At 59.3% G+C, this 56,837-nt stretch carries 53 protein-coding genes, 4 tRNA genes and 1 pseudogene (1 of these 58 running past the window's edge); 26 read left to right on the plus strand and 32 right to left on the minus strand.

What is annotated here, in order from left to right; all coding sequences use genetic code 11:
- Positions 1-34 precede the first annotated feature (34 nt).
- The 7 genes from CKW17_RS22545 to thiO are packed head-to-tail and all read left to right on the plus strand — an operon-like array spanning position 35 to position 6,805.
- Positions 35-508 (plus strand): GspH/FimT family pseudopilin, encoded by a 474-nt coding sequence (locus CKW17_RS22545; protein WP_095121743.1) that lies wholly within the window; start codon positions 35-37, stop codon positions 506-508.
- Entirely contained in the window at positions 505-954 is a 450-nt protein-coding gene (pilV, locus tag CKW17_RS22550; protein WP_095121753.1) for a type IV pilus modification protein PilV, read from the plus strand. The genes CKW17_RS22545 and pilV overlap by 4 nt, the downstream gene beginning before the upstream one ends.
- Positions 951-1,664, plus strand: coding sequence for a PilW family protein (locus CKW17_RS22555; RefSeq protein ID WP_095121755.1), 714 nt, complete (start codon positions 951-953; stop codon positions 1,662-1,664). Before pilV ends, CKW17_RS22555 begins: the two co-directional genes overlap by 4 nt.
- 10 nt (positions 1,665-1,674) lie before the next feature.
- A complete protein-coding gene (locus CKW17_RS22560) occupies positions 1,675-2,154 on the plus strand; it encodes a PilX N-terminal domain-containing pilus assembly protein (RefSeq protein ID WP_095121756.1) in 480 nt (159 codons plus the stop codon).
- On the plus strand, positions 2,141-5,230 hold the full coding sequence (locus CKW17_RS22565; protein WP_095121757.1) for a pilus assembly protein: 3,090 nt from the start codon (positions 2,141-2,143) through the stop codon (positions 5,228-5,230). The genes CKW17_RS22560 and CKW17_RS22565 overlap by 14 nt, the downstream gene beginning before the upstream one ends.
- Before the next feature lie 15 nt (positions 5,231-5,245).
- A complete protein-coding gene (locus CKW17_RS22570; protein ID WP_038361678.1) occupies positions 5,246-5,647 on the plus strand; it encodes a type IV pilin protein in 402 nt (133 codons plus the stop codon).
- Between the two features lie 57 nt (positions 5,648-5,704).
- On the plus strand, positions 5,705-6,805 hold the full coding sequence (gene thiO / locus CKW17_RS22575; protein ID WP_095121759.1) for a glycine oxidase ThiO: 1,101 nt from the start codon (positions 5,705-5,707) through the stop codon (positions 6,803-6,805).
- An 89-nt stretch (positions 6,806-6,894) separates the two neighbouring features.
- Here thiO and CKW17_RS22580 read toward each other — a convergent pair whose 3' ends face one another.
- The 4 genes from CKW17_RS22580 to CKW17_RS22595 form a co-directional block, all read right to left on the minus strand.
- Positions 6,895-8,241, minus strand: a complete 1,347-nt coding sequence (locus tag CKW17_RS22580; RefSeq protein ID WP_095121760.1) for a sigma-54 dependent transcriptional regulator — start codon at positions 8,239-8,241, stop codon at positions 6,895-6,897.
- Positions 8,238-9,827 carry an ATP-binding protein gene (locus tag CKW17_RS22585; RefSeq protein ID WP_095121829.1) on the minus strand — a complete coding sequence of 530 codons (1,590 nt, stop codon included), beginning with the start codon at positions 9,825-9,827 and terminating at the stop codon, positions 8,238-8,240. Before CKW17_RS22585 ends, CKW17_RS22580 begins: the two co-directional genes overlap by 4 nt.
- Positions 9,817-10,059: a PP0621 family protein gene (locus CKW17_RS22590; protein ID WP_038361669.1), complete on the minus strand. Its 243-nt coding sequence runs from the start codon at positions 10,057-10,059 to the stop codon at positions 9,817-9,819. The genes CKW17_RS22585 and CKW17_RS22590 overlap by 11 nt, the downstream gene beginning before the upstream one ends.
- A 126-nt stretch (positions 10,060-10,185) precedes the next feature.
- Complete coding sequence (locus tag CKW17_RS22595) at positions 10,186-11,202, minus strand: outer membrane protein assembly factor BamD (RefSeq protein ID WP_095121762.1); 1,017 nt, start codon at positions 11,200-11,202, stop codon at positions 10,186-10,188.
- A gap of 151 nt (positions 11,203-11,353) precedes the next feature.
- Between CKW17_RS22595 and rluD the strand changes: the two genes are divergently transcribed.
- From rluD to CKW17_RS30880, 9 genes and pseudogenes are all read left to right on the plus strand, one after another.
- A complete protein-coding gene (gene rluD / locus CKW17_RS22600; protein ID WP_095121763.1) occupies positions 11,354-12,316 on the plus strand; it encodes a 23S rRNA pseudouridine(1911/1915/1917) synthase RluD in 963 nt (320 codons plus the stop codon).
- Positions 12,313-13,035, plus strand: coding sequence for a peptidoglycan editing factor PgeF (pgeF, locus tag CKW17_RS22605; protein WP_095121765.1), 723 nt, complete (start codon positions 12,313-12,315; stop codon positions 13,033-13,035). The genes rluD and pgeF overlap by 4 nt, the downstream gene beginning before the upstream one ends.
- Positions 13,036-13,165: 130 nt before the next feature.
- Positions 13,166-15,730, plus strand: coding sequence for an ATP-dependent chaperone ClpB (gene clpB, locus CKW17_RS22610; RefSeq protein ID WP_095121766.1), 2,565 nt, complete (start codon positions 13,166-13,168; stop codon positions 15,728-15,730).
- Positions 15,731-16,027: 297 nt separating this feature from the next.
- Positions 16,028-16,103 (plus strand) — tRNA-Asn (locus CKW17_RS22615).
- A gap of 9 nt (positions 16,104-16,112) precedes the next feature.
- A tRNA-Pro gene (locus CKW17_RS22620) sits at positions 16,113-16,189 on the plus strand.
- Positions 16,190-16,194: 5 nt separating this feature from the next.
- Positions 16,195-16,270, plus strand: a tRNA-Lys gene (locus tag CKW17_RS22625).
- A 97-nt stretch (positions 16,271-16,367) separates the two neighbouring features.
- Positions 16,368-16,444, plus strand: a tRNA-Pro gene (locus CKW17_RS22630).
- 164 nt (positions 16,445-16,608) lie between these two features.
- Positions 16,609-17,379: pseudogene (locus tag CKW17_RS30875) on the plus strand (MCP four helix bundle domain-containing protein); the annotation flags it as partial.
- A complete protein-coding gene (locus CKW17_RS30880) occupies positions 17,371-18,234 on the plus strand; it encodes a methyl-accepting chemotaxis protein (RefSeq protein ID WP_371044025.1) in 864 nt (287 codons plus the stop codon). The pseudogene CKW17_RS30875 and the gene CKW17_RS30880, both read left to right, overlap by 9 nt.
- Positions 18,235-18,293: 59 nt before the next feature.
- Here the strand turns inward: CKW17_RS30880 and CKW17_RS22640 are convergent, their stop codons facing one another.
- From CKW17_RS22640 to CKW17_RS22660, 5 genes are all read right to left on the minus strand, one after another.
- Entirely contained in the window at positions 18,294-18,701 is a 408-nt protein-coding gene (locus CKW17_RS22640; RefSeq protein WP_095121768.1) for a hypothetical protein, read from the minus strand.
- Positions 18,702-18,989: 288 nt separating this feature from the next.
- Complete coding sequence (locus CKW17_RS22645; RefSeq protein ID WP_095121769.1) at positions 18,990-20,288, minus strand: NAD(P)/FAD-dependent oxidoreductase; 1,299 nt, start codon at positions 20,286-20,288, stop codon at positions 18,990-18,992.
- Positions 20,289-20,351: 63 nt separating this feature from the next.
- A complete protein-coding gene (locus CKW17_RS22650) occupies positions 20,352-20,525 on the minus strand; it encodes a DUF3094 domain-containing protein (protein ID WP_007909875.1) in 174 nt (57 codons plus the stop codon).
- A 51-nt stretch (positions 20,526-20,576) separates the two neighbouring features.
- On the minus strand, positions 20,577-21,104 hold the full coding sequence (locus tag CKW17_RS22655; RefSeq protein ID WP_095121770.1) for an MOSC domain-containing protein: 528 nt from the start codon (positions 21,102-21,104) through the stop codon (positions 20,577-20,579).
- Positions 21,101-21,727, minus strand: coding sequence for a DUF1780 domain-containing protein (locus CKW17_RS22660; RefSeq protein ID WP_095121771.1), 627 nt, complete (start codon positions 21,725-21,727; stop codon positions 21,101-21,103). Before CKW17_RS22660 ends, CKW17_RS22655 begins: the two co-directional genes overlap by 4 nt.
- 180 nt (positions 21,728-21,907) lie before the next feature.
- On the opposite strand from CKW17_RS22660, the gene CKW17_RS22665 reads away from it, so the two are divergent.
- Positions 21,908-22,597: an energy-coupling factor ABC transporter permease gene (locus CKW17_RS22665; protein WP_095121772.1), complete on the plus strand. Its 690-nt coding sequence runs from the start codon at positions 21,908-21,910 to the stop codon at positions 22,595-22,597.
- 65 nt (positions 22,598-22,662) lie between these two features.
- On the plus strand, positions 22,663-22,878 hold the full coding sequence (locus CKW17_RS22670; protein ID WP_007909901.1) for a hypothetical protein: 216 nt from the start codon (positions 22,663-22,665) through the stop codon (positions 22,876-22,878).
- Between the two features lie 6 nt (positions 22,879-22,884).
- Here CKW17_RS22670 and yacG read toward each other — a convergent pair whose 3' ends face one another.
- From yacG to pilB, 5 genes are read right to left on the minus strand one after another with little or no spacing between them, the layout of a single operon-like run.
- The gene (gene yacG / locus CKW17_RS22675) at positions 22,885-23,085 is read right to left on the minus strand and encodes a DNA gyrase inhibitor YacG (RefSeq protein ID WP_007959585.1); all 201 of its coding nucleotides are present in this window, start codon (positions 23,083-23,085) and stop codon (positions 22,885-22,887) included.
- Positions 23,082-23,705, minus strand: coding sequence for a dephospho-CoA kinase (gene coaE, locus CKW17_RS22680; RefSeq protein ID WP_095121774.1), 624 nt, complete (start codon positions 23,703-23,705; stop codon positions 23,082-23,084). The genes yacG and coaE overlap by 4 nt, the downstream gene beginning before the upstream one ends.
- Positions 23,702-24,574 carry an A24 family peptidase gene (locus CKW17_RS22685; protein ID WP_095121775.1) on the minus strand — a complete coding sequence of 291 codons (873 nt, stop codon included), beginning with the start codon at positions 24,572-24,574 and terminating at the stop codon, positions 23,702-23,704. Before CKW17_RS22685 ends, coaE begins: the two co-directional genes overlap by 4 nt.
- 1 nt (position 24,575) lies before the next feature.
- Positions 24,576-25,793 (minus strand): type II secretion system F family protein, encoded by a 1,218-nt coding sequence (locus CKW17_RS22690; protein ID WP_095121776.1) that lies wholly within the window; start codon positions 25,791-25,793, stop codon positions 24,576-24,578.
- A 2-nt stretch (positions 25,794-25,795) separates the two neighbouring features.
- The gene (gene pilB, locus CKW17_RS22695) at positions 25,796-27,496 is read right to left on the minus strand and encodes a type IV-A pilus assembly ATPase PilB (protein WP_095121777.1); all 1,701 of its coding nucleotides are present in this window, start codon (positions 27,494-27,496) and stop codon (positions 25,796-25,798) included.
- Between the two features lie 225 nt (positions 27,497-27,721).
- Between pilB and CKW17_RS22700 the strand changes: the two genes are divergently transcribed.
- Entirely contained in the window at positions 27,722-28,153 is a 432-nt protein-coding gene (locus tag CKW17_RS22700) for a pilin (protein WP_007909907.1), read from the plus strand.
- Between the two features lie 297 nt (positions 28,154-28,450).
- The gene (locus tag CKW17_RS22705) at positions 28,451-28,807 is read left to right on the plus strand and encodes a BON domain-containing protein (protein WP_095121779.1); all 357 of its coding nucleotides are present in this window, start codon (positions 28,451-28,453) and stop codon (positions 28,805-28,807) included.
- 227 nt (positions 28,808-29,034) lie between these two features.
- Here CKW17_RS22705 and CKW17_RS22710 read toward each other — a convergent pair whose 3' ends face one another.
- The 16 genes from CKW17_RS22710 to dksA form a co-directional block, all read right to left on the minus strand.
- The gene (locus CKW17_RS22710) at positions 29,035-29,331 is read right to left on the minus strand and encodes a DUF2845 domain-containing protein (protein WP_077574576.1); all 297 of its coding nucleotides are present in this window, start codon (positions 29,329-29,331) and stop codon (positions 29,035-29,037) included.
- Complete coding sequence (locus tag CKW17_RS22715) at positions 29,331-32,282, minus strand: DUF748 domain-containing protein (RefSeq protein WP_095121780.1); 2,952 nt, start codon at positions 32,280-32,282, stop codon at positions 29,331-29,333. Before CKW17_RS22715 ends, CKW17_RS22710 begins: the two co-directional genes overlap by 1 nt.
- A 219-nt stretch (positions 32,283-32,501) precedes the next feature.
- Entirely contained in the window at positions 32,502-33,518 is a 1,017-nt protein-coding gene (locus CKW17_RS22720; RefSeq protein ID WP_095121782.1) for a class I SAM-dependent rRNA methyltransferase, read from the minus strand.
- 138 nt (positions 33,519-33,656) lie between these two features.
- Positions 33,657-34,529 (minus strand): oxygenase MpaB family protein, encoded by an 873-nt coding sequence (locus CKW17_RS22725; RefSeq protein ID WP_095121783.1) that lies wholly within the window; start codon positions 34,527-34,529, stop codon positions 33,657-33,659.
- 51 nt (positions 34,530-34,580) lie between these two features.
- Positions 34,581-36,518: an acetate--CoA ligase gene (gene acs / locus CKW17_RS22730; protein ID WP_095121785.1), complete on the minus strand. Its 1,938-nt coding sequence runs from the start codon at positions 36,516-36,518 to the stop codon at positions 34,581-34,583.
- 267 nt (positions 36,519-36,785) lie between these two features.
- Positions 36,786-38,450: a glucose-6-phosphate isomerase gene (gene pgi / locus CKW17_RS22735; protein ID WP_034153884.1), complete on the minus strand. Its 1,665-nt coding sequence runs from the start codon at positions 38,448-38,450 to the stop codon at positions 36,786-36,788.
- A gap of 231 nt (positions 38,451-38,681) precedes the next feature.
- Positions 38,682-39,062 carry an aspartate 1-decarboxylase gene (panD, locus tag CKW17_RS22740; RefSeq protein WP_003205654.1) on the minus strand — a complete coding sequence of 127 codons (381 nt, stop codon included), beginning with the start codon at positions 39,060-39,062 and terminating at the stop codon, positions 38,682-38,684.
- Positions 39,063-39,273: 211 nt separating this feature from the next.
- Positions 39,274-40,134, minus strand: a complete 861-nt coding sequence (gene panC, locus CKW17_RS22745) for a pantoate--beta-alanine ligase (RefSeq protein WP_095121786.1) — start codon at positions 40,132-40,134, stop codon at positions 39,274-39,276.
- Positions 40,131-40,931, minus strand: coding sequence for a 3-methyl-2-oxobutanoate hydroxymethyltransferase (gene panB / locus CKW17_RS22750; RefSeq protein WP_095121788.1), 801 nt, complete (start codon positions 40,929-40,931; stop codon positions 40,131-40,133). The genes panC and panB overlap by 4 nt, the downstream gene beginning before the upstream one ends.
- 401 nt (positions 40,932-41,332) lie before the next feature.
- Positions 41,333-41,818 carry a 2-amino-4-hydroxy-6-hydroxymethyldihydropteridine diphosphokinase gene (gene folK, locus CKW17_RS22755; RefSeq protein ID WP_095121790.1) on the minus strand — a complete coding sequence of 162 codons (486 nt, stop codon included), beginning with the start codon at positions 41,816-41,818 and terminating at the stop codon, positions 41,333-41,335.
- Positions 41,819-41,822: 4 nt separating this feature from the next.
- Positions 41,823-43,226 carry a polynucleotide adenylyltransferase PcnB gene (locus CKW17_RS22760; RefSeq protein ID WP_016983493.1) on the minus strand — a complete coding sequence of 468 codons (1,404 nt, stop codon included), beginning with the start codon at positions 43,224-43,226 and terminating at the stop codon, positions 41,823-41,825.
- A gap of 735 nt (positions 43,227-43,961) precedes the next feature.
- Positions 43,962-45,398, minus strand: coding sequence for a sigma-54 dependent transcriptional regulator (locus tag CKW17_RS22765; protein WP_064392482.1), 1,437 nt, complete (start codon positions 45,396-45,398; stop codon positions 43,962-43,964).
- Positions 45,399-45,420: 22 nt separating this feature from the next.
- Positions 45,421-48,375, minus strand: a complete 2,955-nt coding sequence (locus CKW17_RS22770; protein WP_176470109.1) for a sensor histidine kinase — start codon at positions 48,373-48,375, stop codon at positions 45,421-45,423.
- Complete coding sequence (locus tag CKW17_RS22775) at positions 48,359-48,535, minus strand: hypothetical protein (RefSeq protein ID WP_003176118.1); 177 nt, start codon at positions 48,533-48,535, stop codon at positions 48,359-48,361. The genes CKW17_RS22770 and CKW17_RS22775 overlap by 17 nt, the downstream gene beginning before the upstream one ends.
- Before the next feature lie 77 nt (positions 48,536-48,612).
- Positions 48,613-49,509 (minus strand): tRNA glutamyl-Q(34) synthetase GluQRS, encoded by an 897-nt coding sequence (gluQRS, locus tag CKW17_RS22780; protein ID WP_095121794.1) that lies wholly within the window; start codon positions 49,507-49,509, stop codon positions 48,613-48,615.
- Positions 49,510-49,713: 204 nt separating this feature from the next.
- Positions 49,714-50,157, minus strand: a complete 444-nt coding sequence (gene dksA / locus CKW17_RS22785) for an RNA polymerase-binding protein DksA (protein ID WP_064118688.1) — start codon at positions 50,155-50,157, stop codon at positions 49,714-49,716.
- Positions 50,158-50,491: 334 nt separating this feature from the next.
- Between dksA and CKW17_RS22790 the strand changes: the two genes are divergently transcribed.
- Positions 50,492-51,664: a pyridoxal phosphate-dependent aminotransferase gene (locus CKW17_RS22790; RefSeq protein ID WP_095121796.1), complete on the plus strand. Its 1,173-nt coding sequence runs from the start codon at positions 50,492-50,494 to the stop codon at positions 51,662-51,664.
- Entirely contained in the window at positions 51,664-52,377 is a 714-nt protein-coding gene (sfsA, locus tag CKW17_RS22795; protein WP_095121798.1) for a DNA/RNA nuclease SfsA, read from the plus strand. The genes CKW17_RS22790 and sfsA overlap by 1 nt, the downstream gene beginning before the upstream one ends.
- Here the strand turns inward: sfsA and CKW17_RS22800 are convergent.
- Complete coding sequence (locus CKW17_RS22800; protein ID WP_095121799.1) at positions 52,374-52,691, minus strand: Rieske (2Fe-2S) protein; 318 nt, start codon at positions 52,689-52,691, stop codon at positions 52,374-52,376. The two genes, sfsA and CKW17_RS22800, sit on opposite strands and share 4 nt — an antisense overlap.
- Positions 52,692-52,855: 164 nt before the next feature.
- On the opposite strand from CKW17_RS22800, the gene CKW17_RS22805 reads away from it, so the two are divergent.
- Genes CKW17_RS22805 through CKW17_RS22820 form a run of 4 tightly spaced genes read left to right on the plus strand, consistent with a single transcriptional unit; the run spans position 52,856 to position 56,402 of the window.
- A complete protein-coding gene (locus tag CKW17_RS22805; RefSeq protein WP_095121801.1) occupies positions 52,856-53,728 on the plus strand; it encodes a hemin ABC transporter substrate-binding protein in 873 nt (290 codons plus the stop codon).
- Positions 53,729-53,778: 50 nt separating this feature from the next.
- Complete coding sequence (locus CKW17_RS22810) at positions 53,779-54,762, plus strand: iron ABC transporter permease (protein WP_176470111.1); 984 nt, start codon at positions 53,779-53,781, stop codon at positions 54,760-54,762.
- Positions 54,762-55,529 carry a heme ABC transporter ATP-binding protein gene (locus CKW17_RS22815; protein ID WP_095121804.1) on the plus strand — a complete coding sequence of 256 codons (768 nt, stop codon included), beginning with the start codon at positions 54,762-54,764 and terminating at the stop codon, positions 55,527-55,529. The genes CKW17_RS22810 and CKW17_RS22815 overlap by 1 nt, the downstream gene beginning before the upstream one ends.
- Positions 55,530-55,550: 21 nt before the next feature.
- Positions 55,551-56,402 carry a ChaN family lipoprotein gene (locus CKW17_RS22820; RefSeq protein WP_095121806.1) on the plus strand — a complete coding sequence of 284 codons (852 nt, stop codon included), beginning with the start codon at positions 55,551-55,553 and terminating at the stop codon, positions 56,400-56,402.
- Between the two features lie 232 nt (positions 56,403-56,634).
- On the opposite strand, the gene CKW17_RS22825 is transcribed toward CKW17_RS22820, so the two are convergent.
- A protein-coding gene (locus CKW17_RS22825; protein ID WP_095121808.1) for a Crp/Fnr family transcriptional regulator crosses the window boundary here: on the minus strand, positions 56,635-56,837 show its end. Its footprint extends 592 nt past the window's final position; the window shows 203 of its 795 coding nt (coding positions 593-795); its start codon lies off the right edge, out of view; it ends in the stop codon at positions 56,635-56,637.

The following is a 56,837-nucleotide window of genomic DNA, read 5'->3' on the forward strand; positions in this document are numbered from 1 at the left end:
AAGCAGGTATAGCCGACGGCAACGGAGGGCATTGATGGATCTTCGTACAAAAGGTTTCACGCTGATCGAGTTGTTGGTCGCGATCGCGATCTCCGTGATCCTGATCACCCTGGCGGTGCCAGCGTTCACCCGTTCGGTACAGGGCAGCAAGGCTGATACCGAGATGGGTGACCTGCAACGGGCGATCAATTTCGCCAGGCTCGAAGCGATCAACCGTGGCACCACTCTGCGCCTGCGCCCGACCGCTGGCGGCAGCGTATGGACCGGTGAACTGGCGGTCTACGACAGTACTGGCAATCCGGCCAATGTGTTGCGGGTTGTTCCCGCGATGAGCAGCGGCGCCACTCTGACGCTACCCTCAGGAGTGACCGCACTGGATTTCAACAACCTTGGCGGTCTGGCGGCACCGTCGACGGCGGTGGTCATCAGTTACACGTTGGGAACGCAAAGCAGGACGCTGAACGTGTGTTTGAACGGACGAATTCAATTGGGTGGAAGTTGCGGATGAGGGCAGGGAGTCAATACGTACAGCAGGGCATGACGCTGATCGAAGTACTGGTCGCGTTGCTGATTCTGACGGTCGGGCTGCTGGGCGCGGCAGCGGTGCAACTGAATGCGCTGAAGTACACCGACAGCTCGCGGATGACCAGCCAGGCCAGTTTCATCGCCTACGACATGATGGACCGCATCCGCGCCAACTCTGGCGCCGACTACACCGTCACGCCGCCGACTTCGGCCAATCTCAGCGTTGCGCGCGACCAGGATCTCTACGATTTCACCACCAACATCGTCAACTTCGGCGGCCCGACCGCTACAGGCAGCATCACCCTCAATCAGCGGGTTTACACGATTACCATCAACTGGAGCGATGCGCGAGCCGCCAACAGCGCCAGTGCTCAACGCAGTTTTGTCCTGACCAGCCGCGCCGCCGTCGATCCGGTGGCTACACCATGAGGCGTGGTCAGCGTGGTTTTGGTCTGATCGAGATGCTCGTCGCCCTGGCACTGGGGCTGATTGTGGTGCTGGGCGTGGTGCAGATTTTCATCGCGGCGAAAAATACTTATGTCAGCCAGAACAGCGCCGCCGCGATGCAGGAAGATGCGCGGTTCGTATTGAGCAAGATGATTCAGGAAATTCGCATGGTCGGGATGTTCGGTTGTCTGGGCACCATCCTCGATTCGAGCTCCGCGGGCGACTTCAACGCTGCGCAGGTCATGCCGATCAGTTGGGACAATGCCAACCTGAAACTGACGCTGGTCACCGCCGATATCGGCAGCGGCGGGGGCACGCCGACCTGGACGGTGCTCTCCGACTGCCGTAACAGTGCGACGGCGTATACCGGCTTGCGATCTCCGGCGAGCGGACAGATCGCGTTTCCGATCCGGCGTCTGATCTACAGTTTCAGCAACAATCAGATTCTCATGGGCACCGGCAGCGGCACACCGACGCAGCAGGTGCTGGTGAACAACGTCAGTGCGTTCACTGTGATGTTCGGTCTGGCCAGTTCCGCGACAGATGTGGCCGCTTCGACTTATAGCGCCAACCCCAGTGATCCGGCGCGCATCCGCAGTGTGCGCCTGAGCCTGACCCTCAACGATCCGAACAATCGGGTGCGCAGTCAAACCTTCAACGTGGTTGCCGCTTTGCGCAACCGCTTGCAGTGAGGACGCGCTGATGAGGATTTCTCTTCACACTCGTCAGACTCAGCACGGCATGGTCTTGCTGGTGAGTTTGGTGTTCCTGTTGTTGCTGACCTTGATTGGTCTGTCGTCGATGCAGAGCGCCAACCTGCAGGAAAAAATGGCCGGCAGCGTGAGTCTGCGCAATCAATCGTTCCAGACTGCCGAGGCGGCGTTGCGGATTGGCGAAAGTGCGGTGCAACTGGACAGTTATTCGCTGGCCGTGTGCAGCGGTATCACGCAATGCGCGCCGCCAGCGGAGTCATCAGTGGTCAGCGCGGCGGGGGTCAACTCGACCTCCGGGGTGACCTGGATTGCCGCCGGCAATGGTTTCTATGGTGTGCAGAATATCGGCACCACGCTCACGGCGGTGAACGTACCGAGTAACACCTCGGCGACGTTGTATCGGGTTACAGCGGTCGGCATCGCCGGCAATTCGCGTAGCGTGGTGGAGAGTGTTTATGCGAAGTATTGAGCGCTGCATATCACTATGGATCGGCATGCTGCTGAGCTTTTATCTGGCCGCGCCGGCGTATGCGTTCACGCCTTCCGATTCGCCGCTGTTGAGTGCGGCAGCGGTGCCCCCCAACGTCATGCTGCTGATCGACGATTCGGGGAGTATGAACAGCATCATCTATGCCAGCGGATTCGATCCGAACGTCAACCGCACACCCGCCCGGCAGTGCAATGCGTTTCTCGGATTGTGCTCTGCACTCAATGCTCCGCAGATAACCGGCGACACAGTATTTCTATCGAGCCTGCCGACTTCCGGATGCTCTGGAGGCGCTTACGCGTTCTACAACAACAGTTTGGCGCCGTTGTGCCTGAAACTTCCCGACCCCGTAGGCAACGAGAACACGCGATATTCGGCAGATTACATTTCCTACATTGTCGGCCTGGCCACCAATAACGGCACTCGCGATTTCACGACCGGCGCTATTCCCAACGATTACCGAATGAACGTCGCGCGCAACGTTTCCACGGCATTGGTGAGCAGCAACCGCACTTTGCGCATGGGCCTGTCGACATTCAACCCGGCCACCAGCAGTAATCCGGGCAACGGCGGTTTCATCGCCCGCTCGATCAGCGATCTGTCGCCGGTCAGCGGCAGCGTGACCCAAGCCCAGGCAGACACTAACTACAATGCGCTGATTTCATCGATCAGTGGCCTGAACGCCGTGGCCAATACGCCGTTGGCCGAGAGCTATTACGAAGTCACCCGCTACATGCGTGGCCTGGCGCCTTACTACAACGGCACACCAGCGACCTATACCAGCCCGATTCAGTACCGCTGCCAGAAAAATTACGGCGTGGTGATTACTGACGGCCTGCCGACTTACGATCGTACCTTTGCGACCAACGATCCACTGGGCGGCAGCCGCTTGCCGAATTGGGATGGCGTGAATAATGACGGCGACAACCTTAACGGTGACGGTGAAGGCGACACGCTGTATCTGGATGACATTGCCAAATTTGCCTTTGACATCGACATGCGTTCGACCGGTAACGATGCAGCGGGCAAGAGCTGGAACGCAGTAGATTTTCCCAGGCAGAACATGAATACCTACACCGTGGGTTTCGCCGCGGATAACGACATGTTGTCCGACGCCGCCAGTTATGGGCAGGGTAGGTATTACCAAGCGACTGACAGCACGGGACTCAATGCCGCCTTGTCGTCGGCGTTGAGTGATATCACTTCCAAGGCCGGTTCCGGCGGCGCAGCTGTTGCCAGCGTTGGCACACTCACAAGTGGCAGCAGTTTTTACCAAACCACTTATGATCCCAAGGATTGGCGAGGCACCATCAAGTCTTTCGGTTTTACCTCGGCCGGGGCGGTGAATACTTCGACCGCACTCTGGACGACTGACACAACCATCGTGCCGGGGGCGACCGCGCCAACGTATCAATCGTGGAACACCACCAGCAGCGCCGCCGTGACGCTGGCTTACGGCAACTTTTCCCCTGCGCAGCAGACGACACTCAGCCAGAGTCTGCCCACGGGTATTACCGGCAATGACCTGGTGGAGTGGAGCAAAGGCACCAACAAAGCCGGGCTCAAGGTTCGCAGCGTTTTGCTCGGTGACATCATCAACTCGCCGTTGGTGCTGGCGGCCCCCACGGACAAGACCGCTGCTGACTTGTCCGGCGATACCACTTACACCTCATACCTGACTACCAAAGCTGCCAACATGAACTCCAGCCTGGTGGTGAATGCCAACGACGGTTTCGTCAACGTCATCAACTCGGCCAACGGCACCCGACGCTATGCCTACATGCCATCCAGTGTGTTGCCGTCGCTACGGTTGATTGCTGATCCGACCTATATCAACGGTGTCAGCCACAAGTTTCTCGTCGACGGTCAGGTCGGGGTGTTCGACGCGCAGTCCGGCACGGCCTGGAAAACCCTGGCCATTGGTGGCGCCGGTGCCGGGGGTAAAACGTTCTACGGGTTGCAGCTGTTTGATGCTTCTGCGGGCAATGTGATCAAGGCGTTATGGGAGGTCAGTGCGCCGTCCACGGCCAACACCGCCAACGCATTTAATGATCTGGGTTACGCCTACGCCCGCCCGGAAGTGGCACGCTTGGCCGATGGTCGTTGGGCGGCGTTCATCTCGAATGGTTACGGCAGCAACTCCGGTGTGGCCGCCCTGTATGTGCTGGATGTGCGCGATGGTTCGCTGATCAAGAAAATCGTCATCGACAGCACGGAAACCACTAACGGTTTGTCCTCGGTAAAACTCAAGGTCAACTCTTCAAATGTCGTCCAGGCCGCTTATGGGGGTGATTTGAAAGGGCGCCTGTGGAAATTTGATCTGAGCGCGACATCGACGGACAGCTGGGGCGTGGCGTTTTCCGGTAAACCGCTGTTCACCACGGCGGGCGGGGCGACACAGCCGATTACCGCGCAGCCGCTGCTGGCGGATAACGCATTGGGCGGCAAACAGATCTTTGTCGGCACTGGCAAATTCAATGAAACGGCCGACAAGACCAACAAGGATTTACAGGCGTTCTATTCGGTATGGGATGCCGATGGCGGCTCCGGAAACATCACTGTCAGCAGTTTGCAGGCGCAGGCGATTACCGGATCATTTTCTGGCAGCTCCGGGCAGTTTCTGACCACGACGCAAAATGACACGACATATCCAGGGGAGAAGGGCTGGTACCTGCCATTGGTGTACAACAACGTGTTGACCGGCGAACGGGTGATCAATCAAGCGAATATCGTGCTTGGCCGTATCGTATTCACCACGGCCATTGTCGATACCACCGATCCTTGTGCGAGTTTTGGTACGGGCAAGTTGGTCGAACTCGAGGCGTTCAGCGGTAAGATGCTCAACTATGCGGTGATTGATACTGGTGGCGATAGTTTGGTCGACAACAATGACTCAATCTCCAGCGGCGTGAGTTTCGCTGACGGCATTCCGAACGTGGCGTTTATAAACCCGAATGCTACGAAAAAGGGAGTGAATGACACCAGTGGAAAACTCACGATAATCAATGAAAAGGGCGGTGGCGGCAGCCGTCGTATCATGTGGCGACAAATACAGTAAGTGAGAGTTTGAGGCATGCGCAGATTCAACCGAGGTTTCACCCTGATCGAAATCATGATCGTGATTGCGATCATCGGGATCGTCATCACCATCGCCGCACCGAGCTATACCGAGTACCTGAAAAAGGGCCGCCGCGCCGAAGTGGTGTCGCTGCTCTCGGAGCAAGCGCAGAGCCTCGAACGCTTCTACACCAAGAACAATGTCTACACCGGTATCACCGGTCTGAGCACGGGCAATGATTTCTACACCCTAACCCCGACCATCGCAGACCAGACCTTCCTGCTGACCGCTACCCGCAAAACGGGTACGTCCATGGCCACCGACAAGTGCGGGGATTTCACCCTGACCAACACCGGTGTCCGCAGCATGAACAACGCGACCACCGGGCTGACCACCAAGGATTGCTGGGGCCGCTGAGGCGCTTTCTTTCGGGTGCCTTTTGCGCCCACTGTCTTTTTTACGGTTGGATCAAACATGACCAGGCAACAGCAAGTGGTGATTGTCGGTGGCGGGGTGATTGGCCTGCTGACCGCCTACAATCTCGCCTCTGAAGTGCGCAGCGTGGTGCTGCTCGATCGCTCGAACCTCGGCCAGGAATCGTCCTGGGCGGGCGGCGGTATCGTTTCGCCGCTGTATCCGTGGCGTTATAGCCCGGCAGTCACCGCGCTGGCGCACTGGTCACAGGATTTTTATCCACAGCTCGGCGAGCGTTTGTTTGCCGACACTGGCGTTGATCCTGAAGTGCACACCACCGGCCTGTACTGGCTGGACTTGGACGATGAAGCCGAAGCGCTGGCCTGGGCCGAGCGGGAAAACCGCCCGTTGCGGGCTGTGGATATCTCGGCGGCGCATGATGCGGTGCCGGTGCTCGGTGGTGGTTTTTCCCGGGCGATCTACATGGCGGATGTCGCCAACGTGCGCAATCCGCGCTTGGTCAAGTCGCTGAAAGCGGCGTTGCAGGCACTGCCGAACGTGACCATTCACGAACAATGCGAAGTCAGCAGGTTTGTCCGCGAGGGTGAGCAGGTTGTTGGCGTCGAGACGTCGAAGGGTGTGATCAACGGTGATCAGGTCGTGCTGACTGCTGGGGCGTGGAGCGGTGATCTGCTCAAGACGCTGGACCTGGCGCTGCCGGTCGAGCCAGTCAAAGGCCAGATGATTCTCTACAAGTGTGCGGCGGATTTCCTGCCTAGCATGGTATTGGCCAAGGGCCGTTATGCGATTCCGCGTCGCGACGGGCATATCCTGATCGGCAGCACGCTGGAGCACGAAGGCTACGACAAGACCCCAACCGACGTTGCACTGGAAAGTCTCAAGGCTTCGGCGGTTGAGTTGTTACCGGCGCTGGCGGATGCCGAAGTAGTCGGGCACTGGGCGGGGTTGCGTCCGGGCTCGCCGGAGGGCATTCCGTACATTGGCCGGGTGCCGGGGGTTGCCGGGTTGTGGCTGAACTGCGGGCATTACCGCAATGGGCTGGTGCTGGCGCCGGCGTCGTGTCAGTTGTTTGCCGATGTGATGCTTGGGCGCGCGCCCATTATTGATCCGGCGCCGTATGCGCCTGAGGGTCGCATTTAAAGCAAGATCAAAAGATCGCAGCCTTCGGCAGCTCCTACATTGGAATGCGTTTCCTGTAGGAGCTGCCGAAGGCTGCGATCTTTTAGGATTTAATCCAGACCGAGTTTCTTCAGCCGATAGCGCATCGACCGAAACGAAAGACTCAACCGCTGCGCCGCCGCCGTACGATTCCAGCGCGTTTCCTCCAGCGCCTGCAAGATCAGCTTCCGCTCGACGTTCTCCAGATAATCTTCCAGATTGTCGATCTGGGTCAGATCGGCAATCCCGCCATCCGCCGCGCAGTTTCCTTCGCTCAAACGTAAATCTTCAGCCTCGATCGTGCGGTTTTCACACAGGGTGTGCGCTCGTTCGAGCACGTTCTCCAGTTCCCGCACATTCCCTGGAAAGCGGTAGTTCTTCAGCGCTTCCAACGCCTGCGGATGCAAGCGTGCTGCCGGTTGGCCGGTGTCCTTGGCCAAACGCTTGAGCATATGTGCCGCCAGCACTTCAATGTCATCACGGCGCTCACGCAGCGACGGCACGCGCAGTTCAATCACGTTCAAGCGGTAATAAAGGTCCTGCCGAAAGCGCTCTGCGGCGACCTCTGCATCGAGATCCTTGTGCGTGGCGCAAAGAATCCGCACATCGACCACGCTCTCCTGCTGGCCGCCGACACTGCGCACGGCTTTTTCCTGAATCGCCCGCAGCAGTTTTACTTGCATCGACAACGGCAAGTCCGCCACTTCATCAAGAAACAACGTGCCGCCATTGGCGGCCTGAAACAACCCGGGCTTGTCCTCGACCGCGCCGGTAAAGCTGCCTTTACGATGACCGAAAAACTCGCTTTCCATCAGTTCCGAGGGGATTGCCCCACAGTTCACCGGCACGAACGGCTGGCCGGCGCGTGGCCCCTGTTCATGAATCAGGCGCGCAACCAGTTCCTTGCCACTGCCCGATTCGCCACTGATGTACACCGGTGCCTGACTGCGAGCGAGTTTGTCGATTTGCTTGCGCAGACTGCGCATCGGCGGCGAGTCGCCCAGCAAGCGTCGATCAATCGATGTAAAGCTGCCGCCTGCCGCCGGCATGCGCAGGGCGGTGCCGACCAGTTCGCGCAAGCGGGTGAGGTCGACCGGTTTGGTCAGGAAGTCGAAAGCCCCGGCTTTCAAGGCGTTGATCGCGGTTTCCAGACTGCCATAGGCGGTGATCATCGCCACCGGCAGTTGTGGATAACGTTGCTGAATGTGCTGCACCAGCTCCAGCCCCGTACCGTCGGGCAAGCGCATGTCTGTCAGGCACAGGTCGAAGTTCTCGCGGTTCAGCAGTGCCTGCGCTTCAGCCAGATTGCGCGCGCTGTAGGTGTCGAGTTTCATCCGTCCCAGGGTGATTTCCAGGAGTTCGCGGATATCTGGTTCGTCGTCGACGATGAGGATTTTTTGCCGTGGGCTCGTATTCAACTTTGTTTCCGTCCGTGAGCAAAGGTGATGCGAAAGCAGCCGCCGCCTTGGCGTGATTGAAAGTCTAGGCGCGCTTGGTTGCTTTCGCACAGCTCACGGGACAGATAAAGCCCAAGGCCGGTGCCCTGGCTGCTGGTGGTGAAGAACGGTTCGAACAGATGCGTCTGTTCATCGGCAGGCACGCCGGGGCCGTTGTCCTGCACTTCGAGCACCGCCAATTGGCTGTCGGGATCGCTGAACAGGGCCAGCCAGACTTCGGCTTGATCATGCAGCAGGGCACTGTGGCGCCAGCCGTTGCGTAACAGATTGTCGAGAATTTGCGTGAGCTGGTTGGGGTCCATCAGCGTGGTGAAGTCCCCTGAATTGATCCGCAGATGAATCTGCTGGCGCTCGCTGGCTTGTTCACGGCTTTCGGCGACGAAGTTTTCCAGCCACGGCTTGAGATCCAGCCGTTGTGGCGCGCTCTGCTGGCGGCGGGACAGTTGCAGGACGTTTTCGATGACTCGGTTCATGCGCTGGGAGTGATCTTGAATAATCTGCGTCAGACGCCGATCGGCGCTATCGAGTTCCTCGGATTCAGCCAATAGCTGCGCGGCGTGACTGATGGCACCGAGCGGATTGCGGATCTCGTGGGCGATGCCGGCGGTCAAGCGGCCGAGTGCGGCAAGTTTCAGTTGCTGCGCTTGCTGGGCGATTTGCGCGAGGTCTTCGAGAAACACCAGGGTTTGCTGGTTGGGGCTCTGTTCGAGGGCGATGAAGCTCGGTTGCAGCTCCAGGCCGTTGCCGGGGATTTTCAGGCTCTGCGGGCGCAAGGTCGGGTTGTTCATCCACAGTTGCAGGCGATCGACCAGCGCACTGGAATAGTCGTCGATCAAATGTCCCTGAAGGTGAGATTGCGCGAGCAGGGTTTGCGCGCTGTGGTTGGCCAGTTGCACCCGGCGCTCCTCGTCGAGGACCAGGATCCCGGTGCGCATGCGTTGCAGGATCAGCGCATTGAGCGCTTCGAGCCCGACCACTTCACTGGCGCGCTGTTCGGCCAGTGTTTCGCTGACCTCGAGGCGCCGGATCAGTCCCTGCACCAACAACGAGGCGGCAAAGCACAGGGCGCCGAGGGTGCCGGCTTGCAGGTATTCATTGGCGCTCAGGGGATGGTTGAAGCTCAGCAGGAAACTCGAACCAACGATGCCCAGCGCGCCGATGGCGGCGATCAACAGGCCGATGCGCCGCCGTAGCAAGGTGTTGCTGATCGCCACCGAGACAATCAGCAGATTGCCCAGCGCACTGCCTACACCGCCCGCCGCAAAGAACAAAGCGCATAAAAGCAGGACATCGACGAGGGCTAGGCTGAACAGTTGCGCCGGCCGTCGCGTGTTCTCGAGGAATACCACCAACAAAATGTTGAGAGTCAGGTACAGCCAACTGCCGCCGCGCAGCAATTCGTCGTTGGCCGACGTCAGCAGGCGGTTGTCCATGTTGCTGGAGATCAGCAACACCAGGGTGATGCCGACGCTTAAACGGTAAAGATGATAAAGGCGCAGCAGGCGCTGTGCCTGTTTGCTGTCGGCGTGTGTGGCCTCAGCGATCACTGGCACCCGGGCCTTGCTCAAGGTGAGCCTGGCTGCAATACCACTGTTGTTGCACGCTCAGCGCGCGGTCGCGCGGTAGATGCACGCCGCAATGGGCGCAGCGCACCATCGGTGGCGCGTCCTGTTCGCGAGGGGCGCGATTGGATTGATTGGACGCGGCAGGCGCCTTGAATTTACGCCACAACCATATCGCGGCGAAAATCACGACGATCCAGAACAATAAACGAAGCATGATGAGCGGCTTTTTGACTGATGATCCGGCAGTTTAGCCAAGGACCTGACAAGCGCACAGCCTAATAAAGCGCGGGCATGAAAAAGGGAGATCCGCAGATCTCCCTTTTGTGTACCGTCAGTGTGATCAGTCGAACACGCCGAAAGTCATGTAGCTGAACCACGAGCGGTCGGTGTTGCTCGACTCAGGCTCTGGCTCTTCGATCACGTCGCCGTTTTCGTCTTTAGGCTTGAGCTCGTTCGGGATAGCGTCTTTCGCGTCCTGGAACTGCTTCTGCACGTCCTGGTTGGCGCGGGTTTCGCCCGGCGGCAGCGGTGGGCGCGACTCGATCAGACCCAGAGTCGCCTTGCTCAGGAACGAACGGTTGTCGGCTTCGGCAACCCGTGGCACGAACTGACCGTCCTGCAGACTCGGGTGGTTCGGGTAGTTGAGCTTCAGGGTTTCCAGGCTGGTGTTGGCCAGTTCGTCCAGGTGCAGACGCTGATAGGCTTCAGTCATTACCGCCAGGCCGTCGGCGACCGATGGGGTTTCCTGGAAGTTTTCTACGACGTAACGACCACGGTTGGCAGCGGCTACATACGCCTGACGGGTCAGGTAGTAGTCGGCCACGTGGATTTCGTAGGCCGCCAGCAGGTTGCGCAGGTAAATCATGCGCTGCTTGGCGTCCGGCGCGTAGCGGCTGTTCGGGTAGCGGCTGGTCAGCTGGGCGAACTCGTTGTACGAGTCGCGCGCGGCGCCCGGGTCACGCTTGGTCATGTCCAGCGGCAGGAAGCGCGCCAGCAGGCCGACGTCCTGGTCGAAAGAGGTCAGACCTTTGAGGTAGTACGCGTAATCCACGTTCGGGTGCTGCGGATGCAAACGAATGAAACGCTCGGCGGCGGACTTTGCAGCTTCCGGCTCGGCGTTCTTGTAGTTGGCGTAGATCAGCTCCAGCTGTGCCTGATCGGCGTAGCGACCGAACGGATAACGCGACTCCAGAGCCTTCAGCTTGGCTGTGGCGCTGGTGTAGCTGTTGTTGTCCAGGTCAGTCTGAGCCTGCTGATACAGCTCGGCTTCGCTGAGGTTTTCGTCTACGACTTCCTTCGATGAGCAAGCAGCGGTCAATGCGAGGATGGCGATCAGCAGCAGGTGTTTCACTTGCATGGCGGCTTGCGTCCCTATGACGGCCGCTGTCTTGGGCGGGGCCGTCCTGTTATGATGAGCGCCCCGTTGAAAAGCCTCGGGGCAAAAGACGCCGTATTTAACCACAAGCGCGCAGCCGAAACCAAAAGCTGTGCCGACGCACAGTCAGAGCATGTCCGATAAAATTGAACTTCGCGCAGAGGTGCCGTCCGAATTGGGCGGCCAACGCCTCGATCAAGTCGCTGCCCAACTCTTCGCTGAGCACTCTCGCTCGCGCCTTTCCGCCTGGATCAAAGAAGGTCGCCTGACTGTGGACGGGGCGGTCATCCGCCCTCGCGACATCGTGCACGGCGGTGCCATCCTTGAGCTGACTGCCGAGCAGGAAGCCCAGGGCGAATGGATCGCCCAGGACATCGAGCTCGACATCGTCTATGAAGACGACGACATTCTGGTGATCAACAAGCCTGCGGGCCTGGTGGTGCACCCGGCTGCCGGTCACGCCGATGGCACCTTGCTTAACGCCTTGCTGCACCACGTGCCGGACATCATCAATGTCCCGCGCGCCGGTATCGTGCATCGTCTGGACAAGGACACCACCGGTCTGATGGTGGTGGCCAAGACCATTCAGGCGCAGACCAAACTGGTTACTCAGTTGCAGAGTCGCAGTGTCAGCCGCATCTATGAGTGCATCGTGATCGGTGTCGTGACCGCCGGTGGCAAGATCAACGCCCCGATCGGTCGTCACGGTCAGCAGCGTCAGCGCATGGCGGTGATGGAAGGCGGCAAGCCTGCCGTCAGCCACTACCGCGTGCTGGAGCGCTTCCGCTCCCACACCCACGTGCGAGTAAAGCTGGAAACCGGTCGTACTCACCAGATCCGTGTACACATGTCGCACATCAACTTCCCGTTGGTCGGCGACCCGGCGTACGGCGGTCGTTTCCGCATTCCGCCAGCCGCGAACCCGACGATGGTGGAATCGCTCAAGCATTTCCCGCGTCAGGCCCTGCACGCGCGCTTCCTTGAGCTGGATCATCCGACGACCGGTATACGCATGAGCTGGGAATCGCCGCTGCCGGAAGATTTCGTCTGGCTGCTGACCCTGCTCAAGCAGGATCGCGAGGCATTCGTCGGATGAACTGGCTGACGCCGGACTGGCCTGCGCCGGCCAGCGTCAAAGCCTGCGTCACTACCCGCGAGGGCGGTATCAGCGAGGCGCCGTTCGACAGCCTCAATCTGGGCGATCATGTCGATGATCGTCCAGAGGCCGTTGCCGAGAACCGTCGGCGCCTGACCGAACACTTCTCTATACAGCCTGCCTGGTTGCAGCAAGTGCACGGGATTACCGTGGCTCATGCTGATCCGGGCATTGTCGCGACTGCAGATGCCAGTTGGACGACAACCCCCGGAATTGCCTGCACGGCGATGACGGCGGATTGCCTGCCGGCATTGTTCTGCGATCGCGCCGGCACCCGTGTGGCAGCGGCCCATGCCGGTTGGCGTGGTCTGGCGGCGGGCGTGCTGGAAGCGACGCTCGACAGCCTCGATGTTCCGGCTGAAGACGTTTTGGTCTGGCTCGGTCCGGCCATTGGCCCGCAAGCCTTTGAAGTCGGCCCGGAAGTGCGGGAAGTCTTCATCAATCAATTGCCCGCAGCGGCAGAAGCCTTCGTGCCGAGCGACAACGCCGGCAAGTTCATGGCTGACATTTATAAGCCGGCGCGCCTGCGTCTGGCTGAACGTGGTGTTACCGCTGTTTATGGCGGCGGTTTCTGCACCGTGACCGATCCACGCTTCTTCTCTTATCGCCGTGCGTCACGCACCGGTCGCTTTGCCTCCTTAGTTTGGCTCACCCGCTAGACTTGCCTGACCTGAATCAACCCTCTGACGCTTGAATCTCCCAGAATCGACCGCATCTACAGTGGTATCTGGCAGGTTTCTTTATTCAGGATGGTTTTTAGGTCCGGCCTGCTCAAAAGGAAGGTGACTTATGCGAATAGACCGTTTAACCAGCAAATTACAGTTGGCCTTGTCCGACGCCCAGTCGTTGGCAGTCGGCCACGATCATCCGGCGATTGAGCCGGCGCACTTGATGCAAGCCATGCTTGAACAGCAGGGTGGTTCGATCAAACCTCTGCTGATGCAGGTGGGCTTCGACGTCAACAGCTTGCGTAAAGAGCTGACCAAAGAGCTCGACCAATTACCGAAAATCCAGAACCCGACCGGCGACGTCAATATGTCGCAGGATCTGGCGCGCCTGCTCAATCAGGCTGACCGTCTGGCCCAGCAGAAGGGCGACCAGTTCATCTCCAGCGAATTGGTGCTACTTGCGGCGATGGACGAGAACAGCAAGCTCGGCAAGTTGCTGCTCGGCCAGGGCGTGAGCAAGAAAGCTTTGGAAAACGCGATCAACAACCTGCGTGGCGGCGAAGCGGTAAATGACGCCAATCACGAGGAGTCGCGGCAGGCGCTGGATAAATACACCGTCGACCTGACCAAGCGCGCCGAAGACGGCAAGCTCGATCCGGTGATTGGCCGTGACGATGAAATTCGTCGCACCATTCAGGTTCTGCAACGCCGTACCAAGAACAACCCGGTGCTGATCGGTGAGCCTGGCGTGGGTAAAACCGCGATTGCCGAAGGTCTGGCCCAGCGCATCATCAACGGCGAAGTACCGGACGGCCTCAAGGGCAAGCGTTTGCTCTCGCTGGACATGGGCGCGCTGATTGCCGGTGCCAAGTATCGCGGTGAGTTCGAAGAGCGCCTGAAATCGCTGCTCAACGAGCTGTCGAAACAGGAAGGGCAGATCATTCTATTCATCGACGAACTGCACACCATGGTCGGCGCCGGTAAAGGCGAAGGCTCGATGGATGCCGGCAACATGCTCAAACCTGCGCTGGCGCGCGGTGAGTTGCATTGCGTTGGCGCGACCACGCTCAACGAGTATCGCCAATATATAGAGAAGGACGCGGCGCTCGAGCGACGCTTCCAGAAAGTATTGGTGGATGAGCCGAGCGAAGAAGACACCATCGCCATTCTGCGTGGCCTCAAAGAGCGCTACGAGGTTCACCACAAGGTGGCGATCACCGACGGCGCGATCATCGCCGCGGCCAAGCTCAGCCATCGCTACATCACTGACCGGCAGTTGCCGGACAAGGCCATCGACCTGATCGACGAGGCGGCTAGCCGCATCCGCATGGAAATCGACTCCAAGCCGGAAGTGCTCGATCGTCTCGAGCGTCGCCTGATTCAGTTGAAGGTGGAATCCCAGGCGCTGAAGAAGGAAAGCGACGAAGCGGCGATGAAACGTCTGGAAAAACTCCAGGAAGAAATCGTCCGACTGGAACGCGAGTATTCCGATCTGGAAGAAATCTGGAACTCGGAAAAAGCCGAGGTGCAGGGTTCTGCGCAGATTCAGCAGAAGATCGAGCAGTCGCGTCAGGAACTGGAAGCGGCACGCCGTAAAGGCGACCTCAACCGAATGGCTGAATTGCAGTATGGGGTAATTCCGGATCTGGAACGCAGCCTGCAAATGGTCGATCAGCACGGCAAGAGCGAAAACCAGCTGCTGCGCAGCAAGGTGACTGAAGAAGAGATCGCCGAAGTTGTGTCGAAGTGGACCGGCATTCCCGTGTCGAAAATGCTCGAAGGCGAGCGCGACAAGCTGATGAAAATGGAAAGCCTGTTGCACAAACGGGTGATTGGTCAGGAAGAAGCTGTGGTCGCCGTGGCCAATGCGGTACGACGTTCACGTGCCGGGTTGTCCGATCCGAATCGTCCGAGCGGCTCGTTCATGTTCCTCGGTCCGACCGGTGTTGGTAAAACCGAGCTGTGCAAGGCGCTGGCCGAATTCCTCTTTGATACTGAAGAGGCGATGGTGCGGATCGATATGTCCGAGTTCATGGAGAAACATTCCGTGGCGCGTCTGATCGGTGCGCCACCGGGATACGTCGGTTACGAAGAAGGCGGTTACCTGACCGAGGCTGTGCGTCGCAAGCCTTATTCGGTGATCCTGCTGGACGAAGTCGAGAAGGCGCACCCGGATGTGTTCAACATCTTGCTGCAAGTGCTTGAAGATGGTCGCCTGACCGACAGCCATGGTCGCACGGTGGACTTCCGCAATACCGTGATCGTCATGACCTCTAACCTCGGCTCTGTGCAGATTCAGGAGCTGGTCGGTGATCGCGAGGCGCAGCGTGCTGCAGTCATGGATGCGCTGACGTCGCACTTCCGTCCGGAGTTCATCAACCGGGTCGACGAAGTGGTGATCTTCGAGCCTTTGGCACGGGATCAGATCGCGGGCATTACCGAGATCCAGTTGGGTCGTCTGCGCAGCCGTCTGGCCGAGCGCGAGCTGAAGCTGGAGCTCAGCCCGGAAGCGATGGACAAGCTGATCGCGGTGGGTTACGACCCGGTGTATGGCGCACGTCCTTTGAAACGGGCGATTCAGCGCTGGATCGAAAACCCGTTGGCACAGTTGATCCTCTCGGGTCACTTCATGCCAGGCGACACGGCAACCGGCAAGGTCGAGAGCGACGAAATCGTTTTCAACTGAGTCCAAACGCCAATGAAAAAAGGAGGGCCCCACATTGTGGGGCCTTTTTTTTCGTTAGGCTGTTGAACTCAAAGGAAAAGGCTTGTAAAGTGCGCCCCGCAGTCAGTCGCCAAGACGGTCTCAGCTCACTGAGTTGAAATCTGAAATAAGTTGCAAATCATTAACTTGAAAGCAATTTAGGGGGTTGACAGAGGTGTTCTAGGTTGTAGAATAGCGCGCCTCAGACACACGAACGCAGCGATGCGAACGAGTGACTAGATGCAAGAAGTTTCACCGTTGTAAATTGAAATATGTAGTTCCGTGATAGCTCAGTCGGTAGAGCAAATGACTGTTAATCATTGGGTCCCAGGTTCGAGTCCTGGTCACGGAGCCAATTTCAAACCGGGGTATAGCGCAGTCCGGTAGCGCGCCTGCTTTGGGAGCAGGATGTCAGGAGTTCGAATCCCCTTACCCCGACCATTTTTGGGTCGTTAGCTCAGTTGGTAGAGCAGTTGGCTTTTAACCAATTGGTCGTAGGTTCGAATCCCACACGACCCACCATTTTTGAAACCAGTTAGCGCTGGGATCGAATCTTAAGATCAGAGGCCAAAAGCGCTGATCGAAGAAGGCGATCTTTGAAAGGTCGCCTTTTTTTTACCGGGGTATAGCGCAGTCCGGTAGCGCGCCTGCTTTGGGAGCAGGATGTCAGGAGTTCGAATCCCCTTACCCCGACCATATTAAAAATCCTCGTATCGAAAGATACGGGGATTTTTTTTGTCCGACAAAAACGCATTTCCCCTTCAAGTCATCATACAACCTGCCGATAGCCCGCTAACACGAGGGGACTGCCATGGCTTCGCCCCTTGAATCTGGCCAATACAAGAATAAGGGCGTTCGTCATGTTGCTTCGTCAGTTGAATATTGCTCCCCGGGCGGCCCTGGGGTTCGCCCTGATCGCGGTGTTGGTGGCCTTGCTCGGCGTTTTTGCGCTGGGGCAGATGTCGAGCATTCGCGACAGTGAAGTCGCGGTGGAAAATCAGTGGCTGCCGAGCATTCGTGGCGGCGACGAGATTCGCGAGATCATGCTGCGTATCCGCACCATCTCGTTGCGCATGGCGCTGGATCAGGATCCGGCCAACATTGCGACTTACCGCAGCCAGATGGACACCCGCGACAAAGAGCTGAGCGAGAAAATCGCCGCTTACGACAAACTGGTCAACACCCCGGAAGGCCAGCAGCTATACGACCAGTTCAAGAAGACCTTCGCCGCGTATCGCAGCGGCATCGCTCAATCCTTTGCCCTCGCTGAACAAGGCAAGCGTGATGAGCTGACCAGGTTGTTGCTGGTCGACATGAAAACCGTCGTCGATGGCTCCGGAAAGCAACTCAACGACCTGGCGGACCTGTTCGCCAAACAGGTCGCCGCCGAAAGCCAGAAGTCCGCTGCGCACTACGAAAACTCGCGCACGATTGTCAGTTTGTTCATTGCGTTGGCCGCGCTGGCCACGGTGGCACTGGCGATGATGCTCACGCGCAGTATCGTTCGCCCGCTGAGCAGCGCTGTCAGCGCAGCAGAAAGTGTGGCGCAAGGCGATCTGACCCGGCCGATCGAAACCCATGGCAACGATGAAGTCAGTCGCTTGCTCAAAGCGTTGGCGACCATGCAGCAAAACCTGCGCGAGACGCTGCAAGGCATCAGTGGTTCGGCCACGCAACTGGCGACCGCTGCTGATGAACTCAATGCAGTGACACTCGACAGCACACAGGGTTTGCAACAACAGAACAACGAAATCGAACAGGCTGCGACGGCTGTTAATCAGATGACGGCCGCAGTGGAAGAGGTCGCACGCAATGCGGTGTCGACGTCTGACGCGACCCGTCAATCCAGCGAGTCGGCGCATCTGGGCCAGGTGCGGGTCAGTGAGACCGCCACGGCTATCAACGCCCTGGCCAGCGATGTGCAACAGACCGGTGAGTTGGTGCAATCACTGGCCAACCAGTCGCAGGACATCGGCAAAGTGCTGGACGTGATTCGGGCGATTGCCGAGCAGACCAACCTGCTGGCGCTCAACGCGGCGATTGAAGCGGCGCGGGCCGGTGAGAGCGGCCGAGGCTTTGCCGTAGTCGCTGATGAAGTGCGGGCGCTGGCTTATCGCACGCAGCAATCGACGCAGGAGATCGAGCAGATGGTCCAGGGCATGCGCAGCGGTTCGAGCCTGGCGCTGGATTCGATGCAGGCCAGTACCGCGCGTGCCACGACCACCCTGGCGTTGGCTGAGCGTGCCGGTGAGGCGCTGCAAACCATTACCGCGTCGGTGCATGAGATCCATGAGCGCAATCTGGTGATCGCCAGCGCTGCGGAAGAACAGGCGCAAGTCGCCCGCGAAGTCGATCGCAATCTGGTGAACATTCGTGATTTGTCGGTACGTTCCGCCGCCGGTGCCGACCAGACCAGTGCTTCCAGCCATGAGTTGTCGCAACTGGCCAACGCCTTGCAGGGCATGGTGCGGCGCTTCCAGTTGTAAAACGGCAGACATGAAAAAGCCGCGTTTCTCACAGGAGAAGCGCGGCTTTTTTCTGCCGGTCAGGCGCCGTCTTGGTCTTTCAGGTGTTCGAACAGGCCTTTCGGCATCTTCTTGCCATTGGCTTCAAAGTTGGCCTTCACGTTGTTGTAGGCCTCTTGCTCGTCGATGAAGCCGTCATGGTTGGTGTCGATCTTGTCGAAGTCGGACTTCGGCGCGACTTTGAGGAATTCGGCGCGGGAAACCTTGCCGTCACCATCGCTGTCAGTCTTGGCCATCGAGGCATCGCCACACTTGCCTTCACCGCATTTGCCTTCCGGCGCTTTCACCGAAGTTTCTGCCGAGGCGACCATGTAGCCCTGCGCCAGTGGTTGAGCGGCAAACACCGAACCGGACATCATCAGGCCGCCAGCCAGGGCTGCGCCGATCAGGCCAATGGATTTTTTACCGAGGATCGAAGTACGGGACATTTACATTCTCCTGGGCTGCACAACGCAACCACACGTTAAAGACGCAAGCCTGAGCGGTGTTGCTCGGGTGTGGCCATTAGGCGGTGGCGGTGTATCGCGACTGTGTCGCGCAGCGGGGGAGTTTGTAAGCGAAGGAGGGAAAAGCGGGGCGGGGATACAGTAAGAAACAGATCTTTCGATCAACACAAAACAATGTGGGAGCGAGCCTGCTCGCGAAGAGGTTGTCTCAGTCGACATTTTTGTCGTTTGACACACCGCATTCGCGAGCAGGCTCGCTCCCACAGGTTTTTAGTGCAGCTTCAGGCGCGGCTCGGTGCCACGGCCAATCTTGCTGCCGAGCATCAACATCGCCGTGCGGAACGGCCCGTACAGCGCCATTTGGTGCATGCGATACAGCGACACGTAAAACATCCGCGCCAGCCAGCCTTCGAGCATCACGCTGCCGGTCAGGTTGCCCATCAAGTTACCCACAGCCGAAAAACGCGACAGCGAGATCAGCGAGCCGTAGTCGGTGTACTTGTACTCCGGCAGGGTCTTGCCTTCGATGCGCAATTTCAGCGACTTGGCCAGCAGCGAGGCCTGTTGGTGCGCGGCTTGCGCCCGTGGCGGCACGTTGCGATCGGTGCCCGGTTGCGGGCACGCGGCGCAATCGCCGAAGGCGAAGATGTTCTCGTCGCGGGTGGTTTGCAGCGTCGGCAATACTTGCAGTTGATTGATGCGGTTGGTTTCCAGGCCGTCGATGTCCTTGAGGAAACCCGGCGCGCGAATGCCCGCCGCCCAGACTTTCAGGCTGGCCTTGATTTCATTGCCATCGGCGGTGATCAGGCTGTCGGCGGTCACTTCGCTGACCGAGGCATTGGTCATCACATTGACCCCGAGTTTTTCCAGGGTCTTGTGCACGGGTCCGCTGATGCGCTCCGGCAGGGCGGGCAACACCCGTGGCCCGGCTTCGATCAGGGTGATGTGCATGTTTTCCGGTTTGATCCGGTCCAGACCATAAGCCGCCAGTTCATGGGCGGCGTTGTGCAATTCTGCCGCCAGTTCAACACCCGTCGCGCCAGCGCCGACGATCGCTACGCTGATCTGCTCGATCACATCGGTTTGCCCGGCGTGTGCACGCAGATAGTGATTCAACAGTTGCTGGTGAAAGCGCTCGGCTTGCTTGCGGGTGTCGAGGAACAGGCAGTGCTGCGCCGCGCCCTGAGTGCCGAAATCATTGGTGGTGCTGCCGACGCTGATCACCAGCGAGTCGTACTGCACTTCCCGCGCCGGCACCAGTTCTACGCCGTTTTCGTCGTAGGTCGCCGCCAGTTGAATTTTCTTCTGCGCACGATCAAGCCCGCTCATGCGCCCCAGCTGGAACTCGAAGTGGTTCCATTTTGCCTGGGCAACATAGTTGAGTTCGTCTTCGGAGGAGTTCAGCGATCCGGCAGCCACTTCGTGCAACAGCGGTTTCCAGATGTGCGTCAGGTTGGCGTCGACCAGCATCACACTGGCCGTGCCGCGCTTGCCCAGAGTCTTACCCAGACGGGTAGCCAACTCCAGACCGCCGGCGCCGCCGCCGACAATAACAATACGATGGGACATGGGGATAACTCGCAAGGTTTTTAAAGGAAATCGGTGCGGTTACCCAAGCGAGCGCGAGGCAGCTCATAGCGTCAGGTAACTGATAAATCGGCTCAACAGGCCCAGACCAATGGTCACTGCCAGCACCAGCACCAGGAGCATCCACGGCCGGAAAGGCCGGCGCTCGACTCGGTGTTGGGACAGTTGCAGGTACTCTTCGACATGTTTCTGGTCTTCAGGGTTCAGGCGGCTGGTCATATTTGCCTCGTCAGGTAGACGTTGCTGAATGGACAGAAGCTACAGCGGTTTTTATCCGGGGTTGAAAGCAGCATAGCCGCTGTCCGGAACCGGCTCGACGCTCACCCGGTCTTCGAGGCGAATGATCCCGCTTTGTAACACCCGCGCGGTAATTCCGCCATGCCCGCGCACCGCTTGAAAGGTGCCCGGGCCGAGGTTGTTCTGCAGGCGTGCGCAAGGCTGACACCAGCCCGTGGTTTCGAATATTGCCTGACCGATGCGAAAGCGCCGACCCTTGAGGCTAAACAAATTGATACCGCTGATAACGAGATTACGGCGCAGATCTTCAGGCCTGACCGGTTGATCGTGCGGTCGGCCCATCAATGCGCTGATTACCGCGAGGTGTTCCCACTGGATCAGGGTCACCTGCCGCGCGTTACGCACACCGGGACGGGCGTGATCGCCGGTCAGCCCTGCTTCCAGTCGCGCTTCCACCGCATCAAGTTCGATCATCGGCCCGCGCGATTCGGGGCGCACTCCGATCCAGCGCACGCACCCGGTCTGCGGCACATCGGCAATCAATTGCTGCAGCGGCGTCACAGGCTGATCCCGACATCGAAGACGATGCTGCGACCAAGGTTGTTGCGCAGAAAATCCGGCGCATCCGGGTGGGCGAACAGCACGCGGGCAAAGGTCGGGCCGACCAGCGACAGCGAGCGCCAGCCCTGGCGCAGATATTCGGTGGGCGGGGGGAAATGGCTGTTCAGATCCAGCACCTCACGTTTAAGACTGGCGAAGGCGATGATATCCAATTCGCCCAGATCCATACCGCGTTCCTTGTAGTTGTGCGCCTTCTTACGCAAGGTCGGTGCCAGTCGCAGCAGGAATTCATTGGCCGGAATGCGCTTGGGCTTGGCCTCACGGCGCACCAGTTGGCTGAGAGAAAAGGCGCTGCGTCGTCGCTGCAGTTCATCGCGCCATTCGTCGTTGAGCCGGCGCCCCTCGTCGAGCACGAAGAACACCTCGAAATTGGCATCGCGAAACAGCACATCCGGGGGTTCGCCGGCCGGCGCGAATTCGTCCGCGCGGTAGGGAATATTCAAGCCTTGCAGCAGGCGCTGGCAGACCCAACGCTCACGCTCCCATTTGCGGGCATTGGACAGAAAGGCGTTGGCTTGCTCGGCCGCGATGGTCAGCAGGCGTAAATAATCTGAGTCATCCATAGGCCCAAGCTTAGCGTTCAAATGCGACAAGCAGAAAGCTTTGCTTGAACCGCCCGTTCACCTTGCCCTTGTAGGAGCTGCCGAAGGCTGCGATCTTTTGATCTTGCTGTTAAATAAAAAAATCAAAAGTTCGCAGCCTTCGGCAGCTCCTACAGCTGAATGTCGATGGAGGGTGAGGGAATGATTGGAGCTGAACTGCTTTCGACGGCGAGCCTGACGCTCGGCTGGCTGATTTATCTGCCGGTGCTGCTCTGGGCGATTGCGCGCGCGCCATGGGTCGAGTTGTTCAGTGACAGCCGGCGTCAGCATCTGTTGTTCGGCACGGTATTCGCGTTGTTTCTGTTGTGGCTGGTGCGCAGGGATTTCGACACCGGCGTGTCCTATCACTTTATCGGGATGACCGCCGTGACTTTGCTGCTGGATTGGCCGCTGGCAATTGTCGGAGGCCTGGTCGCACAGATCGGCCTGGTGCTATTGGGTCGTCAGGATTTGCTGGCGGTCGGGGTCAATGGCTCGCTGCTGATCCTGTTACCGGTGTTGATCACTGAATGTGTGGCGATCCTCGTCGAGCGCGCACAGCCACGTAATCCGTTCGTGTACATCTTCTGCTCCGGATTCTTCGCTGCGGCGTTGTCCGCGCTGTTATGTCTGATCCTGAGCCTGACGCTGCTGTGGTACGACGGTCTCTTTGCCATGCCGGAGTGGCTGGAAGACTTCATCGGTTACGTGTGGCTGATCATTTTCCCCGAAGCGTTCATCAACGGCATGATCATCAGTGCGCTGGTGGTATTCAGCCCGGAATGGCTGGAAACCTTCAACCGCACGCGCTACCTCTCGGCGCCGTGGAAGGACGACGACCCCAAGTCTTGATCCATATCAAACCCGCCACGCGCGGGAAATTTCATGCTCGCGCAAATCCCTTCAGGAGCAGCGGCATGAGCGTTTACGAGTGGGCAAGGCAGGAAACCCGGCAGAGTCTGGACATGGCGCAGGAGGTGGGCTTTGACCCAGGGTTGAGTTTGCGTGCCTTGCTCAGTGCGGTGGTGCAGCAGAGCAAGGCCGTGCGCAACGCCGAAGACCTGGCCGACGAGTTGCGCTTTCTCGCGGAAAACCTCGACGACGATCAGGACTACGGCTTTATGCGGCCCTGATCGGGATCAGTGGCGCGGATCGAAATCGCCGGAAAACAGTTCGTCCTCGGCATCCGGCGCGACCGGAATCTTGTGCTCTTCCGACGCCCAGGCGCCGAGGTCGATCAGTTTGCAGCGATCGGAACAGAACGGCCGAAACTTGTTTTCAGGGGTGAACTCAACGGGCGCGCCGCAGGTCGGGCATTCAACGGTTGGGATCTGGCTCATGCTTGGCCTCCGGATAAAGTCAGGTAAAAGTGATGCAGACGCTCGACCTCGCTGTGCAACCAGGCGAGGTCGCGATCATTGACCACCACGTCGTCGGCACGGCTCACACGGTCTTCGCGGCTCGACTGAGCCTTGAGGATCGCCTGAACCTGCTGCTCGCTGGTCTGGTCACGCTGCAAGGTGCGTTCGATCTGCAATTGTTGCGGGGCGTCGATCACCAGGATGCGCTGGGTCATCGCGTATTGCCCGGATTCGATCAACAGCGGCGAAACCAGTATCGCGTAAGGCGATTTTGCCAGCGCCAGATGATGAGCGATTTCCTCGGCGATCAACGGATGCAGCAGGGCTTCGAGCCAGCGCCGTTGCTCCGGTACTTCGAAGATCAGTTTGCGCAGGGCGGCGCGGTCCAGTGTGCCATCGGCCTGCAATACGCCGGGGCCGAAGTGCTCGGCAATCTTTGCCAGGGCGGGACGGCCCGGCTCAACCACCCAGCGCGCCGCATGATCGGCATCCACCACGTGGATACCCAGATCAATGAAGTGCTGGGCCGCCGCGCTTTTGCCGCTGCCGATGCCGCCGGTGAGGCCGAGAATCCAGGGTTTTTCCACAGGGGTATTCATTTCAAACCGACAAACTGCCAATAGAAGTCGGTTATTTGACCACCCCAGAGCAAGGCAATCCAGCCGGCAATTGCCAGCCAGGGGCCGAAGGGGATCGGCGTGGATGTTTTCTCATTGCGCAAGCGCAGTAAAACCACCCCGATAATGGCGCCCACCAGCGATGACAGAAGGATGGTCAGCGGTAGAATCTGCCAGCCGCCCCACGCGCCGAGCAGCGCCAGCAACTTGAAATCCCCGTGACCGATGCCGTCCTTGCCGGTCAGCAGTTTGAACAGCCAGAACACCGACCACAACGCCATGTAACCGGCCACTGCGCCCCACAGTGCATCGTGCAACGGTACGAAGACGCCGAAGCTGTTGACGATCAACCCCAGCCACAGCAGCGGCAGCACCAGCACATCGGGCAGCAGTTGATGTTCGGTGTCGATCAGACTCATCGCCAGCAAACCCCACGTCAGGACAATCAGCAGGCATGCCGACCAACCGAAGCCGATATGCCAGGCGATGAAGGCAGAGAGCAGCCCGCAAGCCAGTTCGGTCAGTGGATATCGTTTGCTGATGGGCGCAGCACACGCGGAACAACGCCCGCGCAGCCACAGATAACTGAGCAGGGGAACGTTCTCCCACGGGCGAATGCGATGGGCGCAATGTGGGCACTCGGAGTGCGGCAGCATCAGGTTGTAGGTGGGCAGCGGCGTTTCGCCGGGCAAACCGAGCACGTCGTGGGCCTGCTGGCGCCAGTCGCGTTCGAGCATTTTCGGCAGACGCCAGATCAGCACGTTGAGAAAGCTGCCGACCACCAGACCGAGCAGCAGGGCGGTGAAGACAAAGGCCAGTGGATACAGGGCAAACAGTTCGTCGATAGGCATGTCAGATCGCTGAGCCGAGTTGGAAAATCGGCAGGTACATGGCTACGACCAGACCGCCGACGATCACCCCCAGCACCACCATGATGAATGGCTCCATAAGGCTGGTGAGGTTGTCGACCATGTTATCCACTTCTTCTTCGTAAAAGCCTGCAACCTTGTCGAGCATTTCATCCAGCGCACCCGATTCCTCGCCGATAGCGGTCATCTGCACGGCCATGTTGGGAAAGACTCCGGTGCTGCGCATCGAAAAGTTCAGCTGCATACCGGTGGAGACGTCCTGACGAATCCGCAGCACGGCGCGCTTGAATACCACGTTGCCGGTGGCGCCGGCCACCGAGTCGAGCGCTTCTACCAATGGCACACCAGCAGCAAATGTAGTGGAAAGGGTTCGGGCGAAACGGGCGACCGCTGACTTGTACATCAGCGTGCCCACCAATGGCAGCTTCAACAGCCAGGTGTCCTTGCGATCACGTAACGCCTGAGAGGTTTTCAACGCATGGCGGGTGCCGAAAATCGCCGCGACCAGCGCGCCGAGAATCGCCCACCACCATTGCTGCATGAACTCCGAAAGGCTGATCACCATCAGGGTGAAGGCCGGTAATTCGGCACCGAAACCCGAGAACACCGACTGAAACTGCGGCACCACTTTTATCAGCAGGATCCCGGTCACCACTGCCGCCACCAGCACCACGGCGGCGGGATAGGTCATGGCTTTCTTGATTTTGGCCTTGAGGGCCTCGCTCTTTTCCTTATACGTCGCAACACGTTCCAGCAAGGTATCAAGGGCGCCGGACTGCTCACCAGCATCGACAAGGTTGCAATACAACTCGTCGAAGTACTGCGGCTTTTTGCGCAGGGCGTTGGCAAAGCTGTTACCGGCGGCAACTTCCTGTTTTACCTCGTCCACCAGCTTGCGCATGGCCGGGTTTTCAAAGCCTTCGCCGATGATGTCGAACGACTGCAGCAGCGGCACACCAGCCTTCATCATGGTCGCCATCTGCCGGGTGAACAGAGCGATGTCCTGGGCCTTGATGCGTTTGCCGAAACTCAACAACGACGCGGATTTTTTGCGCACCTTGCCGGGATTGATCCCCTGTTTACGCAGCTGTGCCTTGATCAGCGCCGGGTTTTGTCCGCTCAGCTCACCGGTGACTTTGCTGCCTTTCCTGTCCGTACCTTCCCAGGCGTAGATACTGATTTTCGCTGCCTTGACCGCCATGTTCAGTCCTTGGTGACCCGGTTGATTTCTTCAAGGCTGGTGATGCCTTGCATGGCCTTGTGCAACCCAGATGTGCGCAGATCGTCGAAGCCGTCGCGGCGCATTTGAATGTCGATTTCCAGCGAGTTGCCTTCGGCCATGATCAAGCGTTGCAACTCCGGTGTGTTTTTCACCACTTCATAAATCCCCACGCGTCCCTTGTAACCGCCGTTGCAGTGATCGCAACCGACCGGCTCGTAGATCGTGAAATGGCCGATGCGTTCCTCGGGGAAACCTTCCTTGATCAAGGTTTCGCGTGGGATCTCGATGGGCTTCTTGCAGTGGCTGCACAGTTTTCGCGCCAGGCGCTGAGCGATGATCAGGCTGACCGAGGTGGCGATGTTGAAGCCGGGGATGCCCATGTTGTGCAGACGGGTCAGGGTTTCCGCAGCGCTGTTGGTGTGCAGGGTCGAGAGCACGAGGTGGCCGGTCTGCGCAGCCTTGATCGCGATCTCGGCAGTTTCCAGATCGCGGATCTCGCCAACCATGATCACGTCCGGGTCCTGGCGCAGAAACGAGCGTAGTGCCTGGGCAAAGTCGAGCCCTTGTTTGGGATTGACGTTGACCTGGTTGATGCCTTCCATGTTGATCTCCACCGGGTCTTCGGCAGTGGAGATATTGATGTCGACGGTATTGAGGATATTCAGGCCGGTGTACAGCGACACGGTTTTCCCCGAGCCGGTGGGGCCAGTGACCAGAATCATGCCTTGGGGCTGCTTGAGCGCGGCCATGTACAGTTCTTTCTGCGCGGGTTCGTAACCAAGCGCGTCGATGCCGATCTGTGCGCTGGAAGGGTCGAGAATCCGGATCACCACTTTTTCCCCCCACAGCGTCGGCAGGGTGTTGACCCGGAAATCGATCGACTTGCTCTTCGACAGGCGCATCTTGATCCGCCCGTCCTGCGGCTTGCGCCGCTCCGAAATATCGAGACTGGCCATGACTTTCAAACGTGCAGCGATCCGCCCGGCCAGTTGAATCGGCGGTTTGGCCACCTCGCGCAGGATGCCGTCGGTGCGCACTCGTACCCGGTAGTTCTTCTCGTAGGGCTCGAAGTGCAAATCAGAAGAACCGCTTTTGATCGCGTCGAGCAACATCTTGTGAACAAAACGCACCACCGGCGCATCGTCGGCGTCGAGGCCTGCGATGGCGTCCTGTTTGCTGTCGTCGATGGATTCGACATCGAGGCCATCGAGATCGACATCGGCCATGTCCTCCAGACCGCTGGCGTTGGTGTCGAAGAATTTTTCGATGGCATCGCTGAGCTTGTCGTCCTCGACCAGAATGGCTTCGGTGCTCAGCCCCGTACTGAACTGAATGTCGTTGATTGCTTGATGATTGCTCGGGTCGGAAATGCCTACGAATAGCTTGTTGCCTCGCCGCCACAGGGGCAGAGCGTGATGCTGACGCACCAGTTTTTCGCTGACCAGGCCTTTGGGCTGGGTTTCCTTGTCGAGGCAATTGAGATCAAGGAACGCCATGCCGAAATGCTCGCTGGCGATCTCGGCTACCTGCCAGCTCTTGACCAGTTTGTTCTGCACCAGATAGCTGACCAGCGACAGGCGATTGCGCTGAGCCTGTTGCCAGGCTTGCTGGGCACTTTTTTCTGTCAGCAACTCGGCCTGTACCAGTTGCTTGGCCAGACCGCTCAGAGCGATGTCATTCATGGGGATTCCGCACGCTTGCAGTTCATGACTTATAGCCTAGTCAAGTGACAGCGCCAAACACGGCGGGTGCAGGTGACAAAAAGTGTCAGATAGTGCGGTTACGGGTTGTAGGAAATGGCGTTGTAGAGGGGGCGCGCCCAACGGGCGGGGCTTGGAGGCGTTGGCATGGCCTATGCTGCTTCCCTTGCAGATCATGAGATTTCGACTCATGCATGGAGCGTGTCTATGAAAAAACAACAAGGTTTTACTCTGATCGAGCTGCTGATCGTGGTGGCGATCATCGGGATTCTGGCGACCATCGCCCTGCCGCAGTATTCCAAATATCAGGCGCGGTCGAAGGTAACGGCGGGGCTGGCGGAGATCAGTGCGATGAAAGTGCCGTTCGAAGACACCATCAACCAAGGTACCGATCCGACGCTGACGCTGGTGGCCGGTAGTGCCACCGTCACAACGTCAAATTGCGCCGTGACCGCATCGGGCACCGCTTCGACCGGGGCCGGCACCATTGTCTGCACAATCAAGAACGCTCCTGGCCCTGTTCTGGACAAAACCATCACCTTGACCCGTTCATCGGGCACCGGTGCTGGCGTCTGGACTTGCGGCACCACTGTGGCGCCGGACTATTCGCCAAAAGGCTGCACCGCCAGCGGTACATAAGTTGAATGTGTGCTCAACAGAATGCCCCGCAATGCGGGGCATTTTTCATTGCGCAGCCGTTCACAAAAGCTTCAATAATTTCAGCGTCTTAGGAACTTTCCAAAAAACCGTAACTTGCATGTCGATAATTCGAAGGTCATGCAAATTGCATGATTTCGAAAATTTCGGTAATTAATAAGTTATTGATTTATAAAGAAAATATTGATTTTCAAAAGTTGGCACAGCGTTCGCAACTACCTTGGTAACCCTGCTGACAAGACAAACAGCAGACTTTCCAGAAAAACAGGAGTTACTCGTATGAAGAAGTTCGCTATCACTGCCGCTGCTGCTACCGCGCTGACCCTGACCATGGCTTCCGGTGCATTCGCACAATCCACCCAGGCCACCCAGGCTCCAATGACTCTGGCTGCCGGTGAAGTCACCGAGATGAAACAAGATACTTCCGATACTTGGATCACCACCAAAGTCAAAGCTGACCTGGTTACCGAAAAAGGCATTCCTGGTACTGACATCAAAGTAGAAACCAACAAAGGCGTTGTATCGCTGTCGTCGACTACTGCTGTAACTGAATCGCAGAAAGACGTTGCTGTAGCGATCGCCAAGAAAATCAAAGGCGTCAAAGCGGTCTCCGCTGACGGCCTGAAAGCCGAGTAAGGCATGACTTCTCGCCTGGACCGGGAGAAGACGCGACAGACGGGCCGAGCAATACGTCTGCCGCAACTTTAGAGTTCATGCGAACGGTCACACGGATGTGACCATTACAGGCCCCGCCACTTGTGTCGGGGCCTGTTCTATTTCAGAGACAACACAAAACAAATGTAGGAGTGAGCCTGCTCGCGATAGCGGTGTGTCAGTCAGCAATTTGATTAGCTGAGAGTGAGTCAGTTGCCGCGTTTGCTGTTGATCTGGCGCAGGCGATTACCTTCAAAGCGCAGGTATTGGTACATGCCGTTGCTCGGGCCGTAGGTCCACTCCTCGACCTGAAACTCTTCGCGACGATTGGCGCTGCGCTTGTAGCCGAGCAGATCACGGCTAACCGGCTCACCGCACTTCTGCAGGACTTCGCTGGAACGGTCGCCAAGGCTGATCAACTGACTGCCGCAGCGCAGCGTATCGGACGCCGAGGCGTGACTGGCCGCGAACGTCATTGCGATCAAGGCCAGCCACTGCAGTTTCATCATTCGGCATCCAGATGCATTTGCGTCACCACGCGGCCATCGCTCTCGGCTTCACCGAGATTGGCGTCGATGAAGTACACACGGTCGTCTGCCAGTTGGCCTTTATCGACCAGATAATCCTTGATGCTGCTGGCCCGGTCCTGACCCAACTGACGCAACAGCACATCGCTGCCACTCCAGAACTGGATCACTCCCTCGCGCATCTTCGCCGTGCGTTCTTCCTTGCCCAGATCCTTCCATTCCGCCGGCGGCTGGGTTTTCAGACGGGTGCGGTAAATGCCCTCGAGCAGTGGACCTTTCTCGCTGTCGGGCACTTGCAGCAGCGACGCCTGAGCCGGGACTTTATCGCCACGACGCTGGAGCATCTTGTAGTAGTTGTACTGGTATTCACGTTCCAGACGCTGCTCGGCGAGCAACGGGCCGTCACTGCTTTTGGCGGCCGTGCCTTCGATCTCCAGACGCAGTGCCGGACGCTCCTTCAGCGCCTGAGACAGTTTGATCAGCGCCGCTTCGGCATCCTTGCTCAACTCGCTGGAACCCGGAGCAAACGACACGGTGCCAAGGTCTTGCGAACTGCCACCACTGATCAGCCCGCCAATCATTTTGAACGGCGCGGCGGCGGCTTTGACGATCAGGTTGCGCAAGGTCTGCCAGACAATCGGCATCACGCTGAATTGCGGGTTGTTCAAGTCGCCGGTCACCGGCAATTCGATGGAGATCTTGCCGTCGACATCCTTGAGCAGGGCAATCGCCAGTTTCAGCGGCAGGCTCACGGCATCCGGGCTGTCGACTTTTTCGCCGAGCTGCAATTGCTCGACCACCACTTTGTTTTCGGCTTTGAGCTGGCCCTTGGTGATCAGGTAGTGCAGGTCAAGGTTGAGCCGGCCCTTGCGGATACGGTAGCCGGCGAATTTGCCGGAGTAGGGCGTCAGTGTCGTCAGCTCGACGCGTTTGAAACTGGTGGCGATGTCGAGGCTGGCCATCGGATCGAACGGATTGACCGCGCCCTTGATGGTCACCGGTGCGTAGCGGTCGACCTTGCCTTTGATATCGACGCTGGCCGGTTTCGCCTGACGGCTGTCGATGGTGCCGATATGGCCGTTGAGCTGCTGCACGGCGGTGGCGAAGTTCGGCGTCAGGCTGAAGTCGGCGAAGTTCGCCGAGCCGTCATTGATCGCGATGCCACCGATGTGAATGCCCAACGGTTTCTCGTTGCTGGCCGGTTTCGCTGTCGTGGTATTCGCGCCGCTGTCGGCCGGTTGCGGGATCAGCAGGTCGTCGATGTTGGTGGTGCGATCGTCGTTGATCATGAACCGCACATATGGCTGGAACAGGTTGACCTTGTCGATCGACAGACTGTCGCCGTGCTGATAATTCAGGCCTTCGACCACCACTTGCTGCCACTTGAGGAAATCGCGGGTTTTCAAGGTGTCGAGGGTGTGCAGTTGATCGATCTGTGCGCGGCCGGTGACGCTGAGCACCAGTGGTTCGGTGCTCTTGAGATTGACCCTCAGATCACTGCCGAGCATGCCGCTGCGCAGTTCCAGGCGAATGAACGGATTGATATAGGACTGCGCGACGCGCAGGTCGATGTCCTGGGTTTTCACATTGAGCTGGGCGTTGACCGGGGCGAGATTGACCGTGCCGTCGGCCGTGATCTTGCCTTGCTTGCCCACGCCGCTGTCGAGCTTGAGCTTGAAGGGCGAACCGTTGAGGCTGTCGAAGTCTTGCAGGTCGACGTTCAGCGGGGTGATATCCAGTGCCACCGCAGGTGTTGCCGAACGGTCGGCCAGATGCACGGTGTAGTTACGCAATTGCACGTCTTTGAGCAGCACTTGCCATGGTTTGCTCGGCGCAGTGGATTCTGGCTTCGGCGAATCAGCAGCGGCTGGCGTGTTCGCCGGTTCTGCGGCGGCTTTGGCGGCAGGTTCGGACGGTTGGCTGGCGAACAGTTTCTGCCAGTCCAACTGGCCGTCGGCTTCGAGGGCGGCCCAGGTTTCCAGTTTGTTGCTGCGGATCTTGCCGACCACGACTTGTTGCTTGGCCAGATCCACCGAGGTTTCGCTGACGTCCAGGCGTTCGAGTTTCGCCAGTGGCCGGCCGTCTGGAGCCTTGATGGCGAACGGCGCGATGCTCACCGCCACGTTGTTCAGTTGCAGCTCGGTTTCTTTCGACAGATTGAGTTTGTATTCGCTGCTGAGGCTGATCACACCGTCTTCCAGCACCAGCGGCACCGAATCACGCACGTAGGGCCAGAACGCTTTCATCTTGCCGTCGGTGACTTTCAGGGTGCCTTCGGAAGTGAACGGGATCAGGCTGAAATTGCCACTCCAGTCGATCCGCCCACCGGCCGGGCCGATGGCGACCAGGGTCATGTCGGCACTGTCTTCGGGCAGGGTGCTGAGGTTTTTCAGTTCGAAGCTGAGGTCGTCGTAGAGAAACTCGATGGGCTCGCTCGGGCGCACGTCTTCAAAGTGCACCACGCCGCCGGCCAGTTTGATGTTGTCGATGCGCAGCGGGAACGGTTTGGCGTCCGGGTCGGCTGGTGTCGGCTCACTGGCCGGCACATTGAACAGGCCGAGCAGGTTGAGTTTGCCGTCTTTGGCGAAAAGGATTTCGGTTTTCGGCTTGTCCAGCTCGATGTTGGCCAGATGCAGGGCTTTGGTCCACAGGCTGTCGATTTGCAGGTCGGCGTACAGGCGATCGAAGCCGACCTGTTCCTTGCCCGGCTCGCCGATGACCAGTCCCCACAGGGTGACTTCAAGGCTGAACGGATTGAGCTCGATACGCTGGATATGCGCAGGCACCGTTGCGTAATTGGCCAGTTGTTGATTGGCCACACGCAGGGCGATGCCCGGCAAAATCAGAAACCCCAGCAGGCTGTAGAGGGCCAGAGCAGTCAACAAGGCGCCAATCGCGCGAATCAATCCTTTGGGCATGTGCGGCTTCATCTGTCTGAATCGGAGTGCCTTGGAGTATGGCACGCGATTCTGGTTCCGAAGTACCTCGCGTGGGGCAGGATTGTTCAGATTTCTCTGTAATCACAAACACTGTGGGAGCGAGCTTGCTCGCGAAAGCGGTCGTTCAGTTGATAAATATGCCGACTGACATGACGCCTTCGCGAGCAAGCTCGCTCCCACAGGGGGATAGTTGTTAGCCGTACGCAAGTGTCACAGCTGCAGGATCAGGGTTTTCAGCGGCGGTTGCTGGTCCATGGACGGGAAGTCGGCGCCCGGTGTCATCACGCTCCACTCACGCACCGGTCGCCCGGCCTTCTCGGCGCAGCGCAGGACCTGCTCGCGCCAGTCGTCCATGCTGACTTTCGCCAGGTTGTTGCAGCAGATCAGCACGCCGTTGTCGGCGGTGGTCAGCAGGGCCGGTTTGAGCAGGCTCTGGTAGTCGCGCAGCAGGTCGACGGTGCCGAATGCACTCTTGGCCCAGGCGGGCGGGTCGAGCAGGACCAGATCATATTGGCGCTGATCGAAGCGCTGGTAGCTCGGCAGTTTCTGTCCACGGCGCTGACTGATCGGCAGACCGGCGAGTTGCCGGATGGCCGGGAAGTAGTCCGACTGGATGAACTGCATCTCCGGCAATTGCGGGTTGAGCAGACCGTTTTCACGGCCGACCGCCAGATTGCCTTCGGCGAAATCCAGGTTGCACACTTCACGCGCGCCGCCGGCGGCGGCACTCAGGCCAACGCCGCAGGTGTAGGCGAACAGGTTGAGCACGGATTTGCCCTTGGCGTGATCCTTGACCCAGCCACGGGTGTTGCGCAGGTCGAGGAACAGCAGCGGATCCTGCCCGGCATGACGCCCGCGCACACGGTAGTTGAGGCCCCATTCGTGGCCCACCAGATCGGCCAGCGCGGCGTCTTCGGCTTTGTAGACGCTGTCTTCACGATCAATACGCGAATTGCCACGGGAGCGGTCGTTGTAAACCAGCAAGGTTTCCAGCCCCAGGCTCTGATTAACCATGGCGTGCAGTTGCAGCAGGTCATCGCGCTCGAGCGTCTGGTGGAAGCTTTGCACCAGCAGTTGCGGGCCATAGCGGTCGATGGTCAGACCGCCGGCGCCTTCCTGGCTGCCGTGGAACAGCCGATAGCAATCGGTGCCCTGGCGGTGCAGCTCGGCCAGCAAATCCTGGCGTTGATCGAGGGCGGCGCGCAGCGCCTGATTCAAGGAAGACATGCGGGCGCCTTGCTGGTGAGAATGGGGGCGCGGGAGTTTAGCAGTTACTGAGCTGCGAGCTCCAAGCTTCAAGCCTCAAGCTCAAAACTTGCAGCTTGCAGCTTGCAGCTTGCAGCTTGCAGCTTGCAGCTCTGAGCGTCAGCGAAGCAGCCCCATCCGGCGTTTGGCCCGTTGCACCGAACCATTGCGCATCGCCCAGCGCAGCATCGGTGCGCTGCGTCTGACGCTGGCGCGAATCAACTGGCGCTGCAGCGAACTCTGTCGCACATCCAGCATATCGCTGGCCCAGTCCGGCAACAGATCGATCCCGGCCTTCATCATCAGATCACCAAACGGTCGCGCCAGAACACTCGGCGCCGGTGCCTCGAGCAACAAACGCAACACCTCACGGCTGCGTTCATCGCACAACAACTGCGGGCGCATGCGTTGCAGATACTCGGCCACGGCTTGCCGTGATTTCGGCACATCCCGCGCACCGAGTCGTTCGGCAATCACGGCAATCTCTGCGTAATAACGATCCTGATCCGCCCCCGACAACTGCGGGTTGCGATAACGCAAATGCGCCGCCAGAAAGTTACTCACTTCCGCCACGTGCACCCACGTGAGCAACTCCGGATCGCTCGCCGCGTATGGCCGACCATCCGGCCCAGTGCCGACCACTTGCAGGTGAATGGTGCGCACTTTCTCGATCAGCCAATCGGCGTCCTTTCGCGAGCCGAACGTGGTGCCGGAAACAAACTGACTGGTACGGCGCAAGCGCCCGAGCATGTCCTGACGAAAATTCGAATGATCCCAGACCCCGGCCAGCGCCAGCGGATGCAAAGCTTGCAACAAAAGCGCGCTGATACCGCCGATCAACATGCTGCTGAAATCGCCGTGCACCTGCCAACTGATCGAGTCGGGGCCGAACAGGCCTGGGTCGCCCTTGGGGTTTTCCAGATCGAGTTGGCCGAGGGACAGCCCGGTCAGGCTCATGAGCTGGTTTTCAATACGACTGCGGATGAATTCCATGACCACTCAGTGCGAAAGGGCGGGCGCGGCCGGTTGACCGCGCCCGAGGTGTTACTGATTGAGGCGCTTGTCGATCAGGCCTTGCACCACGCTCGGGTCGGCCAGGGTCGAGGTGTCGCCGAGGCTGTCGAGTTCGTTGCAGGCGATCTTGCGCAGGATGCGCCGCATGATCTTGCCTGAACGGGTTTTCGGCAAGGCCGGCGCCCACTGGATCAGGTCCGGTTTGGCAAAGCTACCGATTTCCTTGCTGACGTGGGCGAGCAGTTCTTTCTTCAGTTCGTCATTCGGTTCGGTGCCGTTCATCGGCGTGACGAAGGCGTAGATGCCCTGACCTTTGACGTCATGCGGGTAACCGACCACGGCGGCTTCGGCGATGCTGTCGTGCAGGACCAGCGCGCTTTCCACTTCGGCGGTACCGATGCGGTGGCCGGAGACGTTGATCACATCGTCGATGCGCCCGGTGATCCAGTAGTCGCCGTCCTCGTCGCGGCGCGCGCCGTCGCCGGTGAAGTAGTAGCCGGGGTAGGGTTTGAAATAGGTGTCGACCATTCGCTGCGGGTCGCCATAGACGCTGCGGATCTGTGCCGGCCAGCTCGATTTGATCGCCAGCACGCCGCTGCCGGCGCCTTTGATTTCCTTGCCGTGCTCGTCGAGCAACACCGGTTGCACGCCGAACATCGGCTGCGTGGCGCAGCCCGGTTTGATCCGCTGGGCGCTGACCAGCGGGCTGAGCATGATGCCGCCGGTCTCGGTCTGCCACCAAGTGTCGACGATAGGACAGCGCTGTTCTCCTACGACGTTGAAATACCATTCCCACGCTTCCGGGTTGATTGGTTCACCGACACTGCCGAGTAATCTGAGGCTGGCGCGCGAGGTTTCCTTCAGCGGTTCGGCACCTTCGCGCATCAACGCGCGCAGGGCGGTCGGCGCGGTGTAGAAGATGTTGACCTTGTGTTTATCGATCACTTGCCAGAAGCGTGAACTGCTCGGGTAGCTCGGCACACCTTCGAACATCAACGTGGTCGCGCCGTTGGCCAGCGGGCCGTAGACGATGTAGCTGTGGCCGGTGACCCAGCCGACGTCGGCGGTGCACCAGAACACTTCGCCGTCGCGGTAATCGAGCACGTATTTGAAGGTCATCGCCGCTTGCAGCAGGTAACCGCCGGTGGTGTGCAACACGCCTTTGGGTTTGCCGGTGCTGCCGGAGGTGTAGAGGATGAACAGCGGGTCTTCGGCGCCCATCGGTTCTGGCGGGCAATTGTCGCTGACATCGCGTACCGCCTGGTGATACCAGAGGTCGCGACCTTCGACCCAATCGACGTTGCCTTGGCTGCGCTCGACCACCACGACGGTGCTGACGTCCGGGCAACTTTGCAGGGCTTTGTCGACGTTCTGCTTGAGCGGCACGAACTTGCCGCCGCGCACGCCTTCATCCGCCGTGATCACCGTGCGGCAATCGGCATCGAGAATGCGGTCACGCAGGGAATCCGGGGAGAAACCGCCGAACACCACCGAATGGATTGCGCCGATCCGCGAACACGCGAGCATGGCGTAAGCGGCTTCGGGGATCATCGGCATGTAGATGCACACCCGGTCACCTTTCTTCACGCCACGGCTTTTCAGCACGTTGGCCAGGCGGCAGACGTGGTGATGGAGTTTTTTGTAAGTGATTTGTGCCGATTCGGCCGGGTCGTCGCCTTCCCAGAGCAGGGCGGTCTGCTCGCCGCGCTTTTCCAGGTGGCGGTCGATGCAGTTGTAACTGACGTTCAGTTTGCCCCCGGCGAACCAGGCGGCTTCGCCGGTTTTCAGGTCGTAGCGCTGAACGGTCTGCCACGGCGTGCTCCAGTCGAGGAAGCGCGTGGCCTGTTCGGCCCAGAAGGTTGTGGGGTGTTCAATGGATTCGCGGTACAGGCGCCGGTAGTCATCCTGACTCAACTGAGCAGCCCGGCGGACGGCATCGGCTTTGGGGAACGTGCTGATATCGAACATGACGGTTCCTTATTCTTGTGGTGCTTCAGGAATAAAGATGCGCCGAGCGGGCGAAGGGTTCAAGCCGGATCAGGAATCTGATGGCGGAAGCTGATTTTGAATGCCCCCCAAAACAACTGTAGGAGTGAGCCTGCTCGCGATAGCGGTGTGTCATTCAACATCAATGCTGACTGATACACCGCTATCGCGAGCAGGCTCACTCCTACAAGGGATCTCTCTGCCCACAGGATTTGGGTTGAGCCAAACCTTGTGGGCCGGACCATCACATCACCCGCGGTGACGACCGCGGAAGTAGTTGATCAGGCCCTGAGTGGAAGGATCGTCAGCGGTGGTTTCATCGCTGCCGACCAGGCGGTTGTAAACACCTTTGCCCAGTTCCTTGCCCAGTTCCACGCCCCATTGGTCGAAGGCGTTGATGCCCCAGACCACGCTTTGTACGAACACTTTATGTTCATACATTGCCACCAGCGCGCCGAGACGACGCGGGCTGATGCGTTCAACCACAATGGTGTTGCTCGGACGGTTGCCCGGGATCACCTTGTGCGGCGCCAGTTTGTGCACTTCTTCTTCGCTCATGCCCTTGTCGCGCAGTTCCTGCTCGGCTTCCGGCAAGGTCTTGCCGAGCATCAGCGCCTGACTCTGCGACAGGCAGTTGGCGTACAGCCACTGATGGTGGTCGGAAACCGGGTTGAAGCTGACGATCGGCACGATGAAATCGGCCGGGATCAACTGCGAACCTTGATGCAGCAACTGGTGGTAAGCGTGCTGACCGTTGCAGCCGACGCCGCCCCAGATCACCGGACCGGTATCGGTCGACACCGGCGTGCCGTCCTGACGCACGCTCTTGCCGTTGGATTCCATGTCCAGTTGTTGCAGGTGCTTGGTGATGTTGCGCAGGTAATGGTCGTACGGCAGGATCGCGTGGCTTTGCGCGCCCCAGAAGTTGCCGTACCACACGCCGAGCAGGGCCAGCAGCACCGGCATGTTCTGTTCGAACGGCGCAGTCTGGAAATGCTGGTCCATGGTGTAGGCGCCGGACAGCAGTTCCTTGAAGTTGGACATGCCGATCGCCAGGGCGATCGGCAAACCGATGGCCGACCACAGCGAGTAACGCCCGCCGACCCAGTCCCACATCGGGAAGATGTTTTCTTCGCGGATACCGAACGCTACGGCAGCAGCGTTGTTGCTCGAAACGGCGATGAAGTGACGATACAACTCGGCTTCCGAACCGCCCTGCGCCAGGTACCAGGCGCGCGCAGCTTGAGCGTTCTTCAGGGTTTCGAGGGTATTGAACGACTTCGACGAAACGATGAACAGCGTGGTCTCGGCGCGCAGCTTTTGCGTCAGCTCGTGGAACTCACTGCCGTCGATGTTCGCCAGATAATGGCAACGCACACCTTTCTGCGCGTACGACAGCAGGGCTTCGGAGACCAGTTCAGGGCCGAGGAACGAGCCGCCGATGCCGATGTTCACCACGTCGGTGATCGGCTTCTCGGTGTAACCGCGCCACAGGCCATCGTGTATGCGGCCGACCAGATCGGTGATCTGGTTCAGGACCTTGTGGACTTCCGGCATCACGTTGACGCCGTTGACCGACAGCTTGTCGCCTACCGGGCGGCGCAGGGCGGTGTGCAGCGCCGGGCGACCTTCGGAGGTGTTGACGATTTCGCCTTCAAACAGCGCTTTGATGGCGCCTTTGAGATCGACTTCATTGGCCAGACCGACCAGCAGGTTGCGGGTCTGGGCGTTGATCAAATTCTTCGAATAATCGAGAAACAGTCCGCAGCTGCTGAGGGTGAACTGGTTGAAGCGCTGCGGATCGGCGTTGAAGGCTTCGCGCATGCTGAAATCCTGCATGGCTTGGCGGTGTTCTTTCAACGCTTGCCAGGCGGGCAGAGCGGTAACGTCTTGAGGAGTGAGGTAATACGCCATCGCTGCGGTTTTCCTTTTTACTTGAACGGCCTTTTGAACACTGAACAGACCCGGCACGCCATGTTTGGGCATGGGATCAACTGCGTCGACACGATTTCTGGACACAGGGCGAATACAGTAAACCTCGCGCTGCGTTCTGTCTTGACTTTGTCTGACCAGATCCCTGTACTTTTTTAACATCGAGACCGGGAGCTGGCCGACAAACGGAGGGGGAGCGGGGCGATTTCGCGATCAGGCGAGCTGAACCGGGATGGCGTTGCTGGTGTGGCTCAGCTCGTTGCCGGGCGCCATGTAGAGCATGCGCGGCTTGAAATTGACCAGCTCGGCTTCGCTGTAATGGGCGTAGGCACAAATGATCACACGGTCGCCGACCTTGGCCTTGTGCGCAGCGGCGCCGTTGACGGAGATCATCCGCGAGCCTTCTTCACCACGAATCGCGTAGGTGGTGAAACGCTCACCATTGTCGACGTTATAAATCTGGATCTGCTCGTATTCACGGATGCCGGACAAGTCCAGCCACTCGCCATCGATGGCGCACGAACCTTCGTAATCGAGCACCGCATGAGTGACTTCGGCGCGGTGCAGTTTGGCCTTGAGCATGATCGCGTGCATGAGGGTTTTTCCCGGGTTGGAATCGAACGGCGGGCAGTGTGCCCGAAGGCTTTGAGGGCGGCAATAAGGCTTGAAATGCAATTTTCATAACACCGAAAACCACTGTAGGAGTGAGCCTGCTCGCGATAGCGGTGTGTCATTCAACACTAATGCTGACTGACACACCGCTATCGCGAGCAGGCTCACTCCTACAGGGGGTATTGCGGTGTCTTTAAACCGGGGTATCGAGATTCAGGTGCAGATTGTCGATCAACCGCGTAGTGCCGAGGAACGCCGCCACCAGAATCACCAGATCACGGTCTTCAGCCGTCGCCGGACGCAGGGTCAGGGCATGGCGGATTTCCAGGTAATCCGGACGCAGGCCCGCCGCTTCCAGCTGCTGCACCTGGGCGCTGACCAGTGCCGGGTAATCGCGTTCACCTTGCTTGATCGACTCGGCAATGTTGCTCAGCGAGCGATAGACCACCGGCGCCACCGCACGTTGTTCTTCAGTGAGGAAACCATTGCGCGAGGACAGCGCCAGGCCATCGGCGGCGCGAACAGTCGGCTCGCCGATGATCTGGATCGGCATGTTCAGGTCATGCACCAGCGCGCGAATCACCGCCAGTTGCTGGTAATCCTTCTGACCGAAAATCGCCAGATCCGGCTGGACCATGTTGAACAGCTTGCTGACCACGGTCGCCACGCCTTCGAAATGTCCCGGACGGCTAGCGCCGCACAGGCCTTCGGACAATTGCGGCACGCTGACCCGAGTCTGTCCGGCCATGCCGTCGGGGTACATTTCTTCGACAGTTGGCGCGAACAGTAGAGAGCAGCCCGCTTCCAGCAGTTTTTCCTGGTCCGCCGCCAACGTGCGCGGGTATTTGTCGAGGTCTTCGCCGGCGCCGAATTGCAGTGGGTTGACGAAAATGCTCGCGACCACGAAATCCACCCGTTGGGTGGCTTTGGTGATCAGTGCAACGTGACCGCTGTGCAGGTTGCCCATGGTCGGCACGAAGCCGATGCGCTTGCCTTCGCTGCGGGCGCGGGCTACAGCGGCGCGCAGTTCGCGTACGGTTTTAACGGTGTTCATGCGGAGAATCCGTGTTCGATGCCAGGGAACGTGGTGGCTTTGACTTCGTTGACGTAAGCCTTCAGCGCGGACTGGATGCTGTCCTGACCCTGCATGAAGTTCTTCACGAACTTCGGCACGCGGCCAGTGATCGACAGGCCGAGCATGTCGTGCAGCACCAATACCTGACCGTCGGTGGCGTTACCGGCACCGATGCCGATCACCGGAATCTTCACCGCCTGGCTGATTTCAGCAGCCAGTTCGCTCGGTACGCATTCGAGCAGCAGCATCGCCGCGCCGGCCTGTTCCAGCGAAATCGCATCGGCACGCATTTGCCGCGCCTGGTTCTCGTTGCGGCCCTGCACTTTATAGCCGCCGAGAATGTTCACCGCTTGCGGGGTCAGGCCCATGTGCGCGCACACCGGTACACCGCGTTCAGCGAGCAGACGGATCGACTCGGCAAGCCACAACTGACCTTCGACCTTGATCATGTGCGCACCGGCCTGCATCAGCATTGCGCTGTTAGTCATGGTTTGTTCAAGGGTGGCATTGGCCATGAACGGCAGGTCGGCGAGGATCAGGGCATCGCTGTTGCCGCGTTTGACGCATGCGGTGTGGTAGGCCATTTCTGCGGTGGTCACCGGCAACGTGCTGTCGTGACCTTGCAGGACCATGCCGAGGGAGTCGCCCACCAGCAGCACTTCGACACCGGCCTCATTACAGGCGTGGGCGAAGGTCGCGTCATAGCAGGTCAGCATGGTGATCTTTTCACCTTTCTGCTTGAGGCTCTGGAGCGTGGTCAGGGTGATGGCTGGCATGTAAAAAATCCTCGTTCAGGCGCTCTGGAAACTACTGCGAGTAACGCGCGTGATTCTTCATCTACTCAGGCGCACGCTCTTTTGTCGTGCTTATAAGGCCTGGATTGCGCCCGTATGTGCCGTGTTGGCGGCAGCGGGACGCCTATAGTCGTGATGAGCCAACAGGAAGTCAATTGCGTGTGTTACCGCATTGTTACGAGGGGAGTGTTACCGGCGTTACTGATGCGATTCAGCGGCGCGGCGGGGCTGATTCGGGAGGTTTTTGTCCGACAATAAATCTGGATGTGGCGCAATCCCTGTAGGAGTGAGCCTGCTCGCGATAGCGGTGGATCAGCCAATAAATCTGTGGCTGACAGAACGCTATCGCGAGCAGGCTCACTCCTACAAAGGGCGGAATTGTGTCAGGCGTGGGGGAGGCGTTCCAGGCCGACGAACGGGCAGGCGGCGAGCAGATCGGACAGGCTGCGGCCGTCGGCAAGGTGCAAATCTTGCGGGGCCAGTTCGGCGAGGGGATACAGCACGAACGCGCGTTCCTGAATCTGGTAATGCGGGACTTTCAGGCGCGGCTCGTCGATCAGGCGATCACCGAACAGCAGAATATCCAGATCCAGCGTACGAGGCCCCCAACGCTCAAGGCGTTCGCGACCTTGGTCATTCTCGATGGCTTGCAATGCATCGAGCAGTTCCAGTGGGGCGAGCGAGCTGTCGAGCGCCGCGACCGCGTTGGTGTAACGCGGTTGGCCCGGCAGCAACGAGTCGCTTTGATAGAAGGCGGAAACGCCAGCGAGGGAGGTTTGCGGCAATTGCCCGAGCGCCTCGACGGCGCTGCGCAATTGTTCGGCCGGGTCAGCGAGGTTGCTGCCCATGCCGATGTAAATGCGTTCCATGCCTTTACTCGCCTGTCGAAGCGCTCGGTGCGCCGGCGCGTTTGCGCTTGGAGCCGCTGCTGCGACGACGTTTGCGCGGAGCACCGCTGGCGTCATCGCCTTTACCGCTGAGGTCGCGAATCATGTCGCGGCGTTCACTGTCGTTGGCGTCCTGATAGTCCGTCCACCATTCGCCCAGGCCATCCGTTTCCTCGCCAGCGCTTTCACGCAGTAACAGGAAGTCGTAACCGGCACGGAATCGCGGATTATCCAGCAACAGGTCGGCACGTTTGCCGCTGCGCCGAGGCAGACGCTCCTGCATGTCCCAGATCTCGCGGATCGGCATGGTGAAACGTTTCGGAATCGCGATGCGCTGACACTGTTCGGCGATCAGCTCGTGGGCACCTTCCTGCATCGCCGGGATCGGCGGCATGCCGCGTTCCTGCAAGCGCAACACGCGAGCCGGCAGAGCAGGCCACAGCAACGCGGCAAACAGGAACGCCGGGGTTACCGGTTTGTTCTGCTTGATGCGCAGGTCGGTGTTGGTCAGCGCTTCGCTGATCAGCGTGTGGGTGTATTCCGGGTTGTGTTCCAGCGCGTCGGCACTGGCCGGGAACAGCGGGGCGAACAGTTGCAGGTCGACCAGCATTTCGAAAGTGATCGCGCCGTGTCCCGAAAGGAACAGTTTGAGCACTTCTTCGAACAGTCGTGCCGACGGGATCTCGCGCAGCATCGGCGCCAGTTCGCGGATCGGCTGCACGGTGTGCTTCTCGATGCCGAAGTTGAGCTTGGCGGCGAAACGCACGGCGCGCAGCATGCGCACCGGGTCTTCCTGATAACGCTGCTTCGGATCGCCGATCAGGCGGATCAGGTGATTGCGGATGTCGTGTACGCCGTTGGCGTAGTCGAGGATGCGCTCGCTGACCGGATCGTAATACAGGGCGTTGATGGTGAAGTCGCGGCGTTGCGCGTCTTCTTCCAGAGTGCCGTAAACATTATCGCGCAGAATCCGCCCGCTCTCGTTACGCGAAGACTGGTTGCTGTCTTCGTCGTCTTCGTTGATCGGGTGATTGGCGCGGAAGGTCGCGACTTCGATGATTTCGCGACCGAAATGGATGTGCACCAGTTTGAAGCGACGGCCGATGATCCGCGCATTGCGAAATTCGGCACGGACTTGCTCAGGCGTGGCGCTGGTGGCGACGTCGAAATCCTTGGGCGTGATGCCCAACAGCATGTCACGCACGCAACCACCGACCAGATAAGCCTGGTAACCGGCACCTTGCAGGCGTTCGACGATATTCACCGCATAGCGGCTGAACTGCGTTTTCTGCAGCGAATGTTGACCGCTGTTGAGCACTTCAGGGGTGCTGCGGATGTGTTGCGTACGACGCACGGGAGTTCGGAATGACTGGAACAACTTCTTCAGCATGGGATGCACTGTTTGAAGGAATGTTCGGCCATACCAAAGAATGACCGCATGATGGGCGCAGATTCTAGCATTTAGTCGGGGGATGGTGTAGGAGACAGCAGTTTCGAGCTGAAAGCCGCAAGCTACAAGGGTGAAACGGGGGTAAAACAGGGAGTTTTTTACAGAAGGGAGAAACTACAAGGGGAGCCGAAGCTCCCCAAGAAGTAGTTGCGTGCTCTTTTTATTATTGATTCGGGCTTCTTGTTTTTGTTGAGTGCCCTCGCCACGAAGTGTTTCCTTCGTGACCCTCCCAATCGGGAGCCAAGAGCAAACGGATTGCTTTGGTCGCTGAATTGCAGTGATCTCTCGATCCAACCAGTACAGGCTCTGTCTTAGGACAGTTTTTGTTGTTCTCGGCCTGGTCGTGGGGCAAGCCCCAAATACAACGCCTCTCCAAAAGAATCAGTTAGCTGCGCCTCTCGCCGTCTTGTTTTTATTGTGCGTGAGTCGATTCGTCTTATTTTTATTGTCTTGTGCATTGCTTGTTATTGTTCTTGTACCAAACATATAGCAGGGGGCGTGCCAACTTTTGCGAAACCCAATAAAACAAGGGGTTAGGTCGATATAACCGTTTTGTCGGGGCGAAAAAAAGCCGGGGTTTCGTTACCGATAACCCCGGCTTCTGTTACGTGAATCGACTGAGGTAACAGTTTTTTCACCTCTTCAAGCGTTACCTGCACACTCGACAGGTAACGTTCAACTCTCGCTGGCGACCCCGGTCTTGCGCCGTGGGATGCCCAGACGCTGACGGCGTTCCCACAGACATTTACGGCTGACGCCCAGTTTGCGCGCCAGTTCGGTCTCGGTCATGTGGTCCTGATGCTCGAGGACGAAGTGCTGGAAGTAATCTTCCAGCGACAGGTCTTCGGTCGGCTCATGGCTGCTGTTGCTGGCGTTACCCGCTGTTTGTGGCGGCAGGCCGATGAACTCGTCGTCTTCCAGATCGCTGAGTTCAATGTCGATGCCCAGCAGGTCGGCAGAGATTTCCGGGCTTTCGCTCAGAATCACCGCGCGCTCGACTGCGTTCTCCAGCTCTCGCACGTTACCCGGCCAGGAATAATGCCGGATCGCCTGTTCGGCATCCGCGGCAAATTTCAGGTCGGTACGGTTGATGCGTGCGCTCTGGCGAGCGAGGAAAGCCGTGGCGATTTCGTTGACGTCGGCACCGCGCTCGCGCAGCGCAGGCAGTTTCAGGGCGATTACGTGCAGGCGGTAATAAAGGTCTTCACGGAACTGGCCGATTTTCGCCAGGCTCTTCAGATCCCGGTGCGTCGCCGCAATCAATCGCACATCAACTTTCTGTGACTGCACGGAACCAACACGGCGAATCTCGCCTTCCTGCAACACGCGCAGCAGGCGGGCCTGGGCTTCCAGCGGCAGTTCGCCAATTTCGTCGAGGAACAAGGTGCCGCCGTCCGCCGCTTCAACCAGACCGGCACGCCCGGCGCTGGCGCCAGTGAACGCGCCTTTCTCGTGGCCGAACAGTTCGGACTCGATCAGGCTTTCCGGAATGGCCGCGCAGTTCACCGAAATCATCGGCGCCTTGGCGCGTTTCGACAGGTTGTGCAGGGCGCGGGCCACCAGTTCTTTACCGGTACCGGACTCGCCCTGGATCAATACATTGGAATCGGTCGGCGCGACTTTACGGATCTTGCTGTACAGATCCTGCATCGGTGGGCAGGAGCCGATGATGCCGATCTCGCCGTTGCTGTTGTCGACCGCGGATTTGCCGCTGCCGTTGGTCGTTTTCACGGCAACGGGCTCGCCGGCAGCAGGAGCCGATTGGCGATCACGCAGGATCCGCGCGACAGCCTGAAGCATTTCGTCGTGGTCGAAAGGCTTGGCGATGTAGTCCACCGCACCCATCTTCATCGAGTCGACCGCCGAGCGCAGGCTGGCGTAACTGGTCATGATCAGCACCGGTGTGCCCTGGCCGAGCTTGATCAGCTCGGTGCCCGGCGCGCCCGGCAAACGCAGATCGCTGACGATCAGATCGAACGTAGGAATGGTGAAGCGTTCTTGTGCTTCCTGCACTGAACCGGCTTCGCTGACCTGGTACTGGTTGCGTTCCAGCAGGCGGCGCAAGGCGGAGCGAATAATTGTTTCGTCTTCGACGATCAAAATGTGCGGCATTGATTCGATACTCTCGACGGTCTCAGTTCACAGCGGACGTCGCTTCGACATGACGCGGTAAGGTCACCCGGATACGGGTGCCGCGTTGGCTTTGTACATCAGCCGGGCTGTCGATGGTGATTTGTCCATAATGCTCTTCAACGATGGAATAGACCAGTGCAAGGCCCAGACCGGTGCCTTCGCCAGGATCCTTGGTGGTGAAGAAGGGTTCGAACAATCTATCCATGATGTTCTTCGGAATACCGCTGCCTTCGTCTTCGACGATCAGATCGACCGTGTGTTCGCCGGCTTCGCTCTTGACCCGTACCGCACTGTGCGGCGGCGAGGCGTCGCGGGCGTTGGAGAGCAGATTGATCAAGACCTGGGCAAGTCGCTGCGGATCGCCTTCGACCCAGTGATCGGGATCGCACAGGTTGTAGAACTGCACTTCGAAATTGCGTCGGTTCAGGGCCAGCAGGCCAATTGCATCCTGCGCGACTTCGGCCAGACAGACGGGCTCGTCACTGTGCTGATGGCTGCCGGCGTGGGCGAAGCTCATCAGCGACTGCACGATGCGCGAGACGCGTTTGGTCTGTTCGAGAATCTGCCCGCTGATTTCCGTCAGTTCGCCGTCGTCTTCGCGTTCTTCGCGCAGGTTTTGCGCAAGGCAAGCGATGCCGGTGATCGGGTTGCCGATTTCGTGGGCTACACCGGCCGCAAGGCGACCAATGCTCGCCAGGCGTTCGGAGTGCACCAGTTTGTCTTCGAGCATCTGCGTTTCGGTCAGATCTTCGACCAGTAACACCAGTCCGCTGTTACCCGGTGCCAACGGCTCATCGATCGCCGCTTTGTGCAGGTTCAGCCAGCGCGTCTGACCGTCGAGGGCCAGATGTTGTTTGTGCAAATGCTCGTCCGGCAGATCGATGAAGCCTTGCAGCAGGCCTTTCCACGGCTCGCCAATGGTGCTCAAACGCGAACCGACCACGCGTTGCGCGGCGATCCCGGTGAGTTCTTCCATGGCCTTGTTCCACATCAGGATCTCTTGATCCTTGGCCAGCGAGCAGACGCCCATCGGCAGTTCCTGCAAGGTTTGGCGGTGGTAACGGCGCAGGGCATCGAGTTCGGCAGCCAGACCTGTGAGGCGCGAGTGGTAATCCTCGAGGCGGCTTTCGATGAAGTGGATGTCTTCGGTCACATAGTTTTCGCCGCCGGCCTTGTACGGCAGGAAGGTTTCGACCATGTCCTGCGCCACGCTCGGGCCCATCAGGCCGGAGAGGTTGGCTTCGATGCGATCGCGCAAACGGCGCAAGGCGTACGGGCGGCGTTCGTCGAATGGCAGATAGAGGTCACGCAGCGCTTGCTCGACTTCCTTCTGCGCAGCCTTGGCGCCCAACGGTTTCGCCAGTTGCGTGGCGAATTCCTGCGGTGAGGCGGCGTGCAATTCGCGGCGTTGCGGACGACGCACGTTATCCACAGCGCAGGCTTCAGCGGCACTGGCTTCTTCGGGGCTGGCATTGGTGAACAGCGAGATCAGCGTGAACATCAAGACGTTGGCCGCCAGCGAGGCGATGGCTGCCATGTGCCAACTGGTGTCGTCGAGCACATAAATCATGTTCAGCAACGGGATGTAGAAACCCTGCAGATTGCCGACCAGCGGCAACAGCATCGTCACCACCCAGACCAGGATTCCCGCCAGCAAACCGGCAATGAAGCCGCGCCGGTTAGCGGTCGGCCAGTACAGCACCGAGAGCACACCCGGCAGGAATTGCAGCGTCGCGACAAAGGCAACAATGCCGAGGTTGGCCAGATCCTGTCCGGCACCGAGCATCAGATAGAAGCAAAACCCGGCCATGATGATCGCGACGATCAGCGCCCGGCGGGTCCATTTCAACCAGCGATAGATGTTGCCTTCAGCCGGTGGTTGATAAAGCGGCAGCACCAAGTGGTTCAGCGCCATGCCCGAAAGGGCCAGTGTGGTGACGATGATCAGGCCGCTGGCCGCCGACAGTCCTCCGACGTAGGCAAGCAATGCCAGCGGTTTGCTGTTGGCTGCAATGCCGATGCCCAGGGTGAAATATTCCGGGTCGGTGGTGGCGCCGAGCTTCAGGCCGGCCCACAGGATCAACGGTACCGCCAGGCTCATCAACAGCAGAAACAACGGCAGGCCCCAGCTCGCACTCACCAATGAACGGGGGTTGAGGTTTTCGGTAAAGGTCATGTGATACATGTGCGGCATCACGATCGCCGAGGCGAAGAACACCAGCAGCAGCGTGCGCCACGGGCCTTCCTGCAAGGGCGTATGCAACGCCGCGAGGGCGGTCTGGTTTTGCAGCAGCCACAGTTCCAACTGTTGCGGACCATCGAACACGCCGTACAACGCATACAGGCCGACGCCGCCAAGGGCAATGAGTTTGATCACCGACTCAAAGGCAATCGCGAACACCAGCCCTTCATGTTTTTCGCGGGTGGCGATATGGCGGGAACCAAAGAAGATCGTGAACAGAATGATCAGTGCGCAGAACGCCAGCGCCACGCGGCTCTGAATCGGTTCGCCGGTGAGGATGCCGATGGAATCGGCCACCGCTTGAATCTGCAGCGCCAGCAGCGGCAGCACACCGATCAGCATGAAAATCGTGGTCAGCGCACCAGCCCAGGTGCTGCGAAAGCGGAACGCAAACAAGTCTGCCAGGGATGACAGTTGGTAGGTGCGGGTGATTTTCAGAATCGGATACAGCAACACCGGCGCCAGCAGAAACGCGCCGGACACGCCGAGATAACTGGAAAGAAAGCCGTAGCCATACTGATAGGCCAGACCCACCGTGCCGTAAAACGCCCAGGCACTGGCGTAAACACCCAGCGACAGTGTGTAGGTCAGCGGGTGGCGAATGATCGCGCGCGGGATCATGCCCCGTTCGCTGATCCAGGCAACGCCGAACAGCACCGCCAGGTACGCGGCGCTGACCAGGATCATCTGGGTCAGGCTAAAGCTCATCGGCATCTTTTTGGCTCTGCAGGATGAAGGTTACGACAATCAGGATCAGCCAGAGCAGATAGGGGCGATACCAGGCGCCCGTAGCGTCGATCCACCAATCCATGATGGCGGGGGAAAACAGGTAGATCCCCACGACTAAAAGCAGGACCAAGCGATAGATGTACATCCCGGCCTCTCTTTTTTATGCGCGTGCCCGAAAACGTGCGGCGATGGTAACGGATGGGCGCGCGACTGCAAGTGTCGTCACAGCAGTTGCGCCTCGGGCAGAGTCAGTGTGCGCGGGATCTGTGTGGCATCCCAGTGCGCGCTGCCCCACTTGAGTAATTCTTGCGGCGAAGCGTGGGCCAGTTCGGCGCCGGGGTTTTGCCCCAAGGCGCGCAGGGCTCGCAGTAACAATGGCGTGGCTTGATCCGCTTCAAGCGGCGGTGAACGGTAGGACTTGCCGAGCTTGTTGCCGTCCGGTTGGGTAATCAGCGGCAGGTGCAGGTAACGCGGTTGGCGCAGGCCGAGCAGTTCTTGCAGATAGAGTTGGCGCGGGGTCGAGTCGAGCAGGTCGGCGCCACGCACGATGTCGGTGATGCCTTGCCAGGCATCGTCGAGCACCACGGCCAATTGGTAGGCGTAGAGGCCGTCGCGGCGACGGATCACGAAATCGCCGACGTCGCGGCCCAGATGCTGGCGGTATTCGCCCTGTACGCGGTCGATGAAGTGGTATTCCAGTTCGGGTACGCGCAGGCGGATCGCCGCGTCCTGTTGATCGTGGCCGGCATTGCGGCACAGGCCAGGATAAATCCCGTTATACGGCTCCAGTTGTTTGCGCGAGCAAGTGCAGGCATAGGCCAGACCGTGATTGAACAGGCTGTCGAGCACTTCGGCGTAAGCAGCGTGCCGATCGCTCTGCCGCACCATGTCGCCGTCCCATTCGAAGCCGTAACTTTCCAGCGCCTTGAGGATCGCCGCTTGTGCGCCAGGCTCTTCGCGGGGCGGATCGAGGTCTTCCATGCGCACCAGCCAGCGGCCACCGACCGAACGGGCGTCGAGGTAGGAGGCGAGGGCAGCGACCAGCGAACCGAAGTGCAGGTGGCCACTCGGGGTTGGGGCGAAGCGGCCGATGTAGGCGGGGGATTTCTTGGCAGTCATGAAGACGAAACTACTTTTCAGGCTATATGCAGGTCAACTTGTAGGAGTGAGCCTGCTCGCGATAACGGTGTGACATTCAACACCGATATTGACTGACCCACCGCTATCGCGAGCAGGCTCACTCCTACAAAAGGCAAAGGCAAAGGCAAACGTCAGAAACAAAAACGGAGCGTTCGCACGCTCCGTTTTTCGTTCAGGTCGGAATTACTTGCCGACCTGCTTTTCCTTGATTTCCGCCAGGGTCTTGCAGTCGATGCACAGATCCGCAGTAGGACGGGCTTCGAGGCGCTTGACGCCGATCTCGATGCCGCAGGACTCGCACCAGCCGTATTCTTCGTCCTGAATCAGCTCCAGCGTCTTGTCGATCTTCTTGATCAACTTGCGCTCGCGGTCGCGGGCGCGCAGCTCGAGGGCGAATTCTTCTTCCTGACTGGCACGATCGGCCGGGTCAGGGAAGTTGGCCGCTTCGTCCTTCATATGATCAACAGTACGGTCGACTTCCTGCATCAAGTCCTGTTTCCACTTGTTCAGGATCTTGGTGAAGTGCGCGCGCATCGGAGCGCCCATGTACTCTTCACCGGCTTTCGGAACGTAAGGTTCGAAACCGCTGATCGTCGTTTGCTGCTGTTGCTTTGCTTGGGTGGGCATGAAATGGACCGCCTCTACTCTTGTAATCCATTGCGCAGGATTGCTCCATCACCGACACCTGCCGGCCCTGCGGCTGCAAGCGGGCGAACTTACCAGATCAAATCGGCCTGCGCTACTCCCGGATGTCGAGGCCCCGGCGGGTGGCGCTTGCAAATGTTTGGCAAGCCGTGTCTGGTGGTGTTGAAGACCTGTTCAATCACTGATTTTAGTCAATCCTGGAGCGTACGCTCATATCGTTACAGTCCAGCGTTCTTGAGGCTGTGACCGCTGCGGGTTCTCGCTCGTTCCGGCAGATAGGTAGAATCGTCTCTTTTTCCCTGCCGAAGGAAAACCAATGGCTCAGCCCTACAGTGCGCGCAGTCGTGCGATCGAACCGTTCCATGTCATGGCGTTGCTGGCGCGGGCCAATGAATTGCAGGCTGAAGGCCACGATGTGATCCATCTGGAGATCGGCGAGCCGGACTTCACCACCGCCGAGCCGATCATCCGTGCCGGGCAAGAGGCGCTGACGGCAGGCAAGACGCGCTACACCGCCGCGCGCGGCATTCCGGAGCTGCGCGAGGCGATTGCCGGGTTTTATCAATCGCGTTATGGCTTGAACATCGATCCACGACGGATTCTGATCACGCCAGGCGGCTCCGGTGCGCTGTTGCTGGCCAGCGCTTTGCTGGTCGATCCGGGTAAACACTGGCTGCTGGCGGATCCGGGTTACCCGTGCAACCGGCACTTCCTGCGTTTGGTCGAAGGCGCGGCGCAGTTGGTGCCGGTGGGTCCGGACGTGCGTTATCAACTGACTCCTGATCTGGTCGCGCGACATTGGGATCACGACAGCGTCGGCGCACTGGTCGCTTCGCCAGCCAACCCGACCGGCACGATTCTGACCCGCGACGAACTGGCCGGGTTATCCACAGCCATCAAGGCGAAACACGGGCATCTGGTGGTGGACGAGATCTATCACGGTCTGACGTACGGCACTGATGCCGCCAGCGTGCTGGAAGTCGATGACAACGCTTTTGTGTTGAACAGTTTCTCCAAGTATTTCGGCATGACCGGGTGGCGTCTGGGCTGGCTCGTCGCGCCGGAGGCGGCGGTCAGTGATCTGGAAAAACTGGCGCAGAACCTCTACATCAGCGCCCCGAGCATGGCGCAATACGCTGCATTGGCATGTTTCGAACCGGACACCATCGCCATTCTGGAAGAGCGCCGCGCGGAATTCGGCCGTCGTCGCGATTTCCTCCTGCCGGCGTTGCGCGAGTTGGGTTTCAACATCGCCGTGGAGCCTGAAGGCGCGTTCTACTTGTACGCCGATATCAGCCAGTTCGGCGGCGATGCCTTCGCGTTCTGCCGACATTTCCTCGAAACCGAGCACGTTGCCTTCACGCCGGGGCTGGATTTCGGTCGCTATCAGGCCAGTCACCATGTGCGTTTTGCCTACACGCAAAACCTCCCTCGCTTACAGGAAGCGGTGGAGCGAATCGCCCGTGGCTTGAAGAGCTGGCAAGGCTGATGCGCTTTTATCCCCCTCTGGAAGAGGCGCGACTGATCCGTCGTTACAAGCGTTTTCTCGCCGATATCGAAACCGTTGGCGGCGAGTTGCTGACCATTCACTGCCCGAACACCGGTTCGATGCTCAATTGTCAGGTCGAGGGCGGACAGGTCTGGTTCAGCCGCTCCAATGACCCGAAACGTAAATTACCGGGCACTTGGGAAATTGGTGAAACCCCGCAGGGCCGCTTGTTTTGCGTGAATACCGCCCGGGCCAACGGTCTGGTTGAGGAGGCGTTGCAGGCTGGCGTTATCACTGAGTTGAACGGCTTTACCGCGTTGAAGCGCGAAGTGGCCTACGGGCAGGAAAAAAGCCGCATCGATTTTCGCCTCGAATACCCAAGCGGCCCGGCGTATGTGGAAGTGAAAAGCGTCACCCTGGGCTTCGACGGAACGGCGGTGGCAGCGTTTCCCGATGCCGTGACCCAGCGTGGTGCCAAGCATCTGCGGGAGTTGGCACATCTGGCGCGGGACGGGATCCGGGCGGTGCAGTTGTACTGCGTCAATCTGACCGGGATTGAAGCGGTGCGGCCGGCGAAGGAAATCGATTCGGCTTACGCCGATGCGCTTCTTGAAGCGGTCGCTTGTGGTGTTGAGGTTGTGGCATATGGCGTGCGGCTGGACCATGAAGAAATGGTCATCGACCGGCGTCTCGACGTGCTGCTCAACGGTTAAACATCGATCCACAAGCCTTGCGCGTCTTCCCGGCACGCAATGGCGCTGAGTGATTGCCCGGCGCAAGGCCCGGCGACGCATTCACCGTCCTCGATCAGAAACAGTGCGCCGTGGGTGGCGCACTGGATCAGGCTGTTGCTTGGGTCGAGAAATTGGTCGGGATGCCATTCAAGACCAACGCCCCGGTGCGGGCAGCGATTGAGGTAAACGTACGCTTGCCCATTGCGGCGCACGGCGAACAGCTTGTTCCCGTCGACTTCAAAGCCACGGCTGGCCGCTTCGGCGAGTTCAGTGCGCGCGCAGAGAAACTTCATGGCTATCCTCTAATGTCCGCTCGTGTCCGGATATGTCCGAGCTTGACGTTTAAATGCAAACAATTATCAAATGGCGCCTTCGTCCGTAGGGCGGCTGGCAGGGGCGAGGATACTTGGCCTGTCATCCGGATGCCCGGGAAAAACGTCTTTCAAGGAAGCTGTGTATGCGCCTGAGTACCCGCGTTGTTGTGCTGTGTGCCGGACTGTTCGTCAGCTATCAGGCTGCAGCGGCCGATTTGCCGCAACGTTGGGTCAGCGCCGGCGGTGCGCTGTCGGAATGGGTCAGTGCGTTGGGCGGCGAGTCGAAGCTGGTCGGCGTTGATACCACCAGCCAGCATCCGGAGTCGTTGACGGCGCTGCCGAGCATTGGTTATCAGCGCAGCCTTTCCGCTGAGGGCATTCTCAGTCTGCGCCCGGACATTCTTATCGGCACCGAAGAAATGGGCCCGCCGCCGGTGCTGTCACAGGTCAAGGCCGCCAAGGTTCAGGTGGAGTTGTTCTCGGCTCAGCCGGATCTGCCGACACTGGAGAAAAACGTCACCCATCTGGGCCAGTTGCTCGGCACAGAAGCCCAGGCAAAGCAGCTACTGCAAAGTTATCAACAGCAACTCGATGCGCAGAACGTGCGGGTTGCAGATGCACAGTCCAAACAAAAAGCGCCGGGCGTTCTGTTGTTGCTCGGGCATGCCGGTGGCAAGCCATTGATCGCCGGCAAGGACACCGCTGCCGACTGGCTGCTGCAACAGGCGGGCGGGCATAACCTGGCGACGCATACCGGTTACAAACCGTTTTCCGTGGAATCCCTCGCCAGCCTCGATCCTGAAGTGTTGGTATTCGCCGACCGTGCATTGACCGGAGACGCGGCGAAAGCGGCGCTGTTCAAGGAAAACCCGATTCTCAATTCAAGTCGCGCGGCCAAGGCCGGCCGAGTGCTGGAACTGGACCCGACCCTGTTGGTTGGTGGCCTTGGACCACGCTTGCCGGCAGCGCTGAAAACCCTGTCTGACGGTTTCTACCCGGCCAAGAGCGGCCAATGACCACATTGGTCAAACCCCGTGGTTTGTTCATTGGCCTGACGCTTCTATGTCTGTTGGCGATCTGGCTGTCATTGGCGCTGGGGCCGGTGAGCCTGCCGCTGTTTGATACGTTGCGCGCAGCGTTGCGCATGCTCGGTGTGCCGCTAGCGCCGGACGGTCTGGAGCAGGCTGAGCTGATCCTCGGGCAGATTCGTCTGCCGCGAACCTTGCTCGGGTTGGCGGTTGGCGGTGTGCTGGCGCTGTCCGGTGTGGCGATGCAGGGCTTGTTCCGTAATCCGCTGGCGGATCCAGGGCTGGTGGGGGTTTCCAGCGGCGCAGCGCTGGGTGCGGCGATTGCGATTGTCGGTGGCTCGTTTTTTGGTGGCTTGCCGGAGTGGTTCGGGCCGTATCTGCTTTCGCTCTGCGCGTTCCTCGGCGGCCTCGGGGTGACGGCGCTGGTTTATCGCCTCGGTCGCCGTAACGGTCAGACCAATGTGGCGACCATGTTGCTTGCGGGTATTGCCCTGACCGCGCTGGCCGGTTCGGCGGTCGGCCTGTTCACTTATCTGGCGGATGACGCGACCCTGCGCACGCTGACCTTCTGGAATCTCGGCAGTCTCAACGGCGCCAGTTACGCGCGGCTGTGGCCATTGCTGATCATCAGCGCCGGCGTGGCGTTGTGGTTGCCACGTCGCGCCAAAGCGCTGAATGCCTTGCTGCTCGGGGAATCCGAGGCTGGGCATTTGGGCATTGATGTCGAGCGGCTCAAGCGTGAACTGGTGTTCTGCACGGCGCTGGGTGTTGGCGCGGCAGTCGCGGCTGCCGGGATGATCGGTTTTGTCGGGCTGGTGGTGCCGCATCTGGTGCGGTTGCTGGCGGGGCCGGACCACAAGGTATTGCTGCCGGCCTCGGTGCTGGCGGGGGCGAGCCTGTTGCTGTTGGCTGATCTGGTCGCGCGGCTGGCGCTGGCGCCGGCAGAGTTGCCGATCGGCATCGTCACCGCGTTTATCGGTGCGCCGTTCTTCCTTTATCTGCTGCTGCGAGGACGCGCCTGATGTTGCGTGCGCAAAATTTGCACATCCAGCGTGGGCGCAAGGCAGTGCTCAGCGATGTAACGCTGCAACTTGAACCGGGCGAAGTGCTCGCTGTGCTTGGGCCGAACGGCGCTGGCAAAAGTACCTTGCTGGGCGCCTTGTGCGGTGAGTTGGCAGCGAGTGCGGGCGAGGTTTCGCTCGACGGGCAGGCATTGAGTCAATGGACTGGCCAGCAGCGTGCGCAACGATTGGCGGTGTTGCCACAAGTGTCGACCCTGGATTTCGCCTTTCGCGTTGAAGAAGTGGTTGGCATGGGCCGCTTGCCTTATCAAAGCGGTCGGGTGCGTGACGACGAAATCATTGCGGCGGCTTTGGCGGCGGCGGATGCCGGACACTTGAGCGGGCGCAGTTATCTGGCGCTGTCCGGTGGTGAGCGTCAGCGTGTGCATCTGGCGCGGGTGCTGGCGCAATTGTGGCCGGGTCAGGCCGGGCAGACGTTGCTGTTGGATGAGCCGACTTCGATGCTTGATCCGCTGCATCAGCACACGACGCTGCAGGCTGTGCGCGAGTTTGCCGATCGTGGCGCGGCGGTGTTGGTGATCCTGCATGATCTGAATCTGGCGGCGCGTTATTGTGATCGCATTCTGCTGCTTGAGGGCGGGCGGCCGGTGGCGTTGGATACACCGCAGCAGGTTTTGCGTCCAGACACGCTCCAGGCTGTGTTCGGTCTCGAAGTGCTGGTGCAGCCGCACCCGGAGCGCGGGCATCCGCTGATTATCGCCCGCTGACTGGATCATTGAGGTGGTGGCATGCGTGGCTTGTGGCTGTTGGCGGTGGTGTTGCTTGCGGGGTGTCAGCATGCTCTGGCGCCGCCGCCGATCAATGGCGAGATTCGCGATCTGCGCAGCGGTGAAGTGCTGACGGCGCAGCAGTTGCTGACGCGTCTTGTCGAGTCTGAACGGCTGATTATCGGTGAACAGCATGACAACGCCGATCATCACGCCGCGCAATTGTGGTTGTTGCGCTCGCTCGGTGAGCAGCGGCCGCAGGGCAGTCTGCTACTGGAAATGCTCACGCCGGATCAGCAGCCTCGCGTTGATCAAGTGCGCCAGGCCGCAACGCCGCCCGCGGACTTCCCTGCCGCATTGGCCTGGGAGGACGGCTGGGACTGGAATCTCTATGGACCCATTGTCCGCTTCGCGCTGACTCAGCCGTATCCACTGCTGGCGGCGAATCTGGATAGCGCTGAAATCCGCACCTTCTATCGCGATCCGCCCGTGCTTAACGGGGAGCGCAGCAATACAGCATCCGTGAAAGCTGTTTTGCTAGAACAGATCAGCGACTCCCATTGTGGCCTGCTGCCCGAATCACAGATGCCGGCAATGCTCGCCGTTCAGCAACAGCGTGATCGGCGGATGGCCGAACGCTTGTTGGCTGCACCGAAACCTGCTCTGTTGCTGGCCGGTGCGTGGCATGCGCGCAAGGATGTTGGCGTGCCGCTGCATGTTGTGGATTTGGGCGCCACTGAGTCACCGACAGTGCTGATGCTGGCAGAGCAGGGCGCCGAAGTGACCGCAACAATGGCCAATTACGTTTGGTATACGCCTGCTACGCCAAAACAGGATTACTGCGAACAGATGCGCAAACAGTTCGGCAAATGACTTTTCCACAGGCAAAAAAAGACCCGGTAAAAACCGGGTCAAATAACCGTGATTAGCCTGATGAGGAGATAATCTGAGAGTCCGAACCAAGGGCTTTTCAGAATATCGACTGATCTCGCGACCAGTTGTGATAATCATAGCGATTCTCATTACCGCGTCAACAACTGTTTTCTCATTTCTTTGAATTAGACTTGGAAATGGCCGTAATGGCCCGAAAACAAAGGGCTTGGCCTTAGCTTTTGTTTGCGCTCAATTGGGTGACTTGCTTGTTCAGTTGGCCGATTCGTCGGGCCATGCTCTCGATCAGGCTGTGTGCGATCTTTGGATTGGTGCGGGTCATGCTCAAGAATTGCTCACCGGGAATCAGCATCACCGTACTTGGCTCCCGGGCAATGACCGTGGCATTGCGCAGCTCGCCGGTAAACACGGCCATGG

This window comes from Pseudomonas sp. Irchel s3f10, assembly GCF_900187515.1.
Classification (GTDB): Bacteria; Pseudomonadota; Gammaproteobacteria; order Pseudomonadales; family Pseudomonadaceae; genus Aquipseudomonas; species Aquipseudomonas tensinigenes.

Coding starts and splice junctions, on each gene's coding strand:
- CKW17_RS22545 (WP_095121743.1), top strand. CDS start 35: ATGGATCTTCGTACAAAAGGTTTCACGCTGATCGAGTTGTTGGTCGCG.
- pilV (WP_095121753.1), top strand. CDS start 505: ATGAGGGCAGGGAGTCAATACGTACAGCAGGGCATGACGCTGATCGAA.
- CKW17_RS22555 (WP_095121755.1), top strand. CDS start 951: ATGAGGCGTGGTCAGCGTGGTTTTGGTCTGATCGAGATGCTCGTCGCC.
- CKW17_RS22560 (WP_095121756.1), top strand. CDS start 1,675: ATGAGGATTTCTCTTCACACTCGTCAGACTCAGCACGGCATGGTCTTG.
- CKW17_RS22565 (WP_095121757.1), top strand. CDS start 2,141: ATGCGAAGTATTGAGCGCTGCATATCACTATGGATCGGCATGCTGCTG.
- CKW17_RS22570 (WP_038361678.1), top strand. CDS start 5,246: ATGCGCAGATTCAACCGAGGTTTCACCCTGATCGAAATCATGATCGTG.
- thiO (WP_095121759.1), top strand. CDS start 5,705: ATGACCAGGCAACAGCAAGTGGTGATTGTCGGTGGCGGGGTGATTGGC.
- CKW17_RS22590 (WP_038361669.1), bottom strand. CDS start 10,059: ATGCTTCGTTTATTGTTCTGGATCGTCGTGATTTTCGCCGCGATATGG.
- CKW17_RS22595 (WP_095121762.1), bottom strand. CDS start 11,202: ATGCAAGTGAAACACCTGCTGCTGATCGCCATCCTCGCATTGACCGCT.
- rluD (WP_095121763.1), top strand. CDS start 11,354: ATGTCCGATAAAATTGAACTTCGCGCAGAGGTGCCGTCCGAATTGGGC.
- pgeF (WP_095121765.1), top strand. CDS start 12,313: ATGAACTGGCTGACGCCGGACTGGCCTGCGCCGGCCAGCGTCAAAGCC.
- clpB (WP_095121766.1), top strand. CDS start 13,166: ATGCGAATAGACCGTTTAACCAGCAAATTACAGTTGGCCTTGTCCGAC.
- CKW17_RS30880 (WP_371044025.1), top strand. CDS start 17,371: ATGCAGCAAAACCTGCGCGAGACGCTGCAAGGCATCAGTGGTTCGGCC.
- CKW17_RS22640 (WP_095121768.1), bottom strand. CDS start 18,701: ATGTCCCGTACTTCGATCCTCGGTAAAAAATCCATTGGCCTGATCGGC.
- CKW17_RS22645 (WP_095121769.1), bottom strand. CDS start 20,288: ATGTCCCATCGTATTGTTATTGTCGGCGGCGGCGCCGGCGGTCTGGAG.
- CKW17_RS22650 (WP_007909875.1), bottom strand. CDS start 20,525: ATGACCAGCCGCCTGAACCCTGAAGACCAGAAACATGTCGAAGAGTAC.
- CKW17_RS22660 (WP_095121771.1), bottom strand. CDS start 21,727: ATGGATGACTCAGATTATTTACGCCTGCTGACCATCGCGGCCGAGCAA.
- CKW17_RS22665 (WP_095121772.1), top strand. CDS start 21,908: ATGATTGGAGCTGAACTGCTTTCGACGGCGAGCCTGACGCTCGGCTGG.
- CKW17_RS22670 (WP_007909901.1), top strand. CDS start 22,663: ATGAGCGTTTACGAGTGGGCAAGGCAGGAAACCCGGCAGAGTCTGGAC.
- yacG (WP_007959585.1), bottom strand. CDS start 23,085: ATGAGCCAGATCCCAACCGTTGAATGCCCGACCTGCGGCGCGCCCGTT.
- coaE (WP_095121774.1), bottom strand. CDS start 23,705: ATGAATACCCCTGTGGAAAAACCCTGGATTCTCGGCCTCACCGGCGGC.
- CKW17_RS22685 (WP_095121775.1), bottom strand. CDS start 24,574: ATGCCTATCGACGAACTGTTTGCCCTGTATCCACTGGCCTTTGTCTTC.
- CKW17_RS22690 (WP_095121776.1), bottom strand. CDS start 25,793: ATGGCGGTCAAGGCAGCGAAAATCAGTATCTACGCCTGGGAAGGTACG.
- pilB (WP_095121777.1), bottom strand. CDS start 27,496: ATGAATGACATCGCTCTGAGCGGTCTGGCCAAGCAACTGGTACAGGCC.
- CKW17_RS22700 (WP_007909907.1), top strand. CDS start 27,722: ATGAAAAAACAACAAGGTTTTACTCTGATCGAGCTGCTGATCGTGGTG.
- CKW17_RS22705 (WP_095121779.1), top strand. CDS start 28,451: ATGAAGAAGTTCGCTATCACTGCCGCTGCTGCTACCGCGCTGACCCTG.
- CKW17_RS22710 (WP_077574576.1), bottom strand. CDS start 29,331: ATGAAACTGCAGTGGCTGGCCTTGATCGCAATGACGTTCGCGGCCAGT.
- CKW17_RS22715 (WP_095121780.1), bottom strand. CDS start 32,282: ATGAAGCCGCACATGCCCAAAGGATTGATTCGCGCGATTGGCGCCTTG.
- CKW17_RS22720 (WP_095121782.1), bottom strand. CDS start 33,518: ATGTCTTCCTTGAATCAGGCGCTGCGCGCCGCCCTCGATCAACGCCAG.
- CKW17_RS22725 (WP_095121783.1), bottom strand. CDS start 34,529: ATGGAATTCATCCGCAGTCGTATTGAAAACCAGCTCATGAGCCTGACC.
- acs (WP_095121785.1), bottom strand. CDS start 36,518: ATGTTCGATATCAGCACGTTCCCCAAAGCCGATGCCGTCCGCCGGGCT.
- pgi (WP_034153884.1), bottom strand. CDS start 38,450: ATGGCGTATTACCTCACTCCTCAAGACGTTACCGCTCTGCCCGCCTGG.
- panD (WP_003205654.1), bottom strand. CDS start 39,062: ATGCACGCGATCATGCTCAAGGCCAAACTGCACCGCGCCGAAGTCACT.
- panC (WP_095121786.1), bottom strand. CDS start 40,134: ATGAACACCGTTAAAACCGTACGCGAACTGCGCGCCGCTGTAGCCCGC.
- panB (WP_095121788.1), bottom strand. CDS start 40,931: ATGCCAGCCATCACCCTGACCACGCTCCAGAGCCTCAAGCAGAAAGGT.
- folK (WP_095121790.1), bottom strand. CDS start 41,818: ATGGAACGCATTTACATCGGCATGGGCAGCAACCTCGCTGACCCGGCC.
- CKW17_RS22760 (WP_016983493.1), bottom strand. CDS start 43,226: ATGCTGAAGAAGTTGTTCCAGTCATTCCGAACTCCCGTGCGTCGTACG.
- CKW17_RS22765 (WP_064392482.1), bottom strand. CDS start 45,398: ATGCCGCACATTTTGATCGTCGAAGACGAAACAATTATTCGCTCCGCC.
- CKW17_RS22770 (WP_176470109.1), bottom strand. CDS start 48,375: ATGCCGATGAGCTTTAGCCTGACCCAGATGATCCTGGTCAGCGCCGCG.
- CKW17_RS22775 (WP_003176118.1), bottom strand. CDS start 48,535: ATGTACATCTATCGCTTGGTCCTGCTTTTAGTCGTGGGGATCTACCTG.
- gluQRS (WP_095121794.1), bottom strand. CDS start 49,509: ATGACTGCCAAGAAATCCCCCGCCTACATCGGCCGCTTCGCCCCAACC.
- dksA (WP_064118688.1), bottom strand. CDS start 50,157: ATGCCCACCCAAGCAAAGCAACAGCAGCAAACGACGATCAGCGGTTTC.
- CKW17_RS22790 (WP_095121796.1), top strand. CDS start 50,492: ATGGCTCAGCCCTACAGTGCGCGCAGTCGTGCGATCGAACCGTTCCAT.
- sfsA (WP_095121798.1), top strand. CDS start 51,664: ATGCGCTTTTATCCCCCTCTGGAAGAGGCGCGACTGATCCGTCGTTAC.
- CKW17_RS22800 (WP_095121799.1), bottom strand. CDS start 52,691: ATGAAGTTTCTCTGCGCGCGCACTGAACTCGCCGAAGCGGCCAGCCGT.
- CKW17_RS22805 (WP_095121801.1), top strand. CDS start 52,856: ATGCGCCTGAGTACCCGCGTTGTTGTGCTGTGTGCCGGACTGTTCGTC.
- CKW17_RS22815 (WP_095121804.1), top strand. CDS start 54,762: ATGTTGCGTGCGCAAAATTTGCACATCCAGCGTGGGCGCAAGGCAGTG.
- CKW17_RS22820 (WP_095121806.1), top strand. CDS start 55,551: ATGCGTGGCTTGTGGCTGTTGGCGGTGGTGTTGCTTGCGGGGTGTCAG.